Annotated in this window: 62 protein-coding genes, 1 tRNA gene, 1 pseudogene and 1 riboswitch (1 of these 65 cut by a window edge); of the genes and pseudogenes, 27 read left to right on the top strand and 37 right to left on the bottom strand. The window is 64.0% G+C overall.

Annotated elements, in window-relative coordinates:
• Nucleotides 1-583, top strand: the 3' portion of a protein-coding gene (locus AWB68_RS06820) for an acetate/propionate family kinase (protein ID WP_087643589.1). The gene continues 605 nt to the left of window position 1, outside the view; only the last 583 of its 1,188 coding nucleotides appear in the window; its start codon lies beyond the left edge, outside the window; it ends in the stop codon at nt 581-583.
• A 119-nt stretch (nt 584-702) separates the two neighbouring features.
• Here the strand turns inward: AWB68_RS06820 and AWB68_RS06815 are convergent, their stop codons facing one another.
• A complete protein-coding gene (locus tag AWB68_RS06815) occupies nt 703-2,289 on the bottom strand; it encodes an aspartate:alanine exchanger family transporter (RefSeq protein WP_087643588.1) in 1,587 nt (528 codons plus the stop codon).
• 231 nt (nt 2,290-2,520) lie between these two features.
• Here AWB68_RS06815 and AWB68_RS06810 point away from each other — a divergent pair, with 231 nt between their 5' ends.
• On the top strand, nt 2,521-3,354 hold the full coding sequence (locus AWB68_RS06810) for a class II glutamine amidotransferase (protein WP_087643587.1): 834 nt from the start codon (nt 2,521-2,523) through the stop codon (nt 3,352-3,354).
• An 82-nt stretch (nt 3,355-3,436) separates the two neighbouring features.
• Here AWB68_RS06810 and AWB68_RS06805 read toward each other — a convergent pair whose 3' ends face one another.
• The 11 genes and pseudogenes from AWB68_RS06805 to AWB68_RS06755 all read right to left on the bottom strand — a co-directional run bounded on the left by AWB68_RS06805 (nt 3,437) and on the right by AWB68_RS06755 (nt 11,577).
• Nucleotides 3,437-3,796 carry a BON domain-containing protein gene (locus AWB68_RS06805; RefSeq protein WP_087643586.1) on the bottom strand — a complete coding sequence of 120 codons (360 nt, stop codon included), beginning with the start codon at nt 3,794-3,796 and terminating at the stop codon, nt 3,437-3,439.
• Between the two features lie 594 nt (nt 3,797-4,390).
• Nucleotides 4,391-4,564: pseudogene (locus AWB68_RS49305) on the bottom strand (polyphosphate kinase 2); the annotation flags it as partial.
• Nucleotides 4,565-4,971: 407 nt separating this feature from the next.
• Nucleotides 4,972-5,047, bottom strand: a tRNA-Lys gene (locus tag AWB68_RS06795).
• 150 nt (nt 5,048-5,197) lie between these two features.
• Entirely contained in the window at nt 5,198-5,959 is a 762-nt protein-coding gene (ybgF, locus tag AWB68_RS06790) for a tol-pal system protein YbgF (protein ID WP_087643585.1), read from the bottom strand.
• 27 nt (nt 5,960-5,986) lie between these two features.
• Nucleotides 5,987-6,493, bottom strand: coding sequence for a peptidoglycan-associated lipoprotein Pal (pal, locus tag AWB68_RS06785; protein WP_087643584.1), 507 nt, complete (start codon nt 6,491-6,493; stop codon nt 5,987-5,989).
• 42 nt (nt 6,494-6,535) lie between these two features.
• Nucleotides 6,536-7,825: a Tol-Pal system beta propeller repeat protein TolB gene (tolB, locus tag AWB68_RS06780; RefSeq protein ID WP_087643583.1), complete on the bottom strand. Its 1,290-nt coding sequence runs from the start codon at nt 7,823-7,825 to the stop codon at nt 6,536-6,538.
• Between the two features lie 99 nt (nt 7,826-7,924).
• A complete protein-coding gene (gene tolA / locus AWB68_RS06775) occupies nt 7,925-8,962 on the bottom strand; it encodes a cell envelope integrity protein TolA (RefSeq protein ID WP_087643582.1) in 1,038 nt (345 codons plus the stop codon).
• Between the two features lie 4 nt (nt 8,963-8,966).
• Complete coding sequence (gene tolR, locus AWB68_RS06770) at nt 8,967-9,413, bottom strand: protein TolR (RefSeq protein WP_087643581.1); 447 nt, start codon at nt 9,411-9,413, stop codon at nt 8,967-8,969.
• 10 nt (nt 9,414-9,423) lie between these two features.
• A complete protein-coding gene (gene tolQ / locus AWB68_RS06765) occupies nt 9,424-10,101 on the bottom strand; it encodes a protein TolQ (RefSeq protein ID WP_087643580.1) in 678 nt (225 codons plus the stop codon).
• 191 nt (nt 10,102-10,292) lie between these two features.
• The gene (ybgC, locus tag AWB68_RS06760) at nt 10,293-10,778 is read right to left on the bottom strand and encodes a tol-pal system-associated acyl-CoA thioesterase (RefSeq protein WP_087643579.1); all 486 of its coding nucleotides are present in this window, start codon (nt 10,776-10,778) and stop codon (nt 10,293-10,295) included.
• A 52-nt stretch (nt 10,779-10,830) separates the two neighbouring features.
• Entirely contained in the window at nt 10,831-11,577 is a 747-nt protein-coding gene (locus tag AWB68_RS06755) for an SDR family NAD(P)-dependent oxidoreductase (protein WP_087643639.1), read from the bottom strand.
• Nucleotides 11,578-11,840: 263 nt separating this feature from the next.
• Nucleotides 11,841-11,939, top strand: a riboswitch (ZMP/ZTP riboswitch).
• Between the two features lie 193 nt (nt 11,940-12,132).
• On the opposite strand from AWB68_RS06755, the gene glyA reads away from it, so the two are divergent.
• From glyA to AWB68_RS06720, 7 genes are all read left to right on the top strand, one after another.
• Nucleotides 12,133-13,380 (top strand): serine hydroxymethyltransferase, encoded by a 1,248-nt coding sequence (gene glyA, locus AWB68_RS06750; protein ID WP_087643578.1) that lies wholly within the window; start codon nt 12,133-12,135, stop codon nt 13,378-13,380.
• A gap of 6 nt (nt 13,381-13,386) precedes the next feature.
• Nucleotides 13,387-13,869: a transcriptional regulator NrdR gene (gene nrdR / locus AWB68_RS06745; protein WP_087643577.1), complete on the top strand. Its 483-nt coding sequence runs from the start codon at nt 13,387-13,389 to the stop codon at nt 13,867-13,869.
• A 151-nt stretch (nt 13,870-14,020) separates the two neighbouring features.
• On the top strand, nt 14,021-14,569 hold the full coding sequence (locus AWB68_RS06740) for a GspH/FimT family pseudopilin (RefSeq protein ID WP_087643576.1): 549 nt from the start codon (nt 14,021-14,023) through the stop codon (nt 14,567-14,569).
• Nucleotides 14,566-14,958, top strand: a complete 393-nt coding sequence (locus AWB68_RS06735; protein ID WP_087643575.1) for a type IV pilus modification PilV family protein — start codon at nt 14,566-14,568, stop codon at nt 14,956-14,958. The genes AWB68_RS06740 and AWB68_RS06735 overlap by 4 nt, the downstream gene beginning before the upstream one ends.
• Nucleotides 14,955-15,728: a PilW family protein gene (locus AWB68_RS06730; RefSeq protein WP_087643574.1), complete on the top strand. Its 774-nt coding sequence runs from the start codon at nt 14,955-14,957 to the stop codon at nt 15,726-15,728. Before AWB68_RS06735 ends, AWB68_RS06730 begins: the two co-directional genes overlap by 4 nt.
• A complete protein-coding gene (locus tag AWB68_RS06725) occupies nt 15,725-16,237 on the top strand; it encodes a pilus assembly PilX family protein (protein ID WP_087643573.1) in 513 nt (170 codons plus the stop codon). The genes AWB68_RS06730 and AWB68_RS06725 overlap by 4 nt, the downstream gene beginning before the upstream one ends.
• An 11-nt stretch (nt 16,238-16,248) precedes the next feature.
• On the top strand, nt 16,249-16,707 hold the full coding sequence (locus AWB68_RS06720) for a type IV pilin protein (protein ID WP_087643572.1): 459 nt from the start codon (nt 16,249-16,251) through the stop codon (nt 16,705-16,707).
• 12 nt (nt 16,708-16,719) lie between these two features.
• Here AWB68_RS06720 and AWB68_RS06715 read toward each other — a convergent pair whose 3' ends face one another.
• From AWB68_RS06715 to AWB68_RS06700, 4 genes are all read right to left on the bottom strand, one after another.
• Complete coding sequence (locus AWB68_RS06715; RefSeq protein WP_087643571.1) at nt 16,720-17,214, bottom strand: DUF3318 domain-containing protein; 495 nt, start codon at nt 17,212-17,214, stop codon at nt 16,720-16,722.
• A 57-nt stretch (nt 17,215-17,271) separates the two neighbouring features.
• Nucleotides 17,272-17,652 carry a phage holin family protein gene (locus AWB68_RS06710; protein WP_087643570.1) on the bottom strand — a complete coding sequence of 127 codons (381 nt, stop codon included), beginning with the start codon at nt 17,650-17,652 and terminating at the stop codon, nt 17,272-17,274.
• A 181-nt stretch (nt 17,653-17,833) separates the two neighbouring features.
• Nucleotides 17,834-18,136, bottom strand: a complete 303-nt coding sequence (locus AWB68_RS06705; RefSeq protein ID WP_087643569.1) for an ElaB/YgaM/YqjD family protein — start codon at nt 18,134-18,136, stop codon at nt 17,834-17,836.
• A gap of 299 nt (nt 18,137-18,435) precedes the next feature.
• Complete coding sequence (locus AWB68_RS06700) at nt 18,436-19,626, bottom strand: acyl-CoA dehydrogenase (protein ID WP_087643568.1); 1,191 nt, start codon at nt 19,624-19,626, stop codon at nt 18,436-18,438.
• A gap of 134 nt (nt 19,627-19,760) precedes the next feature.
• On the opposite strand from AWB68_RS06700, the gene AWB68_RS06695 reads away from it, so the two are divergent.
• On the top strand, nt 19,761-20,549 hold the full coding sequence (locus tag AWB68_RS06695) for an IclR family transcriptional regulator (protein ID WP_087643567.1): 789 nt from the start codon (nt 19,761-19,763) through the stop codon (nt 20,547-20,549).
• Nucleotides 20,550-20,562: 13 nt separating this feature from the next.
• Here the strand turns inward: AWB68_RS06695 and kynA are convergent, their stop codons facing one another.
• Genes kynA through kynB form a run of 3 tightly spaced genes read right to left on the bottom strand, consistent with a single transcriptional unit; the run spans nt 20,563 to nt 23,372 of the window.
• Nucleotides 20,563-21,450: a tryptophan 2,3-dioxygenase gene (gene kynA, locus AWB68_RS06690; protein ID WP_087643566.1), complete on the bottom strand. Its 888-nt coding sequence runs from the start codon at nt 21,448-21,450 to the stop codon at nt 20,563-20,565.
• 14 nt (nt 21,451-21,464) lie between these two features.
• Nucleotides 21,465-22,715, bottom strand: a complete 1,251-nt coding sequence (kynU, locus tag AWB68_RS06685; RefSeq protein ID WP_087643565.1) for a kynureninase — start codon at nt 22,713-22,715, stop codon at nt 21,465-21,467.
• A gap of 27 nt (nt 22,716-22,742) precedes the next feature.
• A complete protein-coding gene (kynB, locus tag AWB68_RS06680; RefSeq protein WP_087643564.1) occupies nt 22,743-23,372 on the bottom strand; it encodes an arylformamidase in 630 nt (209 codons plus the stop codon).
• Nucleotides 23,373-23,509: 137 nt separating this feature from the next.
• On the opposite strand from kynB, the gene AWB68_RS06675 reads away from it, so the two are divergent.
• Nucleotides 23,510-24,001 (top strand): Lrp/AsnC family transcriptional regulator, encoded by a 492-nt coding sequence (locus AWB68_RS06675; RefSeq protein WP_087643563.1) that lies wholly within the window; start codon nt 23,510-23,512, stop codon nt 23,999-24,001.
• On the opposite strand, the gene AWB68_RS06670 is transcribed toward AWB68_RS06675, so the two are convergent.
• Nucleotides 24,002-24,514, bottom strand: a complete 513-nt coding sequence (locus AWB68_RS06670; protein ID WP_087643562.1) for a flavin reductase family protein — start codon at nt 24,512-24,514, stop codon at nt 24,002-24,004. It lies immediately after the preceding gene.
• Nucleotides 24,515-24,776: 262 nt separating this feature from the next.
• Between AWB68_RS06670 and msrA the strand changes: the two genes are divergently transcribed.
• Nucleotides 24,777-25,346: a peptide-methionine (S)-S-oxide reductase MsrA gene (gene msrA / locus AWB68_RS06665; protein WP_087643561.1), complete on the top strand. Its 570-nt coding sequence runs from the start codon at nt 24,777-24,779 to the stop codon at nt 25,344-25,346.
• Here the strand turns inward: msrA and AWB68_RS06660 are convergent.
• The 3 genes from AWB68_RS06660 to pdxH all read right to left on the bottom strand — a co-directional run bounded on the left by AWB68_RS06660 (nt 25,312) and on the right by pdxH (nt 27,627).
• Complete coding sequence (locus tag AWB68_RS06660; RefSeq protein WP_087643560.1) at nt 25,312-25,626, bottom strand: hypothetical protein; 315 nt, start codon at nt 25,624-25,626, stop codon at nt 25,312-25,314. The genes msrA and AWB68_RS06660 overlap by 35 nt on opposite strands.
• Entirely contained in the window at nt 25,590-26,804 is a 1,215-nt protein-coding gene (locus tag AWB68_RS06655; protein WP_087643559.1) for a class I SAM-dependent methyltransferase, read from the bottom strand. Before AWB68_RS06655 ends, AWB68_RS06660 begins: the two co-directional genes overlap by 37 nt.
• Before the next feature lie 181 nt (nt 26,805-26,985).
• Complete coding sequence (pdxH, locus tag AWB68_RS06650) at nt 26,986-27,627, bottom strand: pyridoxamine 5'-phosphate oxidase (protein WP_087643558.1); 642 nt, start codon at nt 27,625-27,627, stop codon at nt 26,986-26,988.
• A gap of 223 nt (nt 27,628-27,850) precedes the next feature.
• On the opposite strand from pdxH, the gene tcdA reads away from it, so the two are divergent.
• Nucleotides 27,851-28,723: a tRNA cyclic N6-threonylcarbamoyladenosine(37) synthase TcdA gene (tcdA, locus tag AWB68_RS06645; protein WP_087643557.1), complete on the top strand. Its 873-nt coding sequence runs from the start codon at nt 27,851-27,853 to the stop codon at nt 28,721-28,723.
• Nucleotides 28,724-28,823: 100 nt separating this feature from the next.
• Here tcdA and trxA read toward each other — a convergent pair whose 3' ends face one another.
• Together trxA and AWB68_RS06635 are read right to left on the bottom strand one after the other, a co-directional pair.
• On the bottom strand, nt 28,824-29,672 hold the full coding sequence (trxA, locus tag AWB68_RS06640) for a thioredoxin (RefSeq protein ID WP_087643556.1): 849 nt from the start codon (nt 29,670-29,672) through the stop codon (nt 28,824-28,826).
• A 78-nt stretch (nt 29,673-29,750) separates the two neighbouring features.
• Complete coding sequence (locus AWB68_RS06635) at nt 29,751-30,650, bottom strand: pirin family protein (protein WP_087643555.1); 900 nt, start codon at nt 30,648-30,650, stop codon at nt 29,751-29,753.
• 166 nt (nt 30,651-30,816) lie between these two features.
• Here AWB68_RS06635 and AWB68_RS48155 point away from each other — a divergent pair, with 166 nt between their 5' ends.
• Together AWB68_RS48155 and AWB68_RS06630 are read left to right on the top strand one after the other, a co-directional pair.
• On the top strand, nt 30,817-31,080 hold the full coding sequence (locus tag AWB68_RS48155) for a hypothetical protein (protein ID WP_160109980.1): 264 nt from the start codon (nt 30,817-30,819) through the stop codon (nt 31,078-31,080).
• Nucleotides 31,081-31,242: 162 nt separating this feature from the next.
• On the top strand, nt 31,243-32,127 hold the full coding sequence (locus AWB68_RS06630; RefSeq protein ID WP_087643554.1) for an EamA family transporter: 885 nt from the start codon (nt 31,243-31,245) through the stop codon (nt 32,125-32,127).
• Between the two features lie 6 nt (nt 32,128-32,133).
• Here the strand turns inward: AWB68_RS06630 and AWB68_RS06625 are convergent, their stop codons facing one another.
• Both AWB68_RS06625 and tsaE read right to left on the bottom strand, forming a co-directional pair.
• Complete coding sequence (locus AWB68_RS06625) at nt 32,134-33,669, bottom strand: N-acetylmuramoyl-L-alanine amidase (RefSeq protein ID WP_087643553.1); 1,536 nt, start codon at nt 33,667-33,669, stop codon at nt 32,134-32,136.
• On the bottom strand, nt 33,651-34,214 hold the full coding sequence (tsaE, locus tag AWB68_RS06620; RefSeq protein ID WP_087643552.1) for a tRNA (adenosine(37)-N6)-threonylcarbamoyltransferase complex ATPase subunit type 1 TsaE: 564 nt from the start codon (nt 34,212-34,214) through the stop codon (nt 33,651-33,653). Before tsaE ends, AWB68_RS06625 begins: the two co-directional genes overlap by 19 nt.
• Nucleotides 34,215-34,232: 18 nt before the next feature.
• On the opposite strand from tsaE, the gene queG reads away from it, so the two are divergent.
• The 5 genes from queG to plsY all read left to right on the top strand — a co-directional run bounded on the left by queG (nt 34,233) and on the right by plsY (nt 38,167).
• Entirely contained in the window at nt 34,233-35,501 is a 1,269-nt protein-coding gene (gene queG / locus AWB68_RS06615; RefSeq protein ID WP_087643551.1) for a tRNA epoxyqueuosine(34) reductase QueG, read from the top strand.
• Nucleotides 35,502-35,508: 7 nt separating this feature from the next.
• Entirely contained in the window at nt 35,509-35,979 is a 471-nt protein-coding gene (locus AWB68_RS06610) for a methylated-DNA--[protein]-cysteine S-methyltransferase (protein WP_087643638.1), read from the top strand.
• Nucleotides 35,976-36,905: a site-specific tyrosine recombinase XerD gene (gene xerD, locus AWB68_RS06605; RefSeq protein WP_087643550.1), complete on the top strand. Its 930-nt coding sequence runs from the start codon at nt 35,976-35,978 to the stop codon at nt 36,903-36,905. Before AWB68_RS06610 ends, xerD begins: the two co-directional genes overlap by 4 nt.
• A gap of 107 nt (nt 36,906-37,012) precedes the next feature.
• A complete protein-coding gene (gene ybaK, locus AWB68_RS06600; RefSeq protein WP_087643637.1) occupies nt 37,013-37,504 on the top strand; it encodes a Cys-tRNA(Pro) deacylase in 492 nt (163 codons plus the stop codon).
• A 39-nt stretch (nt 37,505-37,543) separates the two neighbouring features.
• Nucleotides 37,544-38,167 carry a glycerol-3-phosphate 1-O-acyltransferase PlsY gene (gene plsY / locus AWB68_RS06595; protein ID WP_087643549.1) on the top strand — a complete coding sequence of 208 codons (624 nt, stop codon included), beginning with the start codon at nt 37,544-37,546 and terminating at the stop codon, nt 38,165-38,167.
• A gap of 47 nt (nt 38,168-38,214) precedes the next feature.
• Here plsY and AWB68_RS06590 read toward each other — a convergent pair whose 3' ends face one another.
• Nucleotides 38,215-38,700, bottom strand: a complete 486-nt coding sequence (locus AWB68_RS06590; RefSeq protein WP_087643548.1) for a YajQ family cyclic di-GMP-binding protein — start codon at nt 38,698-38,700, stop codon at nt 38,215-38,217.
• A gap of 130 nt (nt 38,701-38,830) precedes the next feature.
• On the opposite strand from AWB68_RS06590, the gene murB reads away from it, so the two are divergent.
• The gene (murB, locus tag AWB68_RS06585; RefSeq protein ID WP_087643547.1) at nt 38,831-39,847 is read left to right on the top strand and encodes a UDP-N-acetylmuramate dehydrogenase; all 1,017 of its coding nucleotides are present in this window, start codon (nt 38,831-38,833) and stop codon (nt 39,845-39,847) included.
• 70 nt (nt 39,848-39,917) lie between these two features.
• Here the strand turns inward: murB and AWB68_RS06580 are convergent, their stop codons facing one another.
• Nucleotides 39,918-41,147: an argininosuccinate synthase gene (locus AWB68_RS06580; protein ID WP_087643546.1), complete on the bottom strand. Its 1,230-nt coding sequence runs from the start codon at nt 41,145-41,147 to the stop codon at nt 39,918-39,920.
• 141 nt (nt 41,148-41,288) lie between these two features.
• The gene (argF, locus tag AWB68_RS06575) at nt 41,289-42,218 is read right to left on the bottom strand and encodes an ornithine carbamoyltransferase (protein WP_087643636.1); all 930 of its coding nucleotides are present in this window, start codon (nt 42,216-42,218) and stop codon (nt 41,289-41,291) included.
• Nucleotides 42,219-42,700: 482 nt separating this feature from the next.
• Here argF and AWB68_RS06565 point away from each other — a divergent pair, with 482 nt between their 5' ends.
• Complete coding sequence (locus tag AWB68_RS06565; RefSeq protein ID WP_125482888.1) at nt 42,701-43,033, top strand: DUF3579 domain-containing protein; 333 nt, start codon at nt 42,701-42,703, stop codon at nt 43,031-43,033.
• Nucleotides 43,034-43,171: 138 nt separating this feature from the next.
• Here AWB68_RS06565 and rpsT read toward each other — a convergent pair whose 3' ends face one another.
• Nucleotides 43,172-43,450, bottom strand: coding sequence for a 30S ribosomal protein S20 (gene rpsT, locus AWB68_RS06560; RefSeq protein WP_087643543.1), 279 nt, complete (start codon nt 43,448-43,450; stop codon nt 43,172-43,174).
• Between the two features lie 400 nt (nt 43,451-43,850).
• Between rpsT and murJ the strand changes: the two genes are divergently transcribed.
• Nucleotides 43,851-45,401 carry a murein biosynthesis integral membrane protein MurJ gene (gene murJ, locus AWB68_RS06555; protein WP_087643542.1) on the top strand — a complete coding sequence of 517 codons (1,551 nt, stop codon included), beginning with the start codon at nt 43,851-43,853 and terminating at the stop codon, nt 45,399-45,401.
• Nucleotides 45,401-46,246, top strand: coding sequence for a SirB1 family protein (locus AWB68_RS06550; RefSeq protein ID WP_087643541.1), 846 nt, complete (start codon nt 45,401-45,403; stop codon nt 46,244-46,246). Before murJ ends, AWB68_RS06550 begins: the two co-directional genes overlap by 1 nt.
• A 79-nt stretch (nt 46,247-46,325) precedes the next feature.
• Here AWB68_RS06550 and AWB68_RS06545 read toward each other — a convergent pair whose 3' ends face one another.
• The 6 genes from AWB68_RS06545 to AWB68_RS48150 form a co-directional block, all read right to left on the bottom strand.
• Nucleotides 46,326-47,084 (bottom strand): 3-hydroxyacyl-CoA dehydrogenase, encoded by a 759-nt coding sequence (locus AWB68_RS06545; protein ID WP_087643540.1) that lies wholly within the window; start codon nt 47,082-47,084, stop codon nt 46,326-46,328.
• 174 nt (nt 47,085-47,258) lie between these two features.
• On the bottom strand, nt 47,259-47,921 hold the full coding sequence (gene adk, locus AWB68_RS06540) for an adenylate kinase (RefSeq protein WP_087643539.1): 663 nt from the start codon (nt 47,919-47,921) through the stop codon (nt 47,259-47,261).
• A 292-nt stretch (nt 47,922-48,213) separates the two neighbouring features.
• Nucleotides 48,214-49,011, bottom strand: coding sequence for a 3-deoxy-manno-octulosonate cytidylyltransferase (kdsB, locus tag AWB68_RS06535; protein ID WP_087643538.1), 798 nt, complete (start codon nt 49,009-49,011; stop codon nt 48,214-48,216).
• Nucleotides 49,012-49,027: 16 nt separating this feature from the next.
• Nucleotides 49,028-49,234, bottom strand: a complete 207-nt coding sequence (locus tag AWB68_RS06530; RefSeq protein WP_087643537.1) for a Trm112 family protein — start codon at nt 49,232-49,234, stop codon at nt 49,028-49,030.
• A complete protein-coding gene (gene lpxK / locus AWB68_RS06525; protein WP_087643536.1) occupies nt 49,215-50,231 on the bottom strand; it encodes a tetraacyldisaccharide 4'-kinase in 1,017 nt (338 codons plus the stop codon). Before lpxK ends, AWB68_RS06530 begins: the two co-directional genes overlap by 20 nt.
• 128 nt (nt 50,232-50,359) lie before the next feature.
• On the bottom strand, nt 50,360-50,506 hold the full coding sequence (locus tag AWB68_RS48150; RefSeq protein WP_160109979.1) for a hypothetical protein: 147 nt from the start codon (nt 50,504-50,506) through the stop codon (nt 50,360-50,362).
• Nucleotides 50,507-50,683: 177 nt separating this feature from the next.
• On the opposite strand from AWB68_RS48150, the gene xseA reads away from it, so the two are divergent.
• From xseA to AWB68_RS06510, 3 genes are all read left to right on the top strand, one after another.
• Nucleotides 50,684-52,051, top strand: a complete 1,368-nt coding sequence (xseA, locus tag AWB68_RS06520) for an exodeoxyribonuclease VII large subunit (RefSeq protein WP_087643635.1) — start codon at nt 50,684-50,686, stop codon at nt 52,049-52,051.
• A gap of 207 nt (nt 52,052-52,258) precedes the next feature.
• Nucleotides 52,259-52,840 carry a superoxide dismutase [Fe] gene (gene sodB, locus AWB68_RS06515; RefSeq protein ID WP_087643535.1) on the top strand — a complete coding sequence of 194 codons (582 nt, stop codon included), beginning with the start codon at nt 52,259-52,261 and terminating at the stop codon, nt 52,838-52,840.
• Between the two features lie 155 nt (nt 52,841-52,995).
• Nucleotides 52,996-53,415: a DUF1801 domain-containing protein gene (locus AWB68_RS06510; RefSeq protein WP_087643534.1), complete on the top strand. Its 420-nt coding sequence runs from the start codon at nt 52,996-52,998 to the stop codon at nt 53,413-53,415.
• Nucleotides 53,416-53,527 lie beyond the last annotated feature (112 nt).

Below are 53,527 nucleotides of genomic sequence, written 5' to 3'. Positions count from 1 at the left end.
CCGCGCGGTCGTCGCCCATCTCGGCAACGGCAGCAGCATGTGCGCGATGGTGGGTGGGAAGAGCGTGGCGAGCACGATGGGCTTCACCGCGCTCGACGGCCTGCCGATGGGCACGCGCTGCGGCAGCCTCGACCCTGGCGTGATGCTCTACCTGATGGACGAACTCCGCATGGACGCGCGTGCCATCGAGGACCTGGTGTACAAGCAGTCGGGGCTGCTCGGCGTATCGGGCCTGTCCAGCGACATGCGCTCGCTCCTCGCAAGCGCGGACCCGCGGGCGCGCTTTGCCGTCGATCAGTTCACGTATTGCATCGGGCGCCAGCTCGGCTCGCTTGCCGCTGCGGCAAAAGGTATCGACGCGCTTGTCTTCACGGCGGGCATCGGCGAGCATGCTTCCGCGATACGCGAGCGCGTCTGCCGCGACGCCGCGTGGCTCGGCATCGAAGTCGACCCGGCGGCAAACGAGGCGGGCGGGCCGCGCATCAGCACACCGGGGAGCGCGGTACCGGTGTGGGTGATTCCGACCAATGAAGAACTGATGATCGCGCGTCACACGTTGCAGACGACACGACGCGCACAGTAGACGAAAGGGCAGATCGAGCGCGCAGATCTTGCGCGACAGTTTTCAGTGAAGGGTTGGGGTTGATGTTTACGCAAACAGGACCCAACCCCAAGCGCCAGCGGTCACACCAACACGAAGACCTAAAACAACGCAGCCACGATATCGACAAACAGGATCTTCACGATCGTCATACCCGGAAAGATCATCGCATAGCCGATATCCGGCCGATCGGTCGGCCCGAGCTTGTTTGCAAACGCGAGGATCGCGGGATTCCCGCACGCACCCGCGACGATGCCCGCCACTTCGTCGAACGGCATCCGGTACACGAGCAGCCCGAGGAGCAGCACCGGCACCGCAAGCGCAAGCAGCACGATCGCGCCGAGGCCGAGCATCAGGAGGCCGGTCTCGGTGACGGTCGCGGCGAACTTCGGCCCCGACGACATCCCGACCTGCGCGAGAAACAGCGTGAGCCCGAGGTTGCGGATCACGAGGTTGGCCGAAAGCGGGATCGTCCAGTTCATGCCGCCCGTGCGCCGCAGTTGCCCCAGCACGAGCGCCACGATCAGCACGCCCGACAGCCCGAGCGCGAGCTTGCCGATGCCCGGCAGCGGAATCTGGATCGCGCCAAGCAAGAAGCCGAGCGCCATCCCGAGCCCGATGGAGATGTAGCTGAACTCGGCCGTGCCCTTGATCGAATCGCCGAAATACCGGCGCAGCGCCAGGAAATCGGCGCGATTGGCGAGCAGGCCGATGCGGTCGCCGAATTCGAGCACGAGGTCGGGGCGCGGCAGGATGTCGGTGTCGCCGCGCCGGACCTGCGCCACGATCGACGCCTTCTCGCCCGGCAGGTCGAGGTCGCCGAGCGGCCGGCCCACCACGCTCGCGCGCGAAGCGAAGATGCGGATGTAGTCGAGATCGCTGCGATCCTTGACCACGCGGCCGGGCGCCGCCTCGCCGAGCATTTCGCGCGCCTTGTCGAGCGACGCCGTGCTCGGACCGACCGCGAGCACGACATCGCCTTCCGCGACGATGAGCCCGGGCGACGCTGGCTCGTTGTGATGCGCCGCGCGCCGCGCGACGATCTGGACATCGGCGGGAAGCGTGCTCATCACCGCGCCGAACGTCTTGCCGAACAGGTCGGGATTGCGCACCGCGATCTCGATCGCGGCGAGGCCGTCGCCGGCCGCGGTGTCGATCTTCGGCTTGAAGATCACGAACGCGAGATAGAGCAGCAGGATCGGCCCGGCGACGCCGAACGGGTAGGACACCGAGTAGCCGACCGCGGCGTCGTCATTGCCGAGCGTCGCGATGGTCGCCTGCAAGGCCGCCGTGCTGGTTCCCGATCCCGCGAAGAGACCGAGCGCGTAGCCGAGCTTGATGTGCATCGCTTTCTGGATCGCGAGGCTCACGATGCCCGCCACCAGCACGCCGATCAGCGCAATCAGGTTGGCCCTGCGGCCGTTGGCGCTCGTAAGGCCGAGGAAGAACTGCTTGCCGTACTGAACGCCGACGGTATAGAGAAAAAGCGCGAGGCCGAGCGTGCCGACCATCGGCGCCGGCGCCGACTTGGGCGCGAACCAGCCCACCGCGAGCGCGACGAACAGCACCGCCCCGACGCCGAGCGAGAATCCCTTGATGTTGACCTCGCCCACGAGGTAACCGATTGCAATCGTGAGAAATACTGCCATCAGCGGTTGCTGCTCAAGTAGCGTCTTGACGAATTCCACGTCTCACCTCGCTTCGAAGATGGGCATTTCGCCGTGCCTGTGCAAAGCGGCGTATGTTTATACGTTCTCGGCACGCGGGCAGGCGGGATCATCAGCCTCTGGATAATAGCTGGCTTTCTGAATTGGGAAAGCCTGCATTCACGCGCGTCGAAAGCGATTGTGTACGCTTTGGTCAGTGCTGCCGCCGATCGCGGCGGTCGACGCAATGCAGTGCTACTCGGGAGACGGATCATGTGTCGCTGGCTGGCTTACACGGGCAATCCCATTCAACTCGAGGCCGTACTGTTTCGCGCGGAGCACTCGCTGATCGACCAGAGCCTGCATTCGCGTCTCGGGCAAACGACGACCAACGGCGACGGCTTCGGTGTCGGCTGGTACGGGAATCCGGACGAGATTCCGTTTCGCTATCGATGTGTGCATCCGGCCTGGAACGACATCAACCTGCGCGAGGCCGCGCGTGCCGTGCGCGCGCCGCTGTTCGTCGCGCACATTCGCGCCGCGACGGGCACGCCCGCGCAGGAGACGAACTGTCATCCGTTCCGGTATGGCCGCTGGCTCTTCATGCACAACGGCTTGATACGCGACTTTGCACGCGTCAGGCGCGACCTGATGATGTCAATCGATCCAGCGCTCTTCGCCGCGTTGGAAGGCTCGACCGATTCGGAAGTGATGTTCTTTCTCGCGCTGACCTTTGGGCTCCAGACGGCGCCGGTTCTGGCGCTGGAACGGATGGTGGCCGTGGTGGAAGAGGCAGGACACCGGCATGGCGTCGAGCATCCGCTGAACATGACGGTGTGCGCGACGGACGGCGAGCAGATCGTCGCGGTGCGCTACTCGAGCGAAACGCAGTCACGCTCTCTGTTTCACAGCACGTCGTTCCGGCACTTGCGCGAACTGTATCCCGACGATGCGCGTATCAAGGCCGTCGGCGACGATGCCTATCTCGTGCTGTCGGAACCGCTCGTCGATTTGCCGGGCGCATGGGAGGAAGTGCCGGAGAGCACGGCGATCGTGGCGCGAGGCGCGGTGATCCAGCATCAAACCTTTGTCCCCGTCCTGCCCTGAATGAGCGACGAGACACCACGGCTTCGGGTTTGCCGTTTCCCGAAGCCGTGGCTCATGCATTAAAGCCAGCGAGTGCCGGTGGCTACTGTCCGATCTCCCGGATCGTCAGCGCGTTCTTCACCGACGTCACGCCGGACACGCCTTTCGCGGCGGCAGTTGCCTTGTCGATCTGCGCTGCATCGGGCACGGTGCCCGCGAGCGTCACGGCGCCTCCGGTCGCGCGCACCGTGATATTCGACGAAACCAGGCCCTTCGTCTTCGTCAGTGCATGGCGCACGTCCTTGGCGAGTTGCTTGTTCGCCGCCTTGGTCGATTTCGCGCTGGGCGCGGCGCTCGATGATGCCGGCGCGGTGCCGGCATCGCTTGCCTGTGCAAAAGCATTGACGGATGCCGCGACGACGAGAACGCCAGCCGCCAACTTGAGTGGTTTTAGTGCATTCATTGCGATTCTCCTTTTGACGAAAATCTTCAAACGCCTCGGACGACAAAGACTGCTCGAGCACGCAATCGGTACGGCTCCTTATGCGGGCAACTGATCTCGCATTTGAAACGGTCACGATGATCCGGGCGCGACGAGCGTGAACGGGCGCGCGGACGACGGCGAACCCGGTTGGGTGCGCTGGAAGGTAAAGATACGCCGATCCGCATGATGTTGTAAGACAGTTCTGCGAACGTGCGGTCGGGAAAGGGATGTGATCGGTGGGGCGGGTTGTGCGGATTGGGGCTTGTTTGTGTGTAACGGGGCGGTGGCAGTGTGCGCAGCGCGGCGGGCGATGCTCGGGTTTGACTGTATTTCGCGCGCAACAAAGCGCACCGGGCTGGAACTGCCTTCCGCTTCGTGGGGGCGCGTCCTGATGCGCTGCACGTTGGAGCATATTGAAGCGCGCAGTCACGACGCCGTGCAGACGCCGCTATTGATCAGACGGGACGGGTGCTTCCGAGACCTTCGCCGCCGTCTCGAATGGACTGGGATCGGGCGCACGTCGTATCTGTGCCTGATCGCTGAAGCCAATGATGTCGGCATCGGGTTGGCAAGCATGCGGCCACGGCGCGCGCGCTTCTTGCGGTCGGAACGTATGACGGTCCACGGACAATCGGCCGTGTCGGTTCGCGCGAGCATGTCTTCCTTCGCTTGCGTGCATTCATCCTATTTTTCGAGCGACGCGAGATCGACCGGACTGAGCTTCCATTGCTTCAGCGGATGTATCTGTGTCGCTTGCGAGCGCAGTGTCTTTTGATGTATGTCATTGGGTGGCGGAGCATGAGGGCGGGACGGATAATGCTAAGGATGACGTATGTTGTATCGAAGCCGCGAGCGATGGATGACGTTCGAACTCGAAGAGAAGCAAGAGGAGGAGTCGAAGCGGGCGGGAGATTCACGGCATCGGCCTATGCCGATGTTGTGGGCCAAGCATGGGATCTGGTCAAGCGCGTGCGCCTTTCTGAGCGAAAATTGCCACTGGCGTGACCGGCTTGCCGAGAGCGGCACCGATTCAACCGTCATCGTGATTCCCCAGAAGCCGAAATCCAGCAGCGGCGGCATCGCGTGGCCGCCGAAGAAATCCGCACCGGCACAAACGAAAAAGGCCCCCGATTACTCGGGAGCCTTCATGTCTTTGGTAGGCCGTACGGGATTCGAACCTGTGACCAACGGATTAAAAGTCCGCTGCTCTACCAGCTGAGCTAACGACCCAAAGAGCCAAAATTATAGTCACGCGCCCCCGAGTTTGTCAACTCTGAAGCGACCTCGGACGGCCTGAACCGCCCAATAGAAAAGGCCCGCAGCGCCACGCTGCGGGCCTTTTCAGCGAGAGGCGCGAAGTTCCGGGAAACGAAACCGCGCTTACTTCACCTGCGACATCCGACTCTGCGCCGTCTGTGCGACTTCGGTGCCGCCATACTGCGAGATGATCTGTTCCAGCGTCTTCTTCGCAGCGGCTTTCTGGCCTTGTTCGATCTGATTGTTCGCGATTGCGAGCAGCGCTTCAGGCGCCCGCGGATGCGTCGGATAAGTCTTGACGAGATTCTGCCAGATCGCGGTCGATCCTTTGTAATCGCGCTCGGCGTAAAGTGCATTGCCGAGCCAGTACTGCGCGGTCGGCTGATACGGGCTCTGCGGGTACTTCGCCACGAACGCCTTGAACGAAGCCGCAGCGTTCTTGAAGTCGCCGTTGCGGAATTGCGTCGACGCCGCGTTGAACGCCTCCGTCTCGCCCGGCTGCACGGACCCCTGCACGCCGTCGACCGTCTGCTGCTGCGGTTCGAACTTCTTCACGCGAGCGTCGAGGTCGGCGTAGTAGTCCTTCTGCTGCTTTTGCAGCGTTGCGAGCTGGTTGGACATGTCCTCGTTCTGGCCTCGAAGCGTCGCGACCTGCTGGTTCAACTGGTCGAGACGATTCGATTGATCGAGGATCGTGCGCTGGGCTGCGGACAACTGGCTCGCCAGGCTGTCCGTTTTCGTGCGCAGGTCGAGCACGGCCTTGCGTGCTTCGTTATCGTCGAAGACACCCGCGTGTGCGGGCGCGCCGACGAGCGCCGAAGCGGCCACGCAGGTGACCGCGCAAGCGGCTGCGACGGCGCGCAGCGAGGGGAAGCGATACAACATAGGGCGACTCACCCGTGACTGGTTACGTTACTGTTGATAGACGAGGTCGGCGCGGCGGTTCTGTGCCCACGACGCTTCGTCATGACCCGTCGCCGTCGGCTTTTCCTTGCCGAGGCTCACGGCTTCCATTTGCGTGTCGGCGACGCCCATCAGCGACATCGCGCGACGCACGGCTTCAGCACGCTTCTGGCCGAGCGCGAGGTTGTACTCGCTCGTTCCACGTTCGTCGGTGTTGCCCTGGATCAGGACACGGCGTTCCGGATGGCCCTTGAGGTACGTCGAGTGCTGTTGCACGAGCGACTGGTATTCGTCCTTCACGGCGTAGCTGTCGAAGTCGAAATAGATGCTGCGCTTGGCAAGCGGGCTGTTCGGATCGTTCAGCGGATCGACGTTGACCGTGGCTACGGCGTTCGGGTTCGGCTGATTGGTGACGGGGCCCTTGTTCGCACCTTCATCGAGCTTGACGCCCGAGTGGCACGCGGCCAGCGCACCGACCATCGCGATTGCAAAGCCGACACGAAGTTTCGACATCATGGTTACTCTCCTTGTGTTATTGCGCAACGAAATGCATGAGATTTATTGCATGAACGGACCCCAGGACGGCTCGCGGACGACTCCACCCTGGACGGACAAGACTTGCCGCGTCCGACCGTCGGTCGAAACGGCAGCCAACACGCCACGCCCGTTCACCTGGGTGGCGTAGAGGAGGTACTGACCATTCGCCGCGAAACTGGGCGATTCGTCGTGCGTCGTGTCGGTGAGGCCGGTCGCCGTGCCGGACGCGAGGTCCTGCAGGTACAGCTTGAAGCCGCCGCCGACACGCGAAATGTACGCGAGTTGCTTGCCGTCCGGACTGATGCGCGGGCTTGTATTGTAGTTGCCCGTGAAAGTGACGCGCTGTGCCGCGCCGGCGCTTTCGCCGCCGGCGGGCATCTTGTAGATCTGCGGTTGGCCGCCGCGGTCGCTCGTGAAATAGATCGAGTTGCCATCAGGAGAGTAGGCCGGCTCGGTGTCGATCGAGCTGCCTTGCGTCAGGCGGCGCAAACCGCTGCCGTCGGCGTTGACCTCGAAAATCTGCGTGTTGCCGGTGCGCGACAGCGCGACCGCGAGCTTGCGGCCGTCCGGCGACCACGCCGGCGCGCTGTTGTTGCCCTTCTGGTTCGACACGACGATGCGCTTGCCCGTCGGCAGGTCGTGAATGTACACGACCGGTTTTTTCTTCTCGAACGAGACGTACGCGACCTTCGTGCCGTCAGGCGACCACGCGGGCGAGATGATCGGCTCCGGGCTGTTGAGCGCGATGCGTGCATCCTGGCCGTCGGAATCGGAGATCTGCAACTGGTATTTGCCGCCCGTCTGGATCACGTACGACAGGCGCGTTGCGAACACGCCGCGGCCGCCGAGCAGCTTCGCGTAGATGTAGTCGGCCACCTTGTGCGCGCTCATCCGCAAGCCGCTTTCGGGGCTGACGAGCGACAGGCCGCCGAGGCTTTCCTGCTTCACGGTGTCATACAGGCGGAAGCGCACTTCGTACTGGCCGTTCGGGAGGCGCGTCACGCTTCCGGAGACGAAGGCATCGGCGCCTTTCGCCTTCCAGCTGCCGAGGTCGACGGAATCGGTTTCCGCCACGGGCGTGCCGCCGGCGTCGATGTTCGTGAATTTGCCGCTGCGCGCCAGATCCTCGCGCACGATGGCGCTGACCTTCTGCGGCGAATTCGCCTCGTTCGCGAAGGTGGCGGTGGCGATCGGAAACTGCGTCGAGCCGACGCCGGTCACGAGTACGCTGAGTTCCGCGTGAGCAGGACCGGCTGCGATCAGACACGACGCGATCAGCGTCCTCAGGCCAAGCTTTGTCATCAAACTCATGCTGTATATGTTCCCTAAAGCGATTTTCAAACCAATCGAAACTGCAGAACTGACCGCCGGGCGCACGAATCGTTCCCGTAGGATTCGCGACGCGCTCGGTTAGGGCCGCACCCTGATCTCAAACGCCGGCGGTGCTTTGCCATCGATATCAACGGGCATCGGGTCCGAGCGCTGCACTCCTCGTAACGCGGCAGCGTCGAACTGCTCGTTACCGCTCGAATGGCGCAACGTGGCAGACAGCAAAGTGCCCGTCGGGGCGCATCGTACTGCGATCACAGCTTCCAGTCCCTCTTCACCGCTCCACACGATATTCGGACGCACGCGGCGCTGCACCTTCTCCGCATACCCCGGCGACGTCGCATTGCCGCCCATGCCCTTACCCGTTCCACTCTTCGCCAGCCCCTCACCGCTCTCATTCGACCCGCCACCCGCCTGCCCCTGCAACTGCGCGAGGCGCGCGCGGCGCTCCGAATCGAGCTTGGCTTTTGCAGCAGCGTCGGACTTGGCCTTCGCCTTCGCGTCGGCGTCCGCCTTTGCCTTGGCTTGCGCGTCAGCCTTTTCCTTGGCTTCCTTCTGCTGCTCGGCTTCCTTGTCCTGCTGAACCTTTTGTTGCTGCTGCGCCTGCTTCTGCTGATCGAGCTTCTGCTGGTCCAGTTGCTTCTGCTTCTCGACCTGCTTTTGCTTGTCCTGCGCGGCCTTCTGCGCCGCGACCGCGGCCGCCTGTTGCGCGGCGAGCTGCTGCTGACGCTTGGCCTCCGCTTCCTGCTGCGCCTGCTGCTGCTGGCGACGCTGCTCCGCAAGCTGCGCCTCGTGCGCCGCCGCTTCCTGCTGCTTGCGCTTTTTCTCCTGCAAGGCGATGTCGGCCTCTTCGTCCTTCGCGGGCGGCGGCGCGGGCTGCACCTTGACCGGCGCGGGCGGCGGCGGAACGGGCCGGGGCGTCGACAGGTCCGGAACCTCGGTCCACAGTTCCGCTTCGGAACCGGCCGGCGTGTTGTTCTGCCAGTTGATGCCGTGATACAGCAGCCAGCCGAGCAGCAAATGCATCAGCGCGGCGAGCGCGAACGCTTTCCATGTGCCGCGCTCGCGCGGCGGTCGGATGGGTCGGGCGCGAGCCTGCCGGTTATGCCGTTCAGTCATTGGATCACTGCGATTTGACCAGCAATCCGACGCGCTTGACGCCGCGCGCCTTCAGGTCGGACATCACGTTCATCACGACTTCGTACTTCACGGTCTTGTCGGCGGCGATCACGACGGGCTGGTCGGGGTGCAACTCCTGCCGGTCGAGCACGAACGTGTTGAGCTGGCTGCGCGTCATGTTCTGCTGTTGCGCGGCGCCGCCGTCTTCCTTGTAGCGCACGTTCATGCTGCCGTCCGCCTTGATATTGACGACGACGGGCGGCGTCTGCTCCTGCGGCTGCGCGTTGCCGACGGTCGGCAGGTTGATGATCGACGGCGAGACGAGCGGTGCCGTCACCATGAAGATGACGAGCAGCACGAGCATCACGTCGATGTATGGCACGACATTGATGTCGGACATCGCGCGGCGCGAACTGCCGCGCATGCTGGAACGAATGGGGCCACCGGCCATCGCGGACTCCTTAATGCGCCTGGCGCTGCAAGATGTTCGAGAACTCTTCGATGAAGGTCTCGAAGCGGATCGCCAGACGATCGATATCGTGGGCGTAGCGGTTGTATGCGACCACTGCGGGAATGGCGGCGAACAGGCCGATCGCGGTCGCGACCAGCGCTTCCGCGATACCCGGCGCCACGTTCGCGAGCGTCGCCTGCTGCACGTTGGCGAGACCGCGGAACGAATTCATGATCCCCCACACCGTGCCGAAGAGACCGATATAAGGACTCACCGAACCCACCGATGCGAGGAACGCGAGGTTCGCTTCGAGCACGTCCATTTCGCGCTGGAACGCGGCGCGCATCGCCCGGCGGGAGCCGTCGAGAATCGCGCCCGGATCGGTGATGCGGCGCTCCTTGCCTTTCAGGAATTCGCGCATGCCGGATTCAAAGATACGCTCCAGCGCGCCGATCGTGTGACGGTTGTTGGCGGCGCTCTGGTAAAGCGCCTGCAGGTCGCCGCCCGACCAGAAGTCGCGTTCGAAGCGTTCGGTTTGTGCGCGGGCGCGCCGGATGGCGAACCACTTGCGGAAGATGTAAGTCCACGACAGCAGCGACAGTATCAGAAGCAGCGCCATCACGGCCTGCGCAAGCAGACTCGCGTGGATTACGAGGGAAACGATCGACAGGTCTTGTGTGTTGTTCATAAAGGTCCGCTGTTACGTCCCGGAAGGGGCGTCCGGTCAGAAGTGTGTCAGGCTTTCGTGACGCGCTTGAAAGTCCCGGCTTCCGCCGGCTCATGCCAGATGCTGCTTGCCCTGCAATGCAGGCTTGGTGTTCTTCAGATCACGACGAGTTCACTGCGAGTTCACTGGTTGGCAACGGCATCACGCTGCGTTCATGTGTCTCTCACGCGGCTGCCGCAGGATGATCCGGCCGGTCCGCGCTTCAACCCGGCGAGCACCGCAGCGGGAATGCCGGTCGGCCGGATCGACGCGTGATCGACCGATGCCACCCGGATGTCGCCGGTTGCGAGGAGCACGCCGTCGCGCCACGCTTCCTGGTGAAAATCCACCGACGCGCGTCCAAGGCGCTCGATCCGGCTGACGATCCTGACGATATCGTCGAGGCGCGCCGGCGCCGAGTAATCGACCGCCGTGCGCTTGACGACGAAAGCGACGCCGTCCGAGTCCATCAGCTTCTGCTGGTCGATGCCGCACGCGCGCAACCATTCGGTGCGCGCTCGCTCGAAAAACTTCAGGTAGTTCGCGTAGAAGACGATGCCGCCGGCGTCGGTATCTTCGTAGTACACGCGAATCGGCCACTCGAAAATCAGTGGCTCGTCAGCCTGCTCAGTTGCCTGCTCAGGCCTGCTGCTAGACATATTCATCCGCGCATTTTACCGGAACCCACGCAAATGACGCGAAATTGGGCATTTACCCGCGATGAATTTGCAACGGTGCGAACGTCTGCGCGATCGGCATCAGTTCGATCGCGTTGATATTGACGTGCGCCGGACGCGTCGCGATCCAGTAGATCGCGTCGGCGATGTCCTCGGGCGTCAGCGGCTGCATGTCCTTGTAGACGCCCGCCGCTTTTGTGTCGTCGCCCTTGAAGCGCACGTTCGAGAATTCGGTGCCGCCGCAGAGGCCCGGCTCGATATCGGTGACGCGCAACGCCGTGCCGGCGAGGTCCGAGCGCAGGTTCAGGCTGAACTGGCGCACGAACGCCTTCGACGCGCCATAGACGTTCCCTCCCGCATACGGGTAGGTGCCCGCGACCGAGCCCATATTGAACACGTGGCCGCGATTGCGCGCGACCATGCCCGGCAGCACCGCGTGCGTGACCGCGACCAGCCCCGTGCAGTTCGTGTCGATCATGTTCTTCCAGTCGTCGAGATCGGCGCGTTGCGCCGGCTCGAGTCCGAGCGCGAGGCCCGCGTTGTTCACCAGCACGTCGATTTGCGAGAACGCCTCAGGCAGCGAGGCGAGGGCGGCGGCGATGGCCTGGTCGTCGCGGATGTCGAGTTCGAGCGGCAGCAGCGCGTCGCCGAGTTCGTTCGACAGTGCGAGGAGACGGTCCTTGCGCCGCGCGGTTGCGATCACGCGATGGCCACCCTTGACGAAATTGCGGGCGATGGCGGCGCCGAAGCCGGCGGACGCGCCAGTGATGAAAACGATCATGAGCGGATTCCGGTGGTGAAGAAGGGAGACGACGTTCGCGCCGCGCACGGGCGCGCTCGACAACGGCGCACAGCGTACTTCCAATGGTGCGATGCGGCAAGTCGACGGAGCGGCGTGCGCGTCGGCGGCATCGATAACGAACGATCGTTTATTTGTCCAGTCGCGCGGCGCCGATGCAAGCCGGCCAGAGCCGCCGGAGGCAGGCGGGCCGGGCGCCCGCACGCGGTTGCCTATTCCAGGACAGCCCATTACACTACAACGCTCAAACTCCGCGTGACTGGCGATAGAATCTTCGGATTCAAGGTGGAACGACCCACCGGGAAGCGCGGAGTGTCGTTTTGCCGTTCGCCTGGGCAGCTGAGATCCGCGCGCCGTCGCTGCGCTGCCGGTGGCTGTCCTGTCTGCGTAATCGGAGCCGTCCCCCATCCGCCACGCCAGGACCCATCCTGCGTCTCGCGTCATGCGCCGCCGAGTCATATGACGCCGAGTCTTGTGACAAAGCGATGCCCGGGCACGCGCGATCCGGTCAACCTGTTTAGACCTTACGGAAAACGTATGTTTGACAAAGCCAAAAGCACCATCGCCCAAGTCGATCCCGAACTCTTCAAGGTGATCGAGCAGGAAAACCGCCGCCAGGAAGATCACATCGAGCTGATCGCGTCGGAAAACTACACAAGCCCGGCCGTCATGGCCGCCCAGGGTTCGCAGCTCACCAACAAGTACGCCGAAGGCTACCCCGGCAAGCGCTATTACGGCGGCTGTGAATACGTCGATATCGTCGAACAGCTCGCCATCGACCGCGTGAAGGAACTGTTCGGCGCCGAAGCCGCGAACGTGCAGCCGAATTCCGGCTCGCAGGCAAACCAGGGCGTGTTCTTCGCAATGCTCAAGCCCGGCGACACCATCATGGGCATGAGCCTCGCCGAAGGCGGGCACCTGACGCACGGCTCGCCGGTGAACATGTCGGGCAAGTGGTTCAAGGTCGTGAGCTACGGCCTGAACGAAGCCGAAGACATCGATTACGACAAGACCGAAGAACTCGCGAAGGAACACAAGCCGAAGCTGATCGTCGCGGGCGCGTCGGCGTTTTCGCTGAAGATCGATTTCGCGCGCCTCGCGGAAATCGCGAAGAGCGTCGGCGCGTATTTCATGGTCGACATGGCGCACTACGCGGGCCTCATCGCCGCGGGCGTCTATCCGAACCCGGTGCCGCATGCCGACTTCGTGACGACGACCACGCACAAGAGCCTGCGCGGCCCGCGCGGCGGCGTGATCCTGATGAAGGCCGAGTTCGAGAAGCAGATCAACTCGGCGATTTTCCCGGGCATCCAGGGCGGCCCGCTGATGCACGTGATCGCCGGCAAGGCCGTTGCGTTCAAGGAAGCGCTGTCGCCGGAGTTCAAGGAGTATCAGCAGCGCGTCGTCGAAAATGCGCGCGTGCTGGCTGAAACGCTGGTCAAGCGCGGCTTGCGCATCGTGTCGGGCCGCACCGAAAGCCACGTGATGCTCGTCGACCTGCGCGCGAAGAAGATCACCGGCAAGGCCGCGGAAGCCGCGCTCGGCGCCGCGCATATCACGGTCAACAAGAACGCGATCCCGCACGACCCGGAAAAGCCGTTCGTCACGAGCGGCGTGCGCCTCGGTTCGCCCGCGATGACGACGCGCGGCTTCGGCGTGAAGGAAGCGGAAATCGTCGGCAACCTGATTGCCGACGTGCTCGACAACCCCGAAGACCAGGCGAACCTCGAGCGCGTGCGAGCGCAGGTCGCGGAGCTGACGAAGCAGTTCCCGGTCTACGGCTAAGCCGCGATGCACTGCCCCTTCTGCCGTCACGGCGACACGCAAGTGGTCGATTCGCGCGTGTCCGAAGACGGCGCCGCGATTCGCCGACGGCGGCGCTGCCCATCCTGCGACAAGCGTTTTACGACGTACGAGCGGGTCGAGCTGGCGCTGCCTTCGGTGGTGAAGAAGGATGGCAGCCGTACCGAATTCGATCGCCGCAAGATCGTCGCGAGCATGCAACTGGCGCTGAGAAAGCGCCCGGTTGCGGCGGACGCGGTCGACGCGGCAGTTGCCCGCATCGAATATCAGTTGCTTGGCAGCGGCGAACGCGAAGTTCGCAGCGACCGCCTGGGCGAACTCGTGATGAACGAGTTGCGCCAGCTCGACACGATCGCCTACGTGCGTTTCGCGTCCGTTTACAAGCGCTTCGAAGACGTATCCGAATTCGAAGACGTGCTCGATGAATTCCGGCGCGCCACGCCGAAGAAGTCGACTCCCCGCAAGCGCTGAGCGTTTCTGCATTTCCTTTCTCCGTGCATTGGATGCTTCGACAGGACAGTCTGTCGAGGTTTTCGCGCGTCCGGTAGTCGGCCATTCGGCCGATGGTGGGGACGCGAATTTCTCTCTAGATTGAGCGCTGGTTTGATTCGATCGATGAGGGATGCAGATGATTCGCCGCCACTTCTCCGGCTTTACGCTTGTCGAACTGTCCGTCGTGCTTGCCGTCATGGCGATCATCGCGACGTTCGCGACGCCTTCGTTCGTCGCGTGGCACTTGCGTGACCAGGTCGATGCCCGCGCCCGCGCGCTGTTCTCCACGCTTTCGCTTGCACGCTCGGAGGCGGTCAGGCGCGGCGCGCGCGTGACGCTTTGCCGGATCGACGCGGCGCGCCGATGTCTCGCTCCGGGCAAGAATTGCGACGGCGGCGCGGCCGACTGGTCGTGCGGCTGGGCGCTTTTCGTGGAGCGCGACGGCGCGCCGATGCTGCTGCGCGCACAGTCGTCATTGCCTTCAATTGCGATCGCAGGCGCCGCGACTGATTTGTCGTTCACGCCGCCATCGGGGCAAGTGATCGGCGGCTTTCGAAGCTTCGATTTCAGCGCGCGCAACAGCCGGCTCGCGGCTTCCGTGGGCTCGAACCGGTGCGTCCGGCTTGCCGCGGGCGGTCGTGCACGCATGACGCAGGGCGCTTGCGGAGCGGCGGCATGAGGCCCGCGCATGCAAAAAGCGAAGGCGACTCGCTGATCGAAGTGATGATCGCGCTGTCGATCACCGCGATCGCCGCGCTCGGGCTGGTCGCAACCCAGACGTGGCTCGCGCGTAGCGAGCGCGCCCTGCTCACGCGCGAGCGCGCCACGCTGATCGCCGATTCCGTCGCGGAAGCCATTCAGGGCGACGCCGATCGCGGCCCGGTCGTATCGCAGTGGCGCACGCGGGCGGCGTCGATGTTGCCGCAGGGCGATGTCACCGTGCTCGATCAGGCGGACGGCGTGCGCGTGGCTGTCGTGAGTTGGCACGCGGACGAAAAAGCCGATGCTTGCCCCGAGCCGCAGGCGAAGGCGAATTCGGCCTGTGTCGCGCTGGCTTTCGCGCGATGAACATGCAACGTTCAGGCGCTCGCGGCCATACGCTGCTCGAACTCGCGATCTCGATGGCGCTCGGCTTGCTGGTCGTGGTCGCTTCGCTTTCGCTGTATCGCGGGCAGCGCGCATCCCATGATCGCGCCGCCGACATCGCGCGCATGCACGACGCCGCGACCGCCGCGCTCGATCTCGTCGGCCAGCAGTTGCAGATGGCGGCGTTCGCGCCGCTCGACAGCGATGCCGGCGTTGGGCTGTTCGGCTGCTTTCAGGGCCGCGCGACCGGGACGGACGACGCGCCGACGTGCGAATCGCTCGCGAGCCACTCGGATGGCGTCTCGATCCGCTACGCGGCGGACATCATTTCGACATGGCCGACCTCGTCCGGCGTGCCGACCGATTGTCTCGGCCAGGCGACGGGCGCCGCCGTCTCGAACCGCTTCTACGCGAAGACGAGCAGTTCCACCGGCGAGCCCGAACTGTATTGCGAAGGCGCCGGCAAGCAGGCGCAACCGGTCGTCGAGGGGATCGAACGGCTGCGCATTTCCTGGTGGCTGAAGGACGCGGTGACGGCCGTGGACGCCAGCGCCGTCCCGCGCGACCGGTGGCAGGCGGTCGTCGCGGCTGACCTCTGCGTGCTGGTGCGCGGCGACGCGATCGGCGCGGTGAAAAAAAGCAGCTACATGGATTGCGACGGCTCGCTCGTCGTTGCCACCGATGCGCGGGTGCATCGGGCGTTCTGGCGGCGCGTCGCGATTCGAAACAGCGGCACCGGGAGGCCGTCATGACGCCGCGCGCAAGATCGCGCGGCACGGTCCTGCCGATCGTGCTGCTCCTGACTTCGATGATGCTTGTCACCGCGGGCGCCTGGCTCGAATCCTCGATCGTCGCCACGCGGGCGGCGGGAAGCCTGCGCGATCGCGTCCAGGCGTTTCACGCAGCGGACGGCGCACTCGCGAGGTGCAGCCGGCTCGTCGTCGATGCGCCCGGCCAGCCGCAAGCCGCGTCGGTCGGCGAGCCAGGCCGCTGGCGCATGAAGGCTTCGTTCGAAGGCGCGGGTGCGCCGGCGATCATGCCGTTCGCCGCGTGGCCGCATGCTATCCGCGCGCCGCAGTGCCTGATCGAAGCGTGGTCCCGTTCCGCCGACTCTGCCGACGCCGCCGCGCGTTCATATCTGTTGACCGCGCGCGGCTTCGGATCGACGTCCGATTCCGAAGCCTGGCTGCAATTGCAGATCGAGGTCGCGGAGAGCGGCACCACGCGCCGCTGGCGACGCGTTGTCGCCAAACCGTTTTGAAGGCCATGCGAATGACCCGGACACACACTCGCCCGAAGAAGGGCTTCACCTTGCTTGAGTTGATGATCGCGCTCGGCGTGGCGGCGATCGTGGCGACGTTCGCGATTCCGGCGTATCGGCTGCATGTCGCGAAAGCTCATCGCGTGGAAGCGGCGACGGCACTTTATCGCGCGGCGCAGTTTGTCGAAACCGCGCGCGTCGTTCAGATGGCGGCGAACCCCGATGCGTCTTCGTTGCCCGCGGGCTTCGATCAGGCGCCGGCGCAGGGCGCGCCGGTGTATCGGTTGAGGCTGCTGGCGGAGTCCGCGACGAACGGCGGCTATGCGATCGAAGCCGAACCCGTTGCGCCCGGCTCGATGCAGGACGACGCGTGCGGCACGTTCGTCATCGACGCCACCGGCGCGCGATCGAATCGCGCCGCGGCCGAACTCGGGTCGGCGGCAACGGCGGCCTGCTGGAGCGGCCGCTGACGCAGCGCGGCGTTAGAAGACAGTCGGATCGACGGCTTCGGTCGCGGTTTCGTTGGACGTGGACTTCATCTGCTGCCAGATGCGGAAGCCTTCCCAGGCGACCAGCGCGAGGCCGCCCCACTTGAGCACGGGCTTGGCACCGCGCACGAGCTTTGTTCGCACGGGCTTGGTGAGGAGCAGCGACGCGAGCGAACCGATGATCGGATATTGGCGCAGCAGCGTGCTGAGGTTGCCGCTGGAGAGTAGTCCGCCCAAGACCGATGCGATTCCACCGGTGTTTGCCCCGCGGCCCCGCGAGCCGCCCATGCGTCCGGGAATCAGGAACTTGAGAAAGCCGAAACGCGTGACCGAGTGGCGCAGGTCAGCGGAGGCCTGCGTGATCTCCATGCGTTCGACATCCGCGCGTGCGATCAGCAACTCCTTGCGCAAGGCGCGCATGTGCGGCGTGCTCAGCTTGTGAGCCTGGGCGCGTCTCTGCGCCTTGAAGGTGTCGTCGGATTGGCTCATGGTCGGCGGGCTCGTTCAATGTCGGCGGGTTGGCCAGCTAGGAAGATCGGCTCGGCTTCAGCGAAACGTGTCGCGGTCCTTGCGGAACTCGGCAAGCGTCTCGTCGAACATGTTCGGCGCATCGCGCAGGACGGCGCGCGCCCGCATGCCGCAAGCAATGGCGGTCAGCGCGTACACCGCGGTGATGCCCGCGAGCGACTGCCAGCGGTACGTATCCCAGAAGAATATGGCGATCAGGACCGTGAGCGTGATCAGGGCCATCATGGTGAGCATCATCGCGGCGAGGCCGAGGAACACGACGCCGATCAACCGCTCCTTTTCTTCCTGGAGTTCGATGCCGAGCAGTTCCAGGCGCGTCTCGAAGATGGCGAATGCGGAACTCAGGATTCGGCGCAAAGGTCCGGGGGACGATTGCCGAGATGGCCGTTCAGTCGTCATGGCGTGGGCGCGAAAAGCGCGTTGGGGTAGCGCTGAGTGGGGCCGGGCGATCCCTGTGAAGGACCGCCCGGCGTGAATGTGCGAACCACCACTGCTCGCGGTTCGCAATCGTAGGCAACTCGGTCGACAACTCGTTGGCAACAGCCTGAGCAATCAGCAGGCCATCGCCGTTGCCGCGACGTCAGCGACGATTGATCAGCAAGCCGATCACGACGCCCACGCCCGCCGCAATGCCGATCGATGCCCACGGATGCTCGTGCACGTAGTCGTCGGTTGCGCGCGCCGCCTTCTTGCCTCGCTCCACGACGACGACTTGCGCGTCCGCTGCTTTTTCCTTCGCTTGCTTCAACCGGGTCAGAGCGGTCTCGCGCAGCTCGGATGCACGCTCGCCGGTCGCGCTGGCTGCCTGCTTCAGCAGGTCTTCGGCATCGGAGAGAACGGTTTTGATATCCGACATGAATCGCTCCTTATTGATTTCTGACATTGATGACTCCAATCGGGTGAGGCTACGCGAATCGTAACCAAAGATGCGGTCGCTGACGAGCGCCCTCGAACCTCCTGGAAAGCACGATACGCACGTTTTGTTCCCGAGAGCGGCAGTGTGGGGGACAGCGACCGCAATGCGCGTGCCCATGATGGAGACGATCTGGCCCGTAAAAGTTTCAGCGCCGGGTCCGAAAAGTTACAAAAGGCATCTCGGGTTTCAGAAGGGTTTCGCCGCTTCTCCATGAAAAAAGCCAACGCAAACATCGCGTTGGCTTTTTCGTGAGCGCAGCGGCAGGTTCAGAAGAACGCCTGAATCCCCGTTTGCGCGCGGCCAAGGATCAACGCGTGGATGTCGTGCGTGCCTTCATACGTGTTCACGACTTCCAGGTTTACGAGATGACGGGCCACGCCGAATTCGTCGGAGATGCCGTTGCCGCCGAGCATGTCGCGTGCGAGGCGGGCGATGTCCAGCGCCTTGCCGCACGAATTGCGCTTCATGATCGACGTGATTTCGACGGCCGCCGTGCCTTCGTCCTTCATGCGACCGAGCCGCAGCACGCCTTGCAGGCCGAGCGTGATTTCGGTCTGCATGTCTGCGAGCTTCTTCTGGATCAACTGGTTCGCGGCGAGCGGCCGGCCGAACTGCTTGCGATCGAGCGTGTACTGGCGGGCGGTGTGCCAGCACGCCTCGGCCGCGCCGAGCGCGCCCCACGCGATGCCGTAGCGCGCCGAATTCAGGCAGGTGAACGGTCCCTTGAGGCCGCGCACGTTCGGCAACAGGTTGTCTTCGGGCACGAAGACTTCGTCCATCACGATTTCGCCGGTGATGGACGCGCGCAAGCCGACCTTGCCGTGGATCGCGGGCGCCGACAGGCCCTTCCAGCCTTTTTCCAGGATGAAGCCGCGAATCTCATCCCGGCCGTCCTCTTCGAGCTTCGCCCACACGACGAACACATCGGCGATCGGCGAGTTCGAGATCCACATCTTCGATCCCGACAGCGAGAACCCGCCGTTCACCTTCTTCGCGCGCGTCGTCATGCTGGCCGGGTCGGAACCGGAGTTCGGCTCGGTCAGGCCGAAGCAGCCGATCCATTCGCCGGTCGCGAGCTTCGGCAGGTACTTTTCCTTTTGCGCGTCGCTGCCGAATGCGTTGATCGGCACCATCACGAGCGACGATTGCACCGACATCATCGAGCGATACCCCGAATCCACGCGTTCCACTTCACGCGCGATCAGGCCGTAACTCACGTAGTTCAGACCGGGGCCGCCATATTGCTCGGGAATCGTCGGGCCGAGCAGGCCCAGTTCGCCCATCTCGCGAAAGATCGCCGGATCGGTTTTTTCTTCGCGGAACGCGTTCAGCACGCGCGGCGCGAGCTTGTCCTGCGAGTAGGCGCGGGCCGCATCGCGGATCATGCGTTCTTCGTCGTTGAGTTGCTGATCCAGCAACAGCGGGTCTTCCCAGTTGAATCGGGCGGCGTCGGCCATGTGCGTTCTCCTGATTTCATCAAAAAAGCGCCGGCTTCGAAGGGTTCGGCGCAAACAGCGGTTCACTTGGGACTTGACAGAAGTTCCGCTATGCGGAACACTGTTTTGCAAATCATGAGGGAGTGTAGCACCCGATGCCGACAAATCTCAACCGAAATTTCCCCTCGTCCGAGGCAATCGATGAACGCAAGTTTGTTGTGGCGCTGGCTCGCGGGCTGGATTTGCTTCGCGCATTCCGGCCGGGCGAACTGTTGCTCGGCAATCGCGATTTCGTCGAGCGAACCGGCTTGCCGAAGGCGACCGTCAACCGGCTCGCCTATACGCTCACCACGCTCGGCTACCTGCGTTTCGACGAAGCCGCCGGGAAATACGCGCTGGACACGGGCGTTCTGTCGTTGGGATTCGCGTTGCTCGCAGGCGCGGACACGCTCGAACTCGCGCGGCCGCACATGCGCGAACTGGCGCGCGAGATCGGCGCGGCGGTGTCGCTCGGGTGCCGCGATGGCTTCGACATGATCTATCTCGAAACCATCCGCAGCGAGACGGCGCTGACTTTGGGCCTCGCGCCGGGATCGCGGCTGTCGATGCTCACCAGTTCGATGGGCCGCGCGTATCTCGCGGTGCAGGAACCGGCGGCGCGCGCGGCGTTGCTGGAGGAGTTGGGGAACGCAGCGGGCGACGAAGGCCCGGCGCTGGTGAAGGCGGCTGAAGCCGCGCTGGAGGATTTCGCCCGCGACGGCTGCTGTTATTCGTTCCGCGACTGGCACGACGACGTGAACGCGATCGCCGCGCCATTTCGCGACGTGCGCAACGGACGATGGCTCGTGTTGAGCAGCAGCGGGCCGGCGTCGTCGATGGGGGAAGCGTTTTTCCGCGAGGTCATCGGGCCGAAGCTGCGGGCGCTGGCGGGGCGGTTGGGTTAAGCCTTGCCTTCGCTCAAAGCACCGTCCGCACGTGCCACAACTCCGGAAACAGCACGACATCGAGCATCTTGCGCAGATACGGCGCTCCGCTCGTTCCGCCCGTGCCTTGCTTGAAGCCGATGATCCGCTCGACCGTCGTCACATGCCGGAAGCGCCACTGGCGGAACGCGTCCTCCAAGTCGACCAGTTCCTCCGCCATTTCATAAAGCTCCCAGTGCTCGGACGGCGCCTGATAAACCTTGAGCCACGCGGCTTCGACGGAGGCATCGTGCGTCGTCGGCTGGGACCAGTCGCGGTTCAGCCGCTCGGGTGAAATCGGAAAGCCGCGCCGCGCCAGCAGGCAAATCACTTCGTCGTAGAAGGAAGGTGCCTCCAGCGATGCCTGCACCTCCGCGAGAACCGCCGGACGGTGCGCATAAGGCTTCACCATCTGTTCATTCTTGTTGCCGAGCAAGAATTCGATCTGCCGATACTGATGCGACTGAAATCCCGACGATGCGCCCAGATAAGGCCGCATTGCCGTGTATTCGGACGGCGTCATCGTCGAGAGGACGCTCCACGCCTGCACCAGCTGCTCGAATATCCGCGACACGCGCGCGAGCATCTTGAACGCGGGCGGCAGGTCGTCGCGATGCACGGCGGCGAGGGCCGCGCGCAATTCGTAGAGCGCGAGTTTCATCCACAGTTCGCTCGTCTGGTGCTGCACGATGAACAGCATCTCGTTGTGATCGGGCGAGAGCGGATGCTGTGCCGACAGGATCGAGTCGAGCGACAGGTAATCGCCATAGCTCATCGAATTCGAGAAATCGAGCTGGGCGTCGTGCCAGCCCTCCTTGGCCGCGTCGGAAGGCGTGCCGGATGCGCCATGGCCCATCGGGCAGCCGGAAGTGGTTTGAGTCATTGGGTCGTTTCCTCTCAGGTCACCGCGCCGCGTTCGGCGAATTCAGGCGCGCGCCACGCTTCTGTTTCGAGCACGTCGCGCAGGACTTCCACCGCATCCCAGACGTCGACGAATCGCGTGTAAAGCGGCGTAAAGCCGAACCGCAACACGCGCGGCTCGCGATAATCGCCGATCACGCCGCGCGCGATCAGCGCCTGCATCACCTCGTAGCCGTGCGGATGCTCGAAGCTCGCCTGCGAACCGCGTTCGGCGTGCTGGCGCGGCGTGACGAGCGTGAGCGGAAATTCGCCGCAGCGCGTTTCGACGAGCCTGATGAACAGGTCGCTCAGCGCGAGCGACTTGCGGCGCAGCGTCGCCATGTCGGTTTGCAGGAAGACATCGAGCCCGCACTCGACGAGCGCCATCGAGACGACCGGCTGCGTGCCGCACAGAAACCGCCCGATGCCGTCGTCGGGCTGGTACGACGGGTTCATTTCGAAGGGCTTCTTGTGTCCCCACCAGCCGGAAAGCGGCTGCGAAACCGCGTTCTGGTGGCGCTTCGGCACCCAGACGAACGCCGGCGAGCCGGGGCCGCCGTTCAGGTACTTGTAGGTGCAGCCGACCGCGTAATCCGCGCCGACGCCGTTCAGGTCGACCGGCACTGCGCCCGCCGAATGCGCCAGGTCCCACACGGCGAGCGCGCCCGCGCGATGGATCAGTTGCGTGATGGCCGCCATGTCGTGCATGTAGCCGGTGCGGTAATTGACGTGCGTGATCATCGCGATGGCGGTGTTTTCGTCGATCGCGGTGGCGAGTTCGGCCGGATCGTCGACGAGACGCAGTTCATAGCCGCGATCCAGTTGCTCGATCAGGCCCTGCGCGATGTACAGATCGGTCGGAAAATTCGAGCGTTCCGACACGATCACGCGGCGCTTCGGATCGCGCTCGTTCGCGAGACGCAACGCCGCCGACAATATCTTGAAGAGGTTGCTCGAAATCGTTTCGGTGACGACGACTTCGTCTTCGCCCGCGCCGATCAGCGGCGCCAGCTTGTTGCCGAGGCGCTTGGGCAGCGCAAACCAGCCGGCCGTGTTCCAGCTTCGGATCAGGCCGTCGCCCCATTCGTCGGCGATGACGGCGGCGGCGCGCGCGGCCGAGGCTTTCGGCGGCACGCCGAGCGAATTGCCGTCGAGGTAGATCACGTCGCGGCCGAGCGCGAACTGGTCGCGCAGGGCGCGAAGCGGGTCGTCGCGGTCGAGCGCCGCGGCATCGTCACGATGGTTCATTGAAATGTCCAGTCTGGGTAGTAAGGATCAGTAGAGCGGGCGCAGCACCGCGCGCACCGGGCTGGCGTCGAGCGTCACGAACTTGAGCGGCAGCGCGATCAGTTCGTAGTCGCCGGGCGCGATGGCATCGAGCACGAGGCCTTCGAGAATCGCCATTCGATGGGCGCGGATGCGCTTGTGGGCGTCCATCGTCTTCGAGTCTTGCGGATCGAGCGATGGCGTGTCGATACCGATCAGCCGCACGCCGCTTGCCGACAGCAGATCGACGGTTTCGGGCGCGACCGCGCAAAAATCAGGGTCCCACGCGTCGAGCGGCGCCTGCGCATAGGTCCGCAGCAGCACGCGTGGCGGCACGTCTGACAACAACGCGGCCACTTGTTCCGGCGTCACGACCGGCGTCGCGCCGATGCAGTGAATCACGCGGCACGGGCCGAGATACGTGTCCAGCGCAACCTCGCCGATCGGCGCGCCTTCGGCGTCGTAGTGAAGCGGGGCGTCGGCGTGCGCGCCGGTGTGCGGCGAAAGCGTGAGTCGCGCGACGTTGACGGGCGAGCCCGCCTCCATGCGCCACACGCGTTCGACACCGACAGGCGTGTCGCCCGGCCAGACGGGCGTGGCAGGTTGAATCGGCGGGGAAATGTCCCAGAGAATGCTCATCGCGAGGCGCCTGACGAAAGTGCGTGGGGATGCGTCAAATCATAGTCGCCACGCCCTGAAAAGTGCTTGCGAAATAACCACCCAAAACCGCCCGTCTTAGAACATAATTCGATGAAACGGGCCAGGGAGACTAAAAAATGACTGGGTTCACGCTCGACGCAACGGATTGCCGTATTTTGGCCGTACTGCAGGAGGACGGAAGAATTAGCAACCTGGATCTGGCGGAGCGCATCTCGCTATCGCCGTCGGCGTGCCTGCGCCGCATGCGGCTGCTGGAGGAAGAGGGTGTCATCGCGAGCTATCGCGCCTGTCTGGATCGGGAGCGGCTCGGCATCGAACTGGAGGCGTTCGTCCACGTGTCGATGCGCAACGACCAGGAGAACTGGCACGAAACGTTTGCGTCGGCGGTACGCGAGTGGCCGGAAGTGGTCAGCGCGTTCGTCGTCACGGGCGACACGCATTACGTGCTGCGCGTGCTGGCGCACAACCTCAAGCACTACTCCGACTTCATCCTGAGCAAGCTGTACAAGGCGCCGGGCGTGATCGACATCCGCTCGAACATTGTGCTGCAGACGATGAAAGACGAAGGCGGCGTGCCCGTCGCGCTGATCGAGCAGCCGCGTCCGTAGTCAGTCGACGGAGCGCAGCGTGTGGAAATCCCCCGCCTGGAACACGAGCGGGGCGATCCGCGCTGCGTTTTCGTGCACGCCGCAGCGCTCCACCTCGCCCACGAAAATGACGTGGTCGCCTTCCTGATAGCGGCTGCGATTGTGGCATTCGAACCACGCGAGCGCGCCGTCGAGCACCGGCATGCCGGTGTCGCCTTCCGCATGCGAGACGCCGGCGAAGCGGTCGCCCTTGACGGTGGCGAAGCGCTTGCACAGGTCGATCTGCGACGCCGCCAGCACGTTCACCACATAGTGGCTATTGGCCTGGAACACCGGCATCGACGCCGATTTGGTCGCGAGGCTCCACAACACGAGCGGCGGATCGAGCGACACGGAGTTGAACGAGCTTGCCGTGATGCCGATCAACTGGCCGGACGCCGAGCGCGTCGTAATGACGGTCACGCCCGTTGCGAACTGGCTCAATGCGCCGCGGAAGGCTGCGGGATCGAAATTTGGGGATTTGGCGCGTTTCATCGGGGCAACTGTGTCGTGTGCAACCGGACCGGCCGCGCGTCGCGCATGAGTCGGAAGAACTGTTTCTGGAGTCATGTATTGATTGAGTCAATGGTCTGGATTCTAGCGGAATAGCTTCCCAACGGCCCGTGGGTGCTCCAAAGCCGCGTTGGCGACGTGGCTTTGGAAAAGACAGTAAGCTCGCCGGGTTGAAGAAACCGTTCGCGCACCCACCATATACGAGGCCGATTACGAGGCTGAAGCCACACAACTGGAGCCAGGCATGACCGAGCAAAATCCGCAAAGCCCGCAGACGAAGCGCGAGACCGCGACTATCGGCGGCGGCTGTTTCTGGTGCACCGAGGCGGTGTTCCTGGGTGTCGAAGGTGTGGTGTCCGTGGAGTCGGGCTATGCCGGCGGCCAAGCCCGAAATCCGTCCTACGAGCAGGTCTGCGACGGGAATACCGGCCACGCGGAAGTGGTGAAGGTGGAGTTCGATCCGTCGGTGATCGGCTATCGCGAGGTGCTGGAGATTTTCTTCGCGACGCATGATCCGACGCAACTCAACCGGCAGGGCAACGATGTCGGCACGCAGTACCGGTCGGTGGTGTTCACGGATTCCGACGAGCAGCGCAGGATCGCGCAAGAGGTCATCGACGAGTTCCAGCGCGAGGACGTCTACGGCGGCAAGATCGTGACGGAAGTCACGCCGCTCGACGGCAACTACTTTCCCGCCGAGGCGTATCACCAGAATTACTTCGCGCAGCATCCGGACCAGGGCTATTGCTCGTTCGTCATCGCGCCGAAGGTCGCGAAGTTCAGGAAGAAGTTCGCGCACCGGCTGAAAGGCTGACCGCTTCGAACGACGGCGCCGCACCGTCCGGCGCCGTTTTCGTCGTTTTCATCGTTTTTACCGCTGCCTCGCATGCCGCCGCGATCTCGCGCGCCAGCGCTAAGCAGGTGAGCGGCGCCGAGCCTGCCGCCTTGTTGTTCACTCCGCGAGGCTTGCGCGGCGTCGGTGCTGCGGCGGCCACCGCCGCCGGCACGCCGAGCAGGTCGCCCTGCTCGACGTCCGCATCCTCATCGTCCGCCGCGTTCAGAGCGCCTTCTCGTACATGTGCCGGCGCGACCACGGCAGCGTCGTTGCGCTGCGCCCGGCCTTGCGGCAGACGATCTGATAGATCGACACGTCGTCGTTTTCGAACGCGTAGGCACAGCCCGCCAGATACACGCGCCAGATGCGGAATTTCTCGTCGTCGACGAGCTGTTTCGCCTCGGCCGCGTTCGTCTCGAAGCGCTCCGCCCAGATGTCGAGCGTGCGCGCGTAATGCCGGCGCAGGCTTTCCACGTCGACCGCCTCGAGCCCGCCGCGTTGCAGCGATTCGAGCGCGAGGCCGATGTGCGGCAGTTCGCCGTCGGGAAACACGTAGCGGTCGATGAACTCGCCGCCGCCGAGCGCCGTTTCGCCGCTGTCGGCATCGGTGGACGTGATGCCGTGGTTCATCGCGATGCCGTCGTCGGTGAGCAGATCGTGGATCCTGCTGAAGTACCCCGGCAGGTTCTTGCGCCCGACGTGCTCGAACATGCCGACGCTCGTGATGCGGTCGAATTGGCCGTCGATGTCGCGATAGTCCTGCAGCCGGATCTCGACCTGGCCTTCGAGGCCGGCGTCCTTCACGCGCTTGGTCGCGAGATCGAACTGGTTCTGCGACAGCGTGACGCCGACGCACTGCGCGCCGAACTTCTGCGCCGCGCGAATCACGAGCGCGCCCCAGCCGCAACCAATGTCGAGCAGGCGCTGGCCGGGCTGCAACTGGATCTTCGTGAGGATGTGGTCGATCTTCTTCAACTGCGCGGTGGCGAGGTCTTCGTCGCCATTCTCGAAGTATGCGCACGAATAGACCATGTTCTGGTCGAGCCACAGTTCGTAGAACTCGTTGGACACGTCGTAGTGATACTGGATCGCCTTCCTGTCCGTGACTTTCGAGTGAGTGAAGTAGCGTCGCACGCGGGCGAGCTTGCTCGCGCTGGTGACGGTGCTCTTTGCGAGCGAATAACTGACGTTGATGATGTCCGACAGCTTGCCCTCGATGTCAATCTTGCCCTTGATGTAGGCTTCACCGAGATTGTCGAGCGTCGGTTCGAGCAGATAGCGCAGTGCGGTGGCGCTCTTCACGTGCAGCGTGACCTGCGGCGCGGCGAAACTGCCGAAGTCGTGCTGCTGTCCATCCCACAACACCAGACGCGCGGGCAGGTTGGCCCGGTCCCGAACGTCCTGCACCCACTGCTTCAGCTTCTTCTCCCAGAACATGCTTGTTTCTCCGCGCTTAGATGAAATTAAGGGAAGGCTCGCATCTTCATGTTCGTCCAGCGGTACTGCGTCCTGCTTCCACGCGCCGTGAGCGGCCAACGGGTCACGCGCACCGCAGCCGCAAAACGCTGTGGTGCGGATCAAGCCTCATGGTCCGCGTATCAGGCGGGGCGCGGCGTCGTCAAGGCGCGAGCCTGACGATGCTCCAGTCGCGCCCAGCGTCTTCGCGCGTGTACACGATGCGGTCGTGCAGCCGTGACGGACGGCCTTGCCAGAATTCGATAGTGTCGGGCACCAGCCGGTAGCCGCCCCAGTGCGGCGGGCGCGGCGGGTTGTCGCCGTATTGCGCGATCACTTCGCGCTCGCGGGCTTCGAGCGCCGCGCGGCTTTCCAGCACCTGACTCTGTTCCGACGCCCACGCGCCGATGCGCGATCCGAGCGGCCGCGACGCGTAGTACGCATCGCTTTCGGCGGCGCTCGTCCTGGCGACGGAGCCCTCGATGCGCACCTGGCGCTCGAGTTCGATCCAATAGAAGAGCAGACTCGCGGCGGGGTTCGCGGCGAGTTCGCGGCCCTTGCGGCTTTCGTAATTCGTGAAGAAGACAAATCCCCGTTCGTCCACGCCCTTGATCAGTACGATGCGCGCCGAAGGACGGCCGCGTTCGTCGACCGTGGCGAGCGTCATCGTGTTCGGTTCGGGCAGCTTGCCTTCGAGCGCCTGCGCGAACCAGGTCTCGAACTGGCGAAACGGGTTCGGGTCGACATCGGCAGCATCGAGCGATCCGAGGGTATAGCTCTTACGAAGATCGGCGAGAGTCGTCATGTTCTTATGCAAACGCTACAGTCGCATCAGTATAGACAAGGTTAGCAATTTCTGTGTCGGCCCCAGGGCGGTACGATTTCAATTAACGGCCGCGCATCGGCCGGCAATCGAGCGATAAGGCAGAATACGCAATTCAATTAAATCCTGCACACAATGCTGGCCGACGTTGCGATTGAACATCGCGCGATTCTCGACGGCTCACGCATCTGCGCTTTCCCCCGACATGACCGCCACATCCTCACCCTCCGATTCCAATCTTAACTCCGCTGCGACCGGGTCTGCTCAACCCGCTGAAGCCGAAGCCGACCGCGCGCGGCGCTTCGGCGGCATCGCGCGCCTGTACGGCGCGCCGGCGCTCGCCGCGTTCGAGCGTGCGCACGTCGCGGTGATCGGCATCGGCGGCGTGGGCTCGTGGGCGGCCGAGGCGCTGGCGAGAAGCGCTGTCGGGCACATCACGCTGATCGACCTCGACAACGTCGCCGAAAGCAACACGAACCGGCAGATCCACGCGCTCGACGGCAACTACGGCAAGGCGAAGGTGAGCGCGATGGCGGAGCGCATTCGTCTGATCGACCCGGCGTGCGAGGTCCGGCAGGTCGAGGATTTCGTCGAGCCGGGCAACTTCGACGCGGTGCTCGGCGGCGGCTTCGACTACGTCATCGACGCGATCGACAGCGTGCGCACCAAGACCGCGCTGATCGCGTGGTGCGTGGAGCGCCGGCAGCCGCTCATCACGGTGGGCGGCGCGGGCGGCCAGCTCGACCCGACGCGCATTCGCATCGACGATCTTGCGCAGACGATCCAGGACCCGCTGCTCTCGAAGGTGCGCGGCCAGTTGCGCAAGCTGCACGGCTTCCCGCGCGGGCCGAAGTCGAAATTCAGGGTGAACGCGGTCTATTCCGACGAGCCGTTGATCTACCCCGAGGCGCCGTCGTGCGATATCAGCGAGGAAGCCGAACATCTGGAAACCGCGCCGGGCTATTCAGGACCGGTCGGGCTGAATTGCGCGGGTTTCGGATCGAGCGTCTGCGTGACGGCAAGTTTCGGGTTCGCGGCCGTTGCGTATGTTTTGCGCGATCTGGCAAAAAACGCGTAGCACTACACGCTCGAAATAAAACGGCCGGCTTGAAAAGGCCGACCGTTTTAAATTTAAAAGCATCGATTAAACAATCTGAAAGCTTTTAATCCCGCGCGCATTAATTGATCGCCGCGCTCAATTTGCGCCGCCATTGTGAAACCACGTCCGGTTGATGCGCGGCGAGTTCGAAAACCGACAGCATCGTCTTGCGGCCGACATCGTCCATGAAAGCGCGGTCGCGCACGACGATCGCCAGCAGATGTTCGAGCGCACCCCCATAGTCGCGCCCGGCAATCAGGCGATTCGCCAGCGCGAAACGCGCTTCCAGGTCGTCGGGATTCGCGTTCACCGCGGCGATCAGCGCGTCGGCGGGCGGCAGGTCGGCGGCGGCATCGGCGGCGTCGAGTTCGGTTTTCAGCGCGTTGTAGCGCGCGTCGATGCCTTGCGTCGTCTTCGGCGAAAGCAGCTTGTCCTCCTCGCGCGCCTCGTCGATGCGATGTTCCGCGAGCAGCCACTGGATCAGGTCGAGGCGGGCTTCGTCGTAGCCGGGATCGATTGCGAGCGCGGTCTTCATCAGTTCGATCGCTTCGGCCTTGTTGCCCTCCGCCCACGCGCTTTGGGCGGCGCGGCGCTCGGCTTCGGCGCCATCGGGCACGAGCTTGTCGAGGAACTCGCGCAACTGGCCTTCCGGCAGCACGCCGATGAACTGGTCGACGGCCTGCCCGTCGGCGAACGCGATCACGTGCGGGATGCTGCGCACCTGGAAGTGCTGCGCCAGTTCCTGATTCTCGTCGACGTTCACCTTCACCAGTTTCCACTTGCCCGCGGCTTCAGCTTCGAGCCGTTCGAGCATCGGCCCGAGCGTCTTGCACGGTCCGCACCACGGGGCCCAGAAATCGACGAGCACGGGCGCGAGCATCGACGCATTGATGACGTCATTTTCGAAGGTGGCGAGGGTCGTTTCCATGATTTTCTCCTTGATCTGAGCGCTTGAATTGACGCCTAAGTGGGGGCGCGTTGCGCATTTGTCAATGAGCGTTCGCGTTCACGCCTCGGGCGCCTTGTCCTCGCGGCGCGGTGGCGGCAGCGGGATGAATTCGGTTTCGCCGGGCACCTGGCCGATGCGCTGCTCGCTCCACGCGAGCTTGGCTGCATCGATCTTCTCGCGCGAACTCGACACGAAATTCCATTCGATGAAGCGTTTGCCGTCGAGCGGCGCGCCGCCGAGCAGCATCGCGATGGCGCCGTTCGCGCTCGTGAGCGTGACGGCGGCGCCCGGCGTGAGCACGGCCATCTGGCATTCGGGGATCGGCGCGCCGTCGATCGCGAGATCGCCCTGGACGAGGTACACACCGCGTTCCTCGTGCTCGGTGTCGAGCACGAGTTCGGCGTCGGCGCCGAAATGGGCGGCGACGTAGAGCGTCGGCGAGAAGGTTTTCGTCGGCGCCGTCGCGCCGAATGCGCTGCCGGCGATCACCCGCAGCGTGACGTCGTCGCGCTCGATCTGCGGCAGGTTCGCGGCCGGATGATGCTCGAACGAAGGCTCCGTGTCCTCGTCCGCGACGGGCAGCGCGACCCATGTCTGGATGCCGTGCATCGTCTGGCCGGACGCGCGCTCTTCGTCGGGCGTGCGCTCCGAATGGACGATGCCGCCGCCGGCGGTCATCCAGTTGACATCGCCGGGGACGATCTTCTGCACGGAGCCGAGGCTGTCGCGGTGCATGATCGCGCCGTCGAACAGATAGGTGACGGTCGCGAGCCCGATATGCGGATGCGGGCGCACGTCGAGGCCCGCGCCGGGCACGAGCGTTGCGGGACCGATGTGGTCGAAGAAGATGAACGGGCCGACGGTTCGCACGGCGAGCGCCGGCAGCACGCGCCGCACCGTGAGACCGCCGACGTCATGTTGATGAGGCTTCAGGAACGCGTTGATGGTCGAAGTCATGGAGTCCGCCGCAATGAGTGCTGGAACTGCCGATTCTACTGGCCGATTCATCGCGACGCAGCGTCCTTCCCGGCCCTTTCCGAGTATCACTGCGGCGCGAGTCGACCGCGCTCTTTCTGCATCGGCATCTGCAACATCCGTGAGCAACCTTGATAGGAGTCTGAAAATGAGCAAGAACAAGCTTTTGATCGCCGTCACGGCGGGTCTTTTCGCAGCAACTGGCGCGCTGGCGCAGACGTCGTCGGGCAACTCGTCGAACGCGACGGACACGCCGACCGCCTCGCCGATGCAGGACAGCACGACGGCGCCGTCGACGCACAAGGCGAAGAAGCACCACACCAGCAGCCATGCGCCTTCGACCGGGAAGAAGACGCCGGACCAGACGACGGGCAACGGGGCCGGGGCCGCCGAGAACGGGCAGAGCAAGTAAGGGATTGCGCAGGGGCGGGCGTCGTGCGTTCCTGCGCTTTCTTTCCAGAGCAAGGGTGGACGTTGAAACACCCAAACCCGAGCGTCAGCGGCCGTATCAAGCCGATTACAAAACCGTCCGCTAAACTGCCCGTTTCCGCAAAATATCAAAACGGAGACGGGGATGTCGCCCAGGGACTTGCTGCTTGCTTTAGTCGTCATTCTCGCGTGGGGCGTGAATTTCGTCGTGATCAAGGTGGGCCTGCACGGCGTCCCGCCGATGCTGCTCGGCGCATTGCGCTTCTCGCTCGCGGCGTGTCCCGCGATTTTCTTCGTCAAGCGGCCGAACGTGCCGCTTCGATGGCTGCTCGCCTATGGCCTCACGATCTCGCTCGGCCAGTTCGCCTTTCTCTTCTACGCCATGTACGTCGGGATGCCCGCCGGCCTCGCGTCGCTCGTGCTTCAGGCGCAGGCGTTCTTCACGCTGATCTTCGCCGCGATGTTCCTGCATGAGCGGATTCGCGCGGCAAACCTTGCCGGTCTCGTGATCGCCGCGTGCGGACTTGCGCTGATCGGCATGCAGGGCGGCCACGCGATGACGTTCGCCGGCTTCATGTTCACGCTCGCCGCGGCCGCGATGTGGGCGCTCGGCAATGTCGTCACGAAGCGCATGGGCCGCGTCGATCTCGTCTCGCTCGTCGTGTGGGCGAGCCTGATTCCGCCGTTGCCGTTCTTCGCGCTGTCGCTGATTTTCGAAGGGCCGGCGAAAATCGAGGCGAGCCTCCGGTCGATTCCGGTGCTGTCGATCTTCGCGATCGCCTATCTCGCGTTCGTCGCGACGCTCGTCGGCTATAGCCTCTGGGGCAAGCTGCTCGCGCGCTATCCGGCGAGCCAGGTCGCGCCGTTTTCGCTGCTGGTGCCGATCATCGGGCTGGCGTCGGCGGCGCTCATGCTCGGCGAGGCGCTCACGCCGATGCAGATTGCGGGCGCCGCGCTCGTGATGGCCGGGCTCGCGGTGAACGTGTTCGGCGGATGGCTGGTGCAGCGCTATCAGGCCGATATCCGCTGAAGGGTGCTAGGTCATCCGGCTCTTCGCGAGTGGCGGGTTCGCCGCGAAGTAGCGCTTGATGCCCTTCATGATCGCGTTCGCCATCTTGTCGCGATAGGCGTCGTCGTTCAGGCGCGTTTCCTCGTCGGGGTTGCTGATGAACGCGGTCTCGACCAGGATCGACGGAATGTCCGGCGCCTTCAGCACGGCAAACCCGGCCTGTTCCACCGATCCCTTGTGCAGCTTGTTGATGCCGCCGATCTCGTTCAGCACGAAGTTGCCATAGCGCATGGAGTCGCGGATCTGCGCGGTCGTCGACATGTCGAAGAGCGCGCGGTTCACGCTCACGTCCTGCGTGCGCACGTTGATCCCGCCGATCGAATCCGACTCGTTTTCCTTGTTCGCGAGCCAGCGCGCGGCCGCGCTCGACGCGCCGTGATCCGACAGCGCGAACACCGACGAGCCGCGTGCGTCCGGCGTGGTGAACGCGTCGGCGTGGATCGAGACGAACAGGTCCGCGCCGACGCGCCGCGCCTTCTGCACGCGCACGTTGAGCGGCACGAAGAAGTCGGCGTCGCGGGTCATCATCGCGCGCATGTTCGGCTGGGCGTCGATCTTGGTGCGCAGCTTCTTCGCGATGTCGAGCGCGATGTGCTTCTCGTACGTGCCCGCGCCGCCTATCGCGCCGGGGTCTTCGCCGCCGTGGCCTGGATCGATTGCGACGGTGAGCAGGCGCGTCGTGCCCGGCTTGTTGTTCTGCTTCGGCGCGGAGAAGGCGTAGTTGTCGCCGTCGTCGTCGTCCTCGTTCTTTTTGGCGAGCGGCGGCGCGAGCGGCACCGGCGGCTTCACCGACGGCCGCGGCGCGGGCATCGGTAGCGGGGCAACGGGTGCGCGCGGCAGGTCGCTGTTGTCCGCGTACTTCTGGAAGAACTCGTCGGTGTTATCAGGCGCAAGCGGTTTGGGCGGCGTGGCCGGGCCGCTCAGCGTCGCGGGCGGCGGCGTCGGGTTCGGGTTCGACTGATCGAACGCTTCCTGCTTTCGCTCCGATTGCGCGAGCAGTTCCATCAGCGGATCGGGCGCGACGGCCGGATACAGGTCGAACACGAGGCGATACTTGTAGCTGCCGATCGGCGTCAGCGTAAAGACCTGCGGCTTCACCGAGCCCTTCAGGTCGAACACCATCCGCACGACGTGCGGCTGGTATTGCCCGATGCGCACCGACTGGATCTGCGGATCGTTCGGCGTGATCTTCGAGACGAGGTCCTTCAGTTCCTGATCGAGATCGAGGCCGCTCAGGTCGACGACGAGCCGGTCCGGTCCTTGCAGCAACTGCTGCGTGTTTTGCAGCGGCTGGTCGGACTCGATCGTGACGCGCGTGTAGTCGCGCGCGGGCCACACGCGCACGCCGAGCACGGAACTCGCGTGCGCGAGACGCGGGGCGACGAGCGCGAGCGCGATCGTCGAAACGCCCGCGCGCAGCACTTGCCGGCGCCGCCAGTTGTGCGAGGCGGTCGCCGTCGATTCGATCGAATGGAACGGCTTGATCAACATCTTTCGAGACATGTCTTTCCTGTATTGCTGAACGCCCGCGCAATCAAAACGCGGCCTTCTCCCTCGATTTCCAGCGCGAACTCGAGATCGGGCACACCGAGCAGGCCGCCCGCCTGCTGCGGCCATTCGACAAGACATACCGCGCCGCGATCGAAATATTCGCGAAAGCCGGCGTCGGCCCATTCGGCGGGATCGGCGAAGCGGTAGAGATCGAAGTGATAGACGTCGAGCGGGCCCGACTCCGTGTCGAGCGAGTACGGCTCGACGAGCGTGTAAGTCGGGCTGCGCACGCGTCCTTCGTGACCGAGCGCGCGTAATGTCGCGCGCACGAGCGTGGTTTTTCCCGCGCCGAGGTCGCCGCTCAACTGGACCTGGAGGCCCGCGAAACGTTCGTTATTTTGTGTTTGACGCACGGCGTGGAGTGCCTGTGCGAAGCGTGCGCCGAATGCGAGCGTCGCGGCCTCGTCCGGCAGATCGAAGCGGCGTTCGAGCTGCGCCGTTCCCTTGTGGGAAGCGGCGGAAAGTGGATGCGTCGATCGTGCTTGGGCGGCGGGCATTGCTCGTAAAATGTCGTAATGAACCGATTGCCGGAACACTCCATCGAAGTCACGGCCGCGTCCGGGAACGCCGCCGCTGACATGCGCGCCTTCGATATCCACGACGAAGCCGCGCTGGCGGAACTCGCGCAACGCATCAAGACGTGGGGGCGCGAGCTGGGGTTCGGTGCTGTCGGGATCAGCGATGCCGACTTGACGGAAGCCGAGGAAGGCCTGGCGTCATGGCTCGAAGCAGGCTATCACGGCGAAATGGATTATATGGCGAAACATGGCATGAAACGCGCAAGGCCGGCCGAGCTTGTGGCCGGCACGCGACGCGTCATCACTGCGCGGATCGCCTATCTGCCCGCGTCGACGCTCGCAAGCCAGGGCGACGAAAGCGTCACGACAGGTCGAGGTGGACACGGCGGACACACGAGCCAGCGCAACGACTGGCGCGCGATCGAATGGTCGCGGCTCGCTGATCCGACCGCTGCCGTGGTATCGATCTACGCGCGTGGACGCGACTATCACAAGGTCATGCGAAACCGCTTGCAGCAACTGGCGGCGCGCATCGAAGACGAGATCGGGCACTTCGGCTATCGCGCGTTCACCGACTCGGCGCCGGTACTGGAAGTCGCGCTGGCGCAGAAGGCGGGCGTCGGCTGGCGCGGCAAGCACACGCTGCTGTTGCAGCGTGACGCCGGATCGCTGTTCTTTCTCGGCGAGATCTACGTCGACATACCGCTGCCTCCCGACGCGGCGACGAACCCATCGAGCGCCCCGGAGCACGACGGCGCGCACTGCGGCCAGTGCACGCGATGTATCGCGGCGTGTCCGACGGGCGCGATCGTCGGGCCGTATCGCGTCGATGCGCGGCGCTGCATCTCGTACCTGACCATCGAGCTTGCGGGCAGCATCCCCGAGGATCTGCGGCCGTTGATCGGCAATCGCGTGTATGGCTGCGACGACTGCCAGCTCGTGTGTCCGTGGAACAAGTTCGCGCAGGCCGCGCCGGTCGCCGACTTCGACGTGCGGCACGGGCTCGACCGCGCGTCGCTTGTCGATCTGTTCGGCTGGAGCGCCGCCGACTTCGATGTCAGGATGCAGGGCAGCGCGATCCGGCGCATCGGCTACGAGCGGTGGCTGCGCAATATCGCGGTGGCGATGGGCAACGCGTTGCGCGCCGAACTGGGTCGCGAGGAGCGGGCCGCGATCGTCGACGCGCTGCGTGCGCGCGCCGACGATGCGTCAGCGGTGGTACGCGAGCATGTCGAATGGGCGTTGCGCTCTTGTATCGAGGAGTGAAGCGATGATCTATAACGCGATAATCAATGCGCCGTTCGGCAAGGTCGGGATTCGAACCGACGCTTCTTCCGTGCGCGAAATCGTCTACTTGCCGGCATCGACCGATATCATCGAGCCGGACTCGCCGCTCGCGCGCGAAGCGGCCAGGCAGATTCAGCGCTATTTGATCGAGGCTTCGATGCATTTCGACCTGCCGCTCGCTTCGCGCGGGACGGCGTTCCAGCGGCGCGTATGGCAGGCGATCAGCAGCATTCCTCCCGGCGAAGTCTGGACCTACGGGCAGCTTGCGAATGCGATCGGCAGCGTGCCCCGGGCGGTCGGGCAGGCGTGCGGCTCGAACCCGCTGCCTATCGTGGTGCCGTGTCATCGCGTGGTGGCGGCGAGCGGCCTCGGCGGCTTCGCGCATCACGCAGGCGCCAATTTTTTCACCGACGTAAAGCGCTGGCTGCTGGCGCATGAAGGCGTATCGATCGCATGAGCACCGAACTCTCAGAAGACACGCAGGCGCCCGAATTCGCCGCGAGCAACACGTCGATCGATCTCTTTTGCGATGCGCTATGGCTCGAACACGGACTCGCGAAGAACACGCTCGAAGCGTACCGGCGCGATCTCATGCTGTTCGCCGAGTGGTTGTCGAAGACGCGCGGCGGCACGATCGACGCGACCACCGAAGCCGACATGAACGGCTATATGGCGGCGCGGCGCAGCGACAAGGCGACCTCGGCGAACCGGCGCCTTTCCGTCTTCCGGCGCTACTACGCGTGGGCGCTGCGCGAGCATCGCACGGCCGCCGATCCCACGTTGAAGCTGCGCTCGGCAAAACAGCCGCCGCGCTTTCCCAAGACGCTCAACGAAACGCAGGTCGAAGCGCTGCTGCATGCGCCCGACATCGAGACGTCGCTCGGACTGCGCGACCGCACGATGCTCGAACTGATGTACGCGAGCGGCCTGCGCGTGACCGAACTGGTCACGCTGAAAACGGTCGAGATCAGCCTGAACGACGGCGTCTTGCGCGTGATGGGCAAGGGCTCGAAGGAGCGCCTGGTCCCGTTCGGCCAGACGGCGCATAGCTGGATCGAGCGGTATTTGCGCGAGTCGCGCCCGGCGTTGCTCGGCGCGCGCGCTGCCGATGCGCTCTTCGTCACCGCACGCGGCGAGGGCATGACGCGCCAGCAGTTCTGGAACATCATAAAGCGCCATGCGCTCGTCGGCGGCGTGAATGCGCCGCTTTCGCCCCACACGTTGCGTCACGCGTTTGCCACGCACCTGCTCAATCACGGCGCCGACCTGCGCGTCGTGCAGATGCTGCTCGGCCACTCCGACATCTCGACCACGCAAATCTACACGCACGTCGCACGCGCACGCCTGAGGGCGCTTCATCAGCAGCATCATCCGCGCGGCTAGCGCTGCTCACTCGACGCTTGCGAACGATCGTGCCACGCTCGCGGCGCCGCGCGCAATAGACCGTTCGGCCGATGGTGAGCGCGGATCGGCGCCGCTACAATGCGCACATGTCCAAGGCAAAACACGTGTCCGAAACGCCCGCGACGCAGTTCCTGCGGCGCAACAAGGTCGAGTTCGGCGAGCATCCTTACGAGTATGTCGAGCATGGCGGCACCGAGGAATCGGCGCGCCAGCTCGGCGTCGACGAACATCGCGTCATCAAGACGCTCGTCATGGAAGACGAGCACGCGAAGCCGCTGATCGTGCTGATGCACGGCGACCGCACCGTATCGACGAAAAACCTTGCACGACAGACGGGCGCGAAGCGCATCGAGCCGTGCAAGCCGGAAGTGGCGAACCGTCATTCGGGGTTTCTGGTCGGCGGAACGTCGCCGTTCGGCACGAAGAAGGCGATGCCGGTCTACGTCGAAGCGAGCATCCTCGATCTCGACACGATTTATCTGAACGGCGGGCGGCGCGGCTATCTGGTGAGCATCAGGCCGTCGGTGCTGACCGAACTGCTGCGTGCGAAAGCCGTCCAGTGCGCGAGCGTCGACTAAAATGCGCGCCACTCCCGACACGTTGAACAAGCTGACACCATGAACAATCTGATCGTCGCCATTGCCGCCTACCTGATCGGCTCGATTTCCTTCGCGGTCGTCGTGAGCCGCGCGATGGGCCTCGCCGATCCGCGCTCCTATGGCTCGGGCAACCCCGGCGCGACCAACGTGCTGCGCACCGGCAACAAGCTCGCGGCGATCCTCACGCTACTCGGCGACGCGTTCAAGGGCTGGCTGCCGGTATGGCTGGTCGTGCATTTCGGCGCGCGCTTCGGGCTGGACAGCACGGCGATCGCGCTGGCCGCCATCGCCGTGTTCCTGGGTCACTTGTATCCGGTCTTCTTCAGGTTCCAGGGCGGCAAGGGCGTGGCGACCGCGGCGGGCGTGCTGCTCGCGATCCATCCGGCGCTCGGCGTTGCCACCTTGCTGACGTGGCTCATCATCGCGTTCTTTTTCCGCTATTCGTCGCTCGCGGCCCTCGTCGCGGCCGTATTCGCGCCGTTTTTCCAGGTGTTCCTGTTCGGGCCAGGCCGCATTTCGCTGGCGGTCGCGGCGATGAGCGCGCTATTGATCTGGCGGCATCGGGGGAATATTTCGAAGCTGCTCAACGGGCAGGAAAGCCGTATCGGCGATAAAAAACGTGCCGCTCAGGCGGCGGAGTGACAAAAAAAGCCGCCTCGAGGGCGGCTTTTGCGTAAGGCAATGTCCGTTCAATCGCGGAAATTGTTGAAGTCTAGCGGCGTCTCCGTCACATCCTTCTTCAGCATCGCGATCGTGCTTTGCAAATCATCGCGCTTCGTGCCGGCGATGCGCACCGCGTCGCCCTGAATGCTCGCCTGCACCTTGATCTTGCTGTCCTTCACGAGCTTGACGATCTTCTTCGCCAGGTCGCCCGTCACGCCTTTCTTGATCGTCACGACCTGCTTGAGCTTGTCGCCGCCGATCTTCTCGATCTTGCCGTAGTCGAGGAACCGCACGTCGACGTTGCGCTTCGCCAGCTTCGAGAGCAGCACGTCCTTCACCTGGCCGAGCTTGAAGTCGTCGTCGGCGTAGAGCGTCAGTTCGCGCTCCTTTTGCTCGACGCGCGCGTCGGAACCCTTGAAGTCGAAGCGCGTGGAAATTTCCTTGTTCGACTGCTCGAGTGCGTTCTTCACCTCGATCATGTTTGCTTCGCTGACGACGTCAAACGATGGCATCTGTCTTCCCCTTCGTTGAGGCGAGGCGCGGGTCGCAGGTGCGCACTCGCTATAATCACGGACCGAACGTCATTCTACCGATGCCGTCCCGGTTTTCCCACGGACGCCTCTTTTCCTCACGCGGTTTTTCATGGCTCAGTCCCTCATCGCCGGCTACTCGCTTCGCGCGCACAACACATTCGGTTTCGACGTCAGCGCCCGCTACGCGATGAAGCTCGAAAGCGAAGCGCAAGTCGCGGCGCTCGCGCGGGACACGCGCATCGCGAACCTGCCGCAACTCGTGCTTGGCGGCGGCAGCAACGTCGTGCTGACGCGCGATTTCGACGGCGTCGCGCTGCTGGTCGGTCTTCCCGGCAAGCGCGTGATCGAGGAACACGGCGACGCCTGGCTCGTCGAAGCAGGCGCGGGCGAGAACTGGCACGACTTCGTCGCGTGGACGTTGGCCGAAGGCATGCCCGGGCTCGAAAACCTGGCGCTGATTCCCGGCACGGTGGGCGCCGCGCCGATCCAGAACATCGGCGCCTACGGGCTCGAAATGGGCGAACGCTTCGAGCGACTGCGCGCAATCGAACTGGCGACGGGCCTGGCACACGAGTTCGATCGCGATGCCTGCGCGTTCGGCTATCGCGACAGTTTTTTCAAGCGGGCAGGGCGCGGGCGGTTCGTGATCACGTCGGTGGTGTTTCGCCTGCCGAAAGCCTGGACGCCGCGCGCCGATTATGCCGACGTCGCGCGTGCGCTCGAAGGATCGGGCAAGCGCGACGCGCAAGCCATCTTCGATGCGGTCGTCGCCGTGCGGCAGGCCAAGCTGCCGGACTGGAAGGTGCTCGGCAACGCGGGCAGTTTCTTCAAGAATCCGGTGATGAGCGCGCAGGCTTTCGAAGCGCTGCAAAAGCGCGAACCCGACGTCGTGTCGTACCGGCAGCCCGACGGACTCGTCAAGCTCGCCGCTGGCTGGCTGATCGACCGGTGCGGGTGGAAGGGGCGCGCGATCGGTGGCGCCGCCGTGCACGACCGGCAGGCGCTCGTGCTGGTGAATCGGGGCGGCGCGACGGGCGCGCAGGTGCTCGAACTCGCGAACGCGATCAAGCGCGACGTGCTCGCGCGCTTCGATGTCGAACTGGAAGCCGAGCCGGTCTGTCTCTGAGCACGCCGGCCAACAAAAAACCCGCCAATTGGCGGGTTTTTTGCATCAGAAATAGCAGATCGAAGAAGAATCAGCCGCCACGCTTGCGGCGCGCATTCTCCGCGATCCGCATGCGCAGCGCGTTGAGCTTGATGAATCCGCCGGCGTCGGCCTGGTTGTATGCGCCGCCGTCGTCGTCGAACGTGGCGATGTTCTTGTCGAACAGCGTTTCCTTCGAATCGCGCGCCACCACCGACACGCTGCCCTTGTACAGCTTCACGCGCGTCCAGCCGTTGACCTTCGCCTGCGTGTGGTCGATCAGCACCTGCAGCGCGTGGCGCTCCGGGCTCCACCAGTAGCCGTTGTAAATCAGCGAGGCGTAGCGCGGCATCAGGTCGTCCTTCAGGTGCGCGACTTCGCGATCGAGCGTGATCGACTCGATACCGCGATGCGCCTTCAACATGATCGTTCCGCCCGGCGTTTCATAGCAGCCGCGCGATTTCATGCCGACATAGCGGTTCTCGACGAGATCCAGGCGCCCGATGCCGTGCTTGCCGCCCAGCCGGTTGAGTTCCGTCAGCATCTCGGCCGCCGACAGACGCTTGCCGTTCAGCGCAACCGGATCGCCGTGTTCGAATTCGATGTCGAGATATTCAGGCTGATCCGGCGCATCTTCCGGCGCGACGGTCCAGCGCCACATGTCGGCTTCGGCTTCCGCCTTCGGGTCTTCGAGGTGACGGCCTTCGAACGAGATGTGCAGCAGGTTCGCGTCCATCGAATATGGCGCGCCGCCTTGCTTGTGCTTCATTTCGATCGGGATGCCGGCTTTTTCCGCGTACGCGAGCAGCTTTTCACGCGAGAGCAAGTCCCATTCGCGCCACGGCGCGATCACCTTGATGCCCGGCTCGAGGCCGTAATAGCCGAGTTCGAAGCGAACCTGGTCGTTGCCCTTGCCGGTCGCGCCGTGCGACACGGCTTCCGCGCCGCTCGCGCGCGCGATCTCGATCTGGCGCTTCGCGATCAGCGGACGCGCGATCGACGTGCCGAGCAGATACTCGCCTTCGTAGATCGTGTTCGCGCGGAACATCGGGAAGACGAAATCGCGCACGAACTCCTCGCGCAAGTCTTCAATAAAGATGTTTTCCTGCTTGATGCCGAGTTGCAGCGCTTTCTTGCGCGCCGGCTCGAGTTCTTCGCCCTGGCCGATGTCGGCTGTGAACGTGACGACTTCGGCGTCGTAGTTGTCCTGCAACCATTTCAGGATGACGGAGGTGTCGAGGCCGCCCGAATAGGCGAGCACGACTTTCTTGATATCGCTCATGGTGAACTCGTGTGGCTGGAGACGGGGCGCGCCGGCATCGCAAACGCGCGGGAAAACCGCCATTTTGACATTAAATGGCCGCGTTTCCGCATTTTCAGGATGACGCGGCGGCTGAACGCCCGTGCGGGTTGCCGAGGCGCGTTAGTGATTGAGCTTGCCGAGCAGCAGATATTCCATCAGCGCTTTTTGGACGTGCAGACGGTTTTCCGCTTCGTCCCAGACGACGCTTTGCGGTCCGTCGATCACTTCCGCGCTCACTTCCTCGCCGCGATGCGCGGGCAGGCAGTGCATGAAAAGGGCGTCCGGGTGGGCGCGCGCCATCATCTCGCCGTCGACGCACCAGTCGGCGAACGCCTTCTTGCGCGCCTCGTTCTCGGCTTCGAAGCCCATGCTGGTCCAGACGTCGGTGGTGACGAGATCGGCGCCGGCGCACGCTTCGTTCGGGTCGTCGAATTCCTCGAAGGACGGCGCGCTATCTTCGGACACCAGCGCGCGGTCGAGCTTGTAGCCGGGCGGCGTCGACAGGCGCAACTTGAAACCGAGGATGTGTGCGGCCTCGATCCACGTATAGAGCATGTTGTTGGCATCGCCGACCCACGCGACCGTCTTGCCGCCAATCGGCCCGCGGTGCTCGTAGTACGTGAAGATGTCGGCCAGCACCTGGCACGGGTGATACTCGTTGGTCAGGCCGTTGATCACCGGCACGCGCGAATTTTCGGCGAAACGCTCGATGATCTCCTGGCCGAAGGTGCGGATCATGATGATGTCGACCATCCGCGAGACGACTTGCGCCGCGTCCTCGATCGGCTCACCGCGTCCGAGTTGCGTGTCGCGCGTGCTGAGAAACACCGCGTGGCCGCCGAGCTGAAAGATGCCGGCTTCGAACGAGAGACGCGTGCGCGTCGAATTCTTTTCGAAGATCATCGCAAGCGTGCGGTCGTGCAGCGGGTGATACGTCTCGTAGCTCTTGAACTTGCGCTTGAGGATGCGCGCACGTTCGAGGACGTAGTCGTAATCGTCGAGCGAGAAGTCCTTGAACTGCAGGTAGTGGCGAATTTTTTTTGAGGTCATGAAACGCATACGGCGGCTTCGACCCGGCTCGGAATAAGCCGGACGGCGCCGCCGTCGTTGGTGGTATCACGTTTGAGCATAAAGGATTTCGCATCGTTTGACGAGTTGGCCTTGACGCTCGCAAGCGCCCGCGACGGCGCGCGGCAAGCGCGTCCGCGCCTTTGTGTGCACTGCGGAAGGAGGGGCGCTGCGGTATAATCCCGATGGTTTTTTTGACAGATTTGTCATGCAGTTGTTCATATCAGGCAGCTTCCAACGCGTGTTCGCGGCGCGAGGTTCGTCTCATCGGAAACGTGCAATCGAAACGCGTGCGACGCGCAGGTTTCCAGATCGGCGCCGCGCCGACGAAGTCTGAAGCAAGCAGGGCAGTCAGATCACGAGGCAGAACCGCGAAAGCCGTATCCGACGCCGGTCGGCCCCGAGCGGCGTCATACATGCGCGTTCGCCGGCGCCTCCGCCGGCCGTCAAACAGGGTTTCCTACATGGCCGAAACAATCCCGACCGAGTACTTCATCCAGGGCGTCACCAAGAGCGGCAGGACATTTCGGCCGAGCGACTGGTGCGAGCGCCTGTGCGGCGTGATGTCGGCATTCGGTCCCGGGGCGAAAGGGCCGAATGCCCGCCTGCAATACTCCGTGTATGTCCGCCCGACGATGCTTGGCAACATCAAGACCGTGATCCTCGACTCGCGGTTGCGCGACATCGAGCCGATGGCGTTCGACTTCGTCATGAACTTCGCGAAGGATAACGATCTGCTCGTCACCGAAGCGTGCGAACTGCCGCCGCATCACGGCACGCAGACGAAGCAAGCCTGAAGCGCCAGAACGCAAAAAAGCCCGCGAAAGCGGGCTTTTTCGATACTGCGGCAGCGGAAACAGGAGGCGGCGGCCGACTGAATTTCAGTTGCCCCGACGCTGTCGAGGCTTCCGATCCAGCCGGCCAGCGAGCCGGAATTACTGAGCTGCGGGAGCTTGCAGACCCTTGATGGCTGCAGCCAGGCGGCTCTTGTGGCGAGCGGCCTTGTTCTTGTGAACGATGCGCTTGTCGGCGATGATGTCGATCGTCTTGACCGACGTCTTGTACAGCTCAGCAGCCTTGGCCTGATCGCCGGCATCGATTGCCTTGCGAACTGCCTTGATGGCGGTGCGGAACTTCGAGCGCAATGCCGAGTTGTGCGAGTTTGCTTTGGCGGCCTGACGGGCGCGCTTGCGAGCTTGTGCGGAATTTGCCATGACGGTTCCTTATCCTGTTCCAGCTGTTTACTTGTTTCAGCGAGTGTTCAGCCCTCTTGCACCTGCCACTACTGCTCTGGCCGCTGACCAGACGAGGGTGTTTCCTACGCGCTGCCTTGATCGGAACTCACGGGAACGATTGCCCGGGAGCGCAAAAATCGTCGAAAAAAGACGTGAAGCTGCCTTTGTGGAGCTTCGAAACCGGCGATTATAGCAACGAAATACGAGATGTGACAAGCGCGGATTATCCGCCCGCTAAAACTGTTCGACCAATTTATCCTCGAAAAATCGAGCGGGGCCAGTAAGGCTTGCTCCCGGTTCAACACCGTCGGAGTTCGCACGCGCCTTTGTAAGTGGCCGATCGGAATCCTCCGAGCGCGGCCCGTATAATAAGCGCCCCATGAATCTATTCCGCGCCCTCCTGACGGTCAGCGGCTTCACGCTGCTGTCCCGCGTGACCGGCCTGGTCCGCGAAACGCTGATTGCCCGAGCCTTCGGCGCCAGCCAGTTCACCGACGCATTTTACGTCGCCTTCCGGATCCCGAACCTGCTGCGGCGGCTGTCGGCGGAAGGCGCGTTCGCACAGGCCTTCGTGCCGATCCTCGCCGAGTTCAAGAACACGGAAGGCCACGACCCGACCAAGGCGCTCGTCGACGCGATGTCCACCGTTCTCGCCTGGGGCCTCGCCGTGCTGTCGCTGGCGGGCGTGGCGGGCGCGTCGTGGGTCGTATTCGCGGTGGCGTCCGGCCTCAGGCACGACGGACAGGCCTATGTCCTCGCGGTGCACATGACGCGGATCATGTTCCCCTACATCATCTTCATCTCGCTGACGACGCTCGCCTCCGGCGTGCTCAACACCTACAAGCAGTTTTCGCTGCCCGCATTCGCGCCGGTGCTGCTGAACGTGTCGTTCATCGCGGCGGCCGTGTTCGTCGCGCCGCACCTGAAGGTGCCTGTTTTCGCGCTGGCGTATGCGGTGATCGTCGGCGGGGTGTTGCAGTTTCTCGTGCAACTGCCGGGGCTCAAGAAGATCGACATGATCCCGCGCATCGGGCTGAATTTCTTCCGCGCGCTGAGACACCCCGGCGTCAAGCGCGTGCTCATCAAGATGGTGCCCGCGACGTTCGCCGTTTCCGTCGGACAACTGAGCCTCATCATCAATACCAACATCGCCTCGCAGATCGGGCAGGGCGCCGTCTCGTGGATCAACTACGCCGATCGTCTGATGGAATTCCCGACCGCGCTGCTCGGCGCGGCGCTCGGCACGATCCTGCTGCCGAGCCTCTCGAAGGCGCACGTCGATGCCGATCCGGTCGAATACTCCGCGCTGCTCGACTGGGGCCTGCGCATCACGTTCCTGCTCGCTGCGCCGAGCGCCGTCGCGCTGTTCTTCTTCGCCGAGCCGCTCACCGCGACGCTGTTCGACTACGGAAAATTCGATGCGCATTCGGTCGTCATGGTTGGCCGGGCGCTGTCCGCGTATGGCATCGGGCTCGTCGGACTCATCCTCATCAAGATCCTCGCGCCCGGCTTCTACGCGAAGCAGGACATCAAGACGCCGGTGAAGATCGCGATCGGCGTGCTGGTCATGACGCAGGTCAGCAACTACATCTTCGTGCCGATTTTTTCGCACGCGGGACTGACGCTTTCGATCGGCCTCGGCGCGCTCGCCAATGCGCTGCTGCTTTTCTTCGGCCTGCGCAAACGCGGCATTTACCAGCCGTCCGCGGGATGGGCGCGCTTTTTCGCGCAGTTGATCGGCGCATGTCTCGTGCTCGCGGGCGTGATGCGCTGGGTGGCGATCAACTTCGACTGGATCGGCATGCGCGCGGTGCCGCTCGAACGAATTGTGCTGCTCGGGGCAAGCCTGGTTCTGTTCGCCGCGCTATATTTCGGTATGCTGTCCGCGATGGGTTTCAAATACGCGTATTTCCGAAGGCGAACGCTTTGATGACGACAACGCGAATCCTCGACTATTTCAGCTCGCTCGTGGCGGAAGACGAGACTCTTCCGCTCACCGAATCGGCTCTGTCGCTCGCGCAGGACGCCTATCCCGACCTCGACTTGCAGGGCGTGCTCGCCGAAGTCGATGAGCTCGTCGTGCGCGTGCGCCGTCGCATGCCCGACGACGCCGACATCAAGCAGAAGGTCGGCGTGCTCAATCGCTATTTCTTTCGTGAACTCGGTTTCACGAGCAATCTCAACGACTATTACGATCCCGACAACAGCCATCTGAATGTCGTGCTGAAGCGGCGTCGCGGGATTCCGATTTCGCTTGCCGTCGTGTATCTGGAGATGGCCGAGCAACTCGGCATTCCGGTGCGCGGCGTGTCGTTTCCCGGGCATTTCCTGCTGCGCGTGACCACGCCCGACGGCGACGTCATGCTCGATCCGACGACCGGCCACTCGCTGTCCGAATCGCAGATGGTGGAGATGCTGGAGCCGTATGTGCAGCGCGTCGGCGAATCGCTCGGAAGCGCGCTGCGCATGCTGCTGCAACCGGCGACGCGCCGTGAAATCGTCGCGCGGATGCTGCGCAACCTGAAGAGCGTGTATTTGCAGACGGAACGCTGGCAGCGGCTGCTGGCGGTCCAGCAGCGGCTCGTGATCCTGCTGCCGGAGAGCATCGAGGAAGTGCGTGACCGCGGCTTCGCGTATGCGCGGCTCGATTACCTGCGCCCGGCACTGGAAGATCTCCAGCGCTATCTCGACGACCGGCCCGAAGCGGAAGATGCGACCGTCGTGGAAACCGAGTTGCACGAACTCAGGCAGCGCACGCAGCACAACGGCGATTGACATTGCGCTCGAGCTTTAAAAAAAACGGCGGCCTTTGCATATGCAGGCCGCCGTTTTCATTTGCTTCATTCAACGCGCGTTACTTCGGCTGCATCCGTATCGCGCCGTCGAGACGAATGACTTCGCCGTTCAGCATCGGGTTGTCGAAGATCTGCTTGACGAGCATGGCGAACTCGGCCGGCTTGCCGAGCCGCGAAGGGAACGGCACCATCGCGCCCAACGCGTCCTGCACTTCCTGCGGCATGCCGAGCAGCATCGGCGTTTCGAAGATGCCCGGCGCGATCGTCATCACGCGGATCGCGTTGCGCGAGAGATCGCGCGCGATCGGCAGCGTCATGCCCGCGACGCCGCTTTTCGACGCCGCATAGGCCGCCTGGCCGATCTGGCCGTCGAAGGCCGCGACCGAAGCCGTGCTGACGATCACGCCGCGCTCGCCCGCCGCGTTCGGCTCGTTCTTCGACATCGCCGTCGCCGCGAGCCGGATCATGTTGAACGTGCCGATGAGATTGACCGCGATCGTCTTCGAGAACAGGTCGAGCGGGTGAGGCCCGTCACGGCCGACCGTCTTCGATGCCGGCGCCACGCCCGCGCAATTCACGAGGCCGCGCAGGCTGCCGAGTTGCGTCGCGGCATTGACGGCTTGCTGGCCGTCGGCTTCCTGGCTCACATCGCATTTGACGAAGACGCCGCCGAGTTCTTTCGCGAGCGCTTCGCCCGCCGCTTCGTTCATGTCGGCGAGCACCACTTTGCCGCCGTGCTCCGTCACGAGGCGCGCGGTTGCCGCGCCCAGTCCCGATGCGCCGCCCGTAATCAGGACGACGTTGCCTTGAATCTCCATGTCTCACTCCCTTTGCTAAATGTCTCGTTGCGTGTTGAAGCGTTTCAGGTCGTCGATTGTAGCCGCTGACTTCGCGCGTTTTCGCCTTGTGACAGGCAGAAAAACAAAACCCGCTCACAGGGAGCGGGTTTCCGTGCGCCGCACTCGGCGGCGGCACCCAAGCGCCGAATGCGCTTACTTCAATGCATCGAACGCGCGATCGCGGATTTCATCGACGGTGCCGAGTCCCAGGATCTTCCGGTATTCCGGCGCCTTCAGGCCGTTCGCGGCGCCGCTCGCGGCCCAGTCGTTGTAGTACTGGATCAGCGGCTTCGTCTGCGCGACATACACGTCGAGCCGCTTCTTCACGGTCTCTTCCTTGTCGTCGACACGCTGGATCAGCGGCTCGCCGGTCACGTCGTCGACCATGTCGTTCTTCGGCGGATTGAACTTGATGTGGTACGTGCGGCCCGATGCGGCATGCACGCGGCGCCCGCTCATGCGCAGGATGATTTCGTCGAACGGAACGTCGATCTCCAGCACGTAATCGATCGCGACGCCCGCGTCCTTCATCGCCTCGGCTTGCGGCAGCGTGCGCGGAAAGCCGTCGAACAGATAGCCGTTCGCGCAGTCTGGCTGCTGCAGGCGTTCCTTCACGAGATTGATGATGAGCGTGTCGGGGACGAGTTCGCCGGCGTCCATGTAACGCTTCGCTTCGACGCCGAGCGGCGAGCCAGCCTTCACCGCCGCGCGCAACATGTCGCCCGTCGAGATCTGCGGAATGCCGAACTTTTCCTTGATGAAGTTTGCCTGGGTGCCCTTGCCCGCGCCGGGGGCGCCCAACAGGATCAAACGCATGATGCTATCTCCGAATCGTATTGAAACCTGCGTCGCGAGGCTTGAAATGCATCCGGTGACGCGGCGCTCGTGCGGCGTCGGAAACATGGCGGCGCAGCCGGTCGGAGAGACGGCGCGGCACCAGTCGACAGCGGCGCAACATTGAGCGTGGCGCTGACCGGATGGCTCGCGCTAATCGTTTGATTATGCCATGGCTTGTCACAATCGCGGCCGCTAAAAACGGCTGTGATGCCCGCTATGCGGGCGTGAGCGGGGGTTTACACGAGTTGCGTCGACGCAGCTCGGCGTGGCTTCAGCTTTCGTTGCTGAAGAGCGCCTGCACGCGCGCCAGATCGGCCGGCGTATCGACGCCCGGCGGCGGCGCATCGTTCGTGACGAGCACCGCGATGCGCTCGCCATGCCAGAGCGCGCGCAGTTGTTCGAGCGCTTCGGCTTCCTCGATCGGCGCCTGCGCGAGCGTCGGATACACGCGCAGGAACTTCGCGCGGTATGCGTAGAGGCCGATGTGGCGCAGCACGTTCGGCGGCACGGCGGAGAGCGCCGAGAGCGCGCCGACGTCGGGCCACTGTGCTTGCCACGCATCGCGCGACCAGGGAATCGGAGCGCGCGAGAAATAGAGCGCGACGCTCTTCGCATCGAGCACGACCTTCACGACGTTCGGGCTGAACACGTCGGCGGGATCGTGGATCGGGTGGGCCGCGGTCGCGATCGCGCAGGATGGATGCGCCGCCAGATGCGCCGCGACATCGCGCACGAGTTGCGGGTCGATCAGCGGTTCGTCGCCCTGCACGTTGACGACGATCGTGTCGTCGCTCCAGCCGAAGTGCGTCGCGACTTCCGCGAGGCGATCGGTGCCGTTCGGATGATCGGCGCGCGTGAGCAGCACCTCGATGCCATGCTCGTTCGCCACCTCGACGACACGCTGCGAATCGGTCGCGATCAGTACCTGCTGTGCGCCCGAGAGGCGCGCGCGTTCCGCGACGCGCACGACCATCGGCTTGCCGCCGATGTCGGCGAGCGGCTTGTTCGGCAGCCGCGTGGACGCGAGGCGCGCGGGAATCACGGCGACAAAGGACGGGGAAGCGCTCATGGGGCGAGACTCGGTTTCAGTTTCCGCTGGACGGCTTGGTCGGCTCGACCAGCGTGCCTTCGACGGTCTGCCGCGCCTCGTCGGCGAGCATCACGGGGATGCCGTCGCGGATCGGGTAGGCGAGCTTGTCCGCGCTGCAGATGAGTTCCTGCGCCGCGCGATCGTAAGTGAGCGGGCCCTTGCAGATCGGGCAAACGAGGATTTCAAGCAGGCGTGCGTCCACGAAGTTTCTCCACAACAAGAGCGATGAGGCGGGGTTTGAGCACGGCTTCGACCGGAACGACCCAGATGCGCGCGTCACGCCAGGCCCCGAATTTTACTGCATCCTTCTCGGTGATCAGGATCGAATCGGCGTCGATGCCGGCGAACGGATTGTCGCGATACGAGTAGTGATCGGGGAACGCGCGCGTCGCGGGCGTGATGCCCGCCGCCCGCAGCGTCGCGAAGAAGCGCTCGGGCGAACCGATGCCCGCTGCCGCCGCGACGCGGTCGCCCGCGAACTGCGCAAGCGGCCGGCGCACGGCCGGGTTGTCGAGCAGCCAGGCGTCGCCGGGCTGGAGGTCGAGCGAGAACGTGTTCGGCCACGGCGGCAGCGTGCGCTCGTAGGGGCTGTTGATGAGCGTCGCGTCACGCCGGCGCGACATCGGCTCGCGCAGCGGCCCCGCCGGCAGCAGGAAGTTGTTGCCGCCGAGACGGTCGTCGAACACCACGAGTTCGAACGCGCGTGCGAGACGGTAGTGCTGCAGGCCGTCGTCGCTCACGATCACGTCGACGGACGGATTCGCCTTGAGCAACGCCTGCGCCGCGGCCACGCGATCCGGGCACACGAACACCGGCGCGTGCGTGCGACGCGCGATCAGGAGCGGCTCGTCGCCGACTTTGTCGGCTGAACTCGCTGCCGTGACGCTCGTCGGCTGCGCGACCTTCGCGCCATAGCCGCGCGACACGACGCCCGGCTGGAAGCCGGCGCCACGCAGCGCCTCGACGAGCGCGATCACGGTCGGCGTCTTGCCGGTCCCGCCGACCGTCACGTTGCCGACGATCACCACCGGCACGCCGACGTCCACCCGCTTCATCCAGCCGAGTTCGAACAGCGCGCGGCGCGTCGCGGCGACGGCGCCGAAGAGGCACGCGAACGGCGTGAGCGCCCAGGCGACATAGCTGCGCTTGCGCCACTCGCGCGCGAGGAAATTTTCAATCGGCGGCTTGAATTCAGACATGAACCGCCTTGTTTTCGCTGGACGCGGCGGCCAACCGTGACGGTTGCGACGGATTCTGCATCGGCACGGGTCTCCAGAAGCTTGATCGACCGGACCTGCTGCGTGGTCCGGGCCTCGAAGCCGGCACTCTAGCGCGGGCAGGCCGCATGCGCCAGTCGTCGTTCGCCGTGCGCGATGTCTCCACAGCCTGTGGATAACTCTGTGAAGAACTCGCGCGCGAAATCGCGAGAAACCGCTTCTGGAAAGAGTTGCTTCGACGATGCGAACGATTCCATAAATATTTTCCTTTTAAATCAACGGCATAAAACCATCGTACGGGCCTGCGAAGCCGATCTGCCGCGCGCGTCGGTAAGTCCTTCTGTGTGGACACTTGATACACTCCCGGCCTTTATTTCGCCTTCGATAGCCGAATGGCGTATCGTCCGTCCGGTCTGCCCGAATTCCCACTTTCCATGATTTCCGATCCTCTGTCGCAGCAAGGCGGCGATGCCGTCGTCCCCGTTTCCGTGCTGAACCGCGCGATTGGCAGCCTGCTCGAACGGTCGTTTCCGCTCGTCTGGGTGTCGGGCGAAGTTTCGAACTTCACGCGCGCCGCGAGCGGTCACTGGTATTTCTCGATCAAGGACGCGCAGGCGCAGATGCGCTGCGTCATGTTCCGCGGCCGCGCGCAGTACGCCGAGTTCACGCCGCGCGAAGGCGACAAGATCGAAGTGCGCGCGCTCGTCACGATGTACGAGCCGCGCGGCGAATTGCAGCTCAACGTCGAAGCCGTGCGCCGCACCGGGCAGGGGCGGCTCTTCGAAGCGTTCCTGCGGCTCAAGGCGCAGCTCGAAAGCGAAGGCCTGTTCGCTCCCGAGAGAAAGCGCGCGCTGCCGACGCATCCGCGCGCAATCGGCATTGTCACGTCATTGCAGGCGGCCGCGTTGCGCGACGTGCTGACGACGCTCTGCCGCCGCGCGCCGCATATTCCCGTCATCATTTATCCCGCCCCGGTGCAGGGCGCGGGCGTGAGCGTAAAGCTCGCCGCGATGGTCGACGCGGCCAATGCGCGGCGCGAGGTGGACGTGCTGATCGTCTGCCGGGGCGGCGGGTCGATCGAGGATTTGTGGGCGTTCAACGAGGAAGTGCTCGCCCGCGCGATCGCCGAGAGTGCGCTGCCGGTGGTGAGCGGCGTCGGCCACGAGACCGATTTCACGATCGCCGACTTCGCCGCCGACGTTCGCGCGCCGACGCCCACGGCCGCCGCCGAACTCGTCAGTCCGCAGCGCGTGCTGCTGCTGCGCGATCTCGATCAGCGCCACGCGACGCTCGCGCGCGGCTTTGGCCGGATGATGGAGCGCCGCGCGCAGCAACTCGACTGGCTCGCGCGACGGCTCGTGAGCCCGGCGGAACGGCTCGAGCGGCAGCGCGCGCATCTGCGGCAACTGGCGACGCGCCTTTCGTCCGCGGGTGCCCGTCCGGTGCGCGACGCCCGCGCGCGCTTTGCGCTCGTGCGGCTGCGCTGGCAGCGCTGGCGTCCGGACCTCGATGCCGAGCGCGAACACCTGATGCGGGTGGCGCAGCGATTGCGTGCATCGCAGGGCCGGCAGCAGGAACGCGCGGCGGCACGCGTGTCGGAATTGTCGGCGCGCTTGCAGGTGCTGAGTCCGCGGCGCACACTGGAACGCGGCTATGCCGCGCTGATCGATGCGCAAACCGGCCGCGCGGTGCGCACGCCGGGCGCGTTGAAACCGAAGCGTCCGTTGACGGTGCATCTCGCCGAGGGCACCGCCGACGTGCTGCTCGCCGACGTGCAGCCGCGTCTCACCGACGAGTTCTGAGCCGCGTTTCCCGATCGTCGGCACGTATTTTTGACGCCTGCGAATTGAGGTGGCCGAGCACTTTTTACGCCGTTAAAAACACCCTGAAAGCGATCCTGCTCATAAAGGGCATGCGGTTTGCGGGGTTATTCCAACTCGCCTACAATCCATTGCTCCACTGCCTCACTCCTCAGATCCCCACAATCAACATAGAAGGAAGCACGCACCATGGAACATACGCTCCCGCCGCTGCCGTTCGACAAGAACGCCCTGGCACCGCACATGTCGGAAGAAACGCTTGAGTACCACTACGGCAAGCATCACCAGACCTATGTGACGAACCTGAACAAGTTGATTCCGGGCACCGAATTCGAGAACCTGTCGCTCGAAGAGATCGTCAAGAAGGCGTCGGGTGGTGTGTTCAACAACGCAGCGCAAATCTGGAATCACACGTTCTTCTGGAACAGCCTGTCGCCGAACGGCGGCGGCGCTCCGTCGGGCGCACTCGGCGACGCGATCAACGCCAAGTGGGGCTCCTATGACAAGTTCAAGGAAGAGTTCGCCAAGGTCGCCGTCGGGACGTTCGGCTCGGGTTGGGCATGGCTCGTGAAGAAGACGGACGGCTCGCTCGACATCGTGTCGACGAGCAATGCCGCCACGCCGCTCACCTCCGATTCGAAGGCGCTGCTGACGATCGACGTATGGGAACACGCTTACTACATCGACTATCGCAATGCGCGTCCGAAGTTTGTCGAGGCTTACTGGAACATCGTGAACTGGGATTTTGCCGCGAAGAATTTCGGGGCGTAAACGCGGGTTGTTCCGTGACGATAAAGTCTGGAAGCGGCGTTAAACTTTAGATGCCGTCGTTTGTTTGAAAGCCCTCCGTCGCGAGGGCTTTTTTGTAGGCATTCGCTTGATGGTAGCCGCGTGAAGCGGGACCGGAATTCGAGGCATAAACATCCATGAATCCATCAGAAAATATCGACGAGTTGATCGCTGGACTCACGGATTGGCGGGGCAAGACGTTTGCCAGCATCCGCAAGTGCATCCTCGAATCCGACCGGGAAATCATCGAGGAATGGAAGTGGATGGGAAGCCCGGTGTGGTCTCGCGACGGAATGATCGCGGTCGCCAATGCCCACAAGGGCAAGGTGAAGCTGACCTTTGCCCACGGCGCGGGCCTGGCCGACCCCGACAAGCTGTTCAACGCAGGCCTCGAAGGCAACGCGCGGCGCGCGATCGATTTTTTCGAGGGCGACAAGGTGGATGCGCGTGCTCTGAAAAATCTCGTCCGCGCTGCGATTGAATTTAACCAGACCAAATTGAAGAAGAACGCGCCGGTGAGTAAGCGGGCGAGGGTAGTCAAAAGTGAAGACGGTTGATGCGCTCGTGCTTCCATGAAACTTGTATTGGTTTTGGTTTATTAGCTCTGCCCCTGTCCGGGGCGGGACTCACTTTCTTTGCTGCTGCAAAGAAAGTAAGCAAAGAAAGCAG

This window comes from Caballeronia choica (assembly GCF_001544535.1).
Taxonomy (GTDB): Bacteria; Pseudomonadota; Gammaproteobacteria; order Burkholderiales; family Burkholderiaceae; genus Caballeronia; species Caballeronia choica.
The sequence above is the reverse complement of the archived record's forward strand: the minus strand, read 5'-3'. Positions and strand labels throughout refer to the sequence as shown.

Coding starts and splice junctions, on each gene's coding strand:
- AWB68_RS06810 (WP_087643587.1), top strand. CDS start 2,521: ATGTGTCGCTGGCTGGCTTACACGGGCAATCCCATTCAACTCGAGGCC.
- AWB68_RS06805 (WP_087643586.1), bottom strand. CDS start 3,796: ATGAATGCACTAAAACCACTCAAGTTGGCGGCTGGCGTTCTCGTCGTC.
- ybgF (WP_087643585.1), bottom strand. CDS start 5,959: ATGTTGTATCGCTTCCCCTCGCTGCGCGCCGTCGCAGCCGCTTGCGCG.
- pal (WP_087643584.1), bottom strand. CDS start 6,493: ATGATGTCGAAACTTCGTGTCGGCTTTGCAATCGCGATGGTCGGTGCG.
- tolB (WP_087643583.1), bottom strand. CDS start 7,825: ATGAGTTTGATGACAAAGCTTGGCCTGAGGACGCTGATCGCGTCGTGT.
- tolA (WP_087643582.1), bottom strand. CDS start 8,962: ATGACTGAACGGCATAACCGGCAGGCTCGCGCCCGACCCATCCGACCG.
- tolR (WP_087643581.1), bottom strand. CDS start 9,413: ATGGCCGGTGGCCCCATTCGTTCCAGCATGCGCGGCAGTTCGCGCCGC.
- tolQ (WP_087643580.1), bottom strand. CDS start 10,101: ATGAACAACACACAAGACCTGTCGATCGTTTCCCTCGTAATCCACGCG.
- ybgC (WP_087643579.1), bottom strand. CDS start 10,778: ATGTCTAGCAGCAGGCCTGAGCAGGCAACTGAGCAGGCTGACGAGCCA.
- AWB68_RS06755 (WP_087643639.1), bottom strand. CDS start 11,577: ATGATCGTTTTCATCACTGGCGCGTCCGCCGGCTTCGGCGCCGCCATC.
- glyA (WP_087643578.1), top strand. CDS start 12,133: ATGTTTGACAAAGCCAAAAGCACCATCGCCCAAGTCGATCCCGAACTC.
- nrdR (WP_087643577.1), top strand. CDS start 13,387: ATGCACTGCCCCTTCTGCCGTCACGGCGACACGCAAGTGGTCGATTCG.
- AWB68_RS06740 (WP_087643576.1), top strand. CDS start 14,021: ATGCAGATGATTCGCCGCCACTTCTCCGGCTTTACGCTTGTCGAACTG.
- AWB68_RS06735 (WP_087643575.1), top strand. CDS start 14,566: ATGAGGCCCGCGCATGCAAAAAGCGAAGGCGACTCGCTGATCGAAGTG.
- AWB68_RS06730 (WP_087643574.1), top strand. CDS start 14,955: ATGAACATGCAACGTTCAGGCGCTCGCGGCCATACGCTGCTCGAACTC.
- AWB68_RS06725 (WP_087643573.1), top strand. CDS start 15,725: ATGACGCCGCGCGCAAGATCGCGCGGCACGGTCCTGCCGATCGTGCTG.
- AWB68_RS06720 (WP_087643572.1), top strand. CDS start 16,249: ATGACCCGGACACACACTCGCCCGAAGAAGGGCTTCACCTTGCTTGAG.
- AWB68_RS06715 (WP_087643571.1), bottom strand. CDS start 17,214: ATGAGCCAATCCGACGACACCTTCAAGGCGCAGAGACGCGCCCAGGCT.
- AWB68_RS06710 (WP_087643570.1), bottom strand. CDS start 17,652: ATGACGACTGAACGGCCATCTCGGCAATCGTCCCCCGGACCTTTGCGC.
- AWB68_RS06705 (WP_087643569.1), bottom strand. CDS start 18,136: ATGTCAGAAATCAATAAGGAGCGATTCATGTCGGATATCAAAACCGTT.
- AWB68_RS06700 (WP_087643568.1), bottom strand. CDS start 19,626: ATGGCCGACGCCGCCCGATTCAACTGGGAAGACCCGCTGTTGCTGGAT.
- AWB68_RS06695 (WP_087643567.1), top strand. CDS start 19,761: ATGCCGACAAATCTCAACCGAAATTTCCCCTCGTCCGAGGCAATCGAT.
- kynA (WP_087643566.1), bottom strand. CDS start 21,450: ATGACTCAAACCACTTCCGGCTGCCCGATGGGCCATGGCGCATCCGGC.
- kynU (WP_087643565.1), bottom strand. CDS start 22,715: ATGAACCATCGTGACGATGCCGCGGCGCTCGACCGCGACGACCCGCTT.
- kynB (WP_087643564.1), bottom strand. CDS start 23,372: ATGAGCATTCTCTGGGACATTTCCCCGCCGATTCAACCTGCCACGCCC.
- AWB68_RS06675 (WP_087643563.1), top strand. CDS start 23,510: ATGACTGGGTTCACGCTCGACGCAACGGATTGCCGTATTTTGGCCGTA.
- AWB68_RS06670 (WP_087643562.1), bottom strand. CDS start 24,514: ATGAAACGCGCCAAATCCCCAAATTTCGATCCCGCAGCCTTCCGCGGC.
- msrA (WP_087643561.1), top strand. CDS start 24,777: ATGACCGAGCAAAATCCGCAAAGCCCGCAGACGAAGCGCGAGACCGCG.
- AWB68_RS06655 (WP_087643559.1), bottom strand. CDS start 26,804: ATGTTCTGGGAGAAGAAGCTGAAGCAGTGGGTGCAGGACGTTCGGGAC.
- pdxH (WP_087643558.1), bottom strand. CDS start 27,627: ATGACGACTCTCGCCGATCTTCGTAAGAGCTATACCCTCGGATCGCTC.
- tcdA (WP_087643557.1), top strand. CDS start 27,851: ATGACCGCCACATCCTCACCCTCCGATTCCAATCTTAACTCCGCTGCG.
- trxA (WP_087643556.1), bottom strand. CDS start 29,672: ATGGAAACGACCCTCGCCACCTTCGAAAATGACGTCATCAATGCGTCG.
- AWB68_RS06635 (WP_087643555.1), bottom strand. CDS start 30,650: ATGACTTCGACCATCAACGCGTTCCTGAAGCCTCATCAACATGACGTC.
- AWB68_RS48155 (WP_160109980.1), top strand. CDS start 30,817: ATGAGCAAGAACAAGCTTTTGATCGCCGTCACGGCGGGTCTTTTCGCA.
- AWB68_RS06630 (WP_087643554.1), top strand. CDS start 31,243: ATGTCGCCCAGGGACTTGCTGCTTGCTTTAGTCGTCATTCTCGCGTGG.
- AWB68_RS06625 (WP_087643553.1), bottom strand. CDS start 33,669: ATGTCTCGAAAGATGTTGATCAAGCCGTTCCATTCGATCGAATCGACG.
- tsaE (WP_087643552.1), bottom strand. CDS start 34,214: ATGCCCGCCGCCCAAGCACGATCGACGCATCCACTTTCCGCCGCTTCC.
- queG (WP_087643551.1), top strand. CDS start 34,233: ATGAACCGATTGCCGGAACACTCCATCGAAGTCACGGCCGCGTCCGGG.
- xerD (WP_087643550.1), top strand. CDS start 35,976: ATGAGCACCGAACTCTCAGAAGACACGCAGGCGCCCGAATTCGCCGCG.
- ybaK (WP_087643637.1), top strand. CDS start 37,013: ATGTCCAAGGCAAAACACGTGTCCGAAACGCCCGCGACGCAGTTCCTG.
- plsY (WP_087643549.1), top strand. CDS start 37,544: ATGAACAATCTGATCGTCGCCATTGCCGCCTACCTGATCGGCTCGATT.
- AWB68_RS06590 (WP_087643548.1), bottom strand. CDS start 38,700: ATGCCATCGTTTGACGTCGTCAGCGAAGCAAACATGATCGAGGTGAAG.
- murB (WP_087643547.1), top strand. CDS start 38,831: ATGGCTCAGTCCCTCATCGCCGGCTACTCGCTTCGCGCGCACAACACA.
- AWB68_RS06580 (WP_087643546.1), bottom strand. CDS start 41,147: ATGAGCGATATCAAGAAAGTCGTGCTCGCCTATTCGGGCGGCCTCGAC.
- argF (WP_087643636.1), bottom strand. CDS start 42,218: ATGACCTCAAAAAAAATTCGCCACTACCTGCAGTTCAAGGACTTCTCG.
- AWB68_RS06565 (WP_125482888.1), top strand. CDS start 42,701: ATGGCCGAAACAATCCCGACCGAGTACTTCATCCAGGGCGTCACCAAG.
- rpsT (WP_087643543.1), bottom strand. CDS start 43,450: ATGGCAAATTCCGCACAAGCTCGCAAGCGCGCCCGTCAGGCCGCCAAA.
- murJ (WP_087643542.1), top strand. CDS start 43,851: ATGAATCTATTCCGCGCCCTCCTGACGGTCAGCGGCTTCACGCTGCTG.
- AWB68_RS06550 (WP_087643541.1), top strand. CDS start 45,401: ATGACGACAACGCGAATCCTCGACTATTTCAGCTCGCTCGTGGCGGAA.
- AWB68_RS06545 (WP_087643540.1), bottom strand. CDS start 47,084: ATGGAGATTCAAGGCAACGTCGTCCTGATTACGGGCGGCGCATCGGGA.
- adk (WP_087643539.1), bottom strand. CDS start 47,921: ATGCGTTTGATCCTGTTGGGCGCCCCCGGCGCGGGCAAGGGCACCCAG.
- kdsB (WP_087643538.1), bottom strand. CDS start 49,011: ATGAGCGCTTCCCCGTCCTTTGTCGCCGTGATTCCCGCGCGCCTCGCG.
- lpxK (WP_087643536.1), bottom strand. CDS start 50,231: ATGTCTGAATTCAAGCCGCCGATTGAAAATTTCCTCGCGCGCGAGTGG.
- AWB68_RS48150 (WP_160109979.1), bottom strand. CDS start 50,506: ATGGAATCGTTCGCATCGTCGAAGCAACTCTTTCCAGAAGCGGTTTCT.
- xseA (WP_087643635.1), top strand. CDS start 50,684: ATGATTTCCGATCCTCTGTCGCAGCAAGGCGGCGATGCCGTCGTCCCC.
- sodB (WP_087643535.1), top strand. CDS start 52,259: ATGGAACATACGCTCCCGCCGCTGCCGTTCGACAAGAACGCCCTGGCA.
- AWB68_RS06510 (WP_087643534.1), top strand. CDS start 52,996: ATGAATCCATCAGAAAATATCGACGAGTTGATCGCTGGACTCACGGAT.